This is a genomic window from Burkholderia sp. AU44665 (assembly GCF_030504405.1).
Taxonomy (GTDB): domain Bacteria; phylum Pseudomonadota; class Gammaproteobacteria; order Burkholderiales; family Burkholderiaceae; genus Burkholderia; species Burkholderia semiarida.
The window spans coordinates 1-56865 of the sequence record NZ_JAUJRI010000025.1; the positions used below are offsets into that span (position 1 = coordinate 1).

A 56865-nucleotide genomic window follows, 5' to 3' on the forward strand; every position below is an offset into this window, starting at 1 on the left:
TCGGAACACCCCGTGTCGTCGCAGATCCGTACCGTGCTGCTGGTGATGGACGGATCCTGCGCGCAGGCGGCCAACAGCAACAGCAGCCCCGGTGCGAGTAAACGGCGATACATGGGTACTATCCTCAAGTTTTATTGGCGCCGTATTGCTTTGCGCGCTCGCCCCGCGAGCATGCCCCCGGCCGGTGCGGGGCGCGGTGAAGATCGTCCGCGGGCCCCGTGCCAAGGCTCTCTCAGGTTCTCTTTTCGGCTTGACGCATCGTTGCAGCGTGGGATCGGGCGGAAAGCGCAAACGGAAATCCACCCCGGTTCCTTCTCTTCAATCCACGCAATATCGACCACGGCTCACTCGGTTCAAATGATACATATCGGTCTATCCAATAGTCAAGACGACTCGATAACACGTTTGCCGCGTGAAGCATGCCGAGCCGGAAGTACCGTCGGACAGGAGCCGGAGGCGATTTCATCGAGCAGCATGATGCTAGAATAATCGGTCTATGCTGCTGAAACATCGAGGAGGAAGCCGTTCGTGCGAGCCAACAAACGCCAGCTGGTGGTAGACAAAGCGACCGAACTGTTCTCGAGGCACGGATTCCACCCGGTGGGCGTCGACTGGATCATCGACGATTCCGGTGTCGCCCGCATGACGCTGTACCGGCATTTCGCGAGCAAGGACGAGCTCATCCGCGAAGTGCTGGTCCAGCGCTACGACCTGATCGTCGGCAGCATCGACTCGCAGTTGCAGCACGTCGTCGATCCGGTCGAACGCGTCAAGACCATCTTCGACTGGTACGCGGCGTGGTTCAGGACGCCCGAATTCGCCGGCTGCCTGTTCGAGCGGGCGCTGGCCGAATTCGGCACCGCTTACGCGCCGATCTCGGACGTCGCGATTCGCTATCGCCGCAAGATGATTGAATGGATCGGAGAACTGATCGCCGCGCTCGTGCCGCCCGAAACGGCAAACCGGCTCGCGACCGTCTTCATGATGCTGCTGGACGGCGCCACCGTCGAAGCCCGGGCGTTCAACGATTCCGCGGCGGCCGGCCGCGCGTGGCAGGCCGCGCACGCCCTTCTCGAACAGGCGATGCACACGGCCGGCTCGCCCGCCGAAGTCCGGCAGCGGGATCCGAACGGCCTCACGAGCGGCGGGCGGCCCGAACAATAACGGCCAAGCGGCTGCGCGTTCGCACTCCGGCCCCGCATCGACCCGTCGCCCGCTTTCGTTTCACCGGAACGTCATTCCCACCGACATACCCTCCACCGTGGTTCGCGAGACGCGCTGCCCCCTTCCGCGGCGAGCGGGAACGAATCGTGCTCGCACGCCGGCCACCCGGATCCAATTTATTTTCTTTGACGAATACCGTATTACCAGCGAATATTCGCGTCGATCAAGCAGTTAGTACCGCTCAAAAACAACACGAGACGATGCTCGCTCATGCAGTCGGGGACGTTACGCTGTTTCGCCAACGGATACGTGATCGAAGGGGAAGAAATGACGCCGTTTTCCCAGGATGTGAGCATCAAGCAAACCGCCGCCGTCTCCAAGGCAGCCACGCCGTCGCCCGTGTTCTGGAAAGCGGGGCCGCTCGTCGAAGCCCCGCCGCCCGAGCCGAAATCCGCGATGCCGGAACTGCGCGATTTCTTCGCGGCCGCCGCACTGCAAGGATTGCTGTCGCGCGATGCCGGGCGCAACGTGTCGACGATCGCCGACTACGAATCGAAGCGCGCGGTGAGCGCCTATCGGCTCGCCGACGAAATGCTGAAAGCGCGATGACCCCGCACGCCGGCCAGCGCCAGCCGGCCCGCGCGCCTGTCGTCCTTCGGCACGCGCGGCATCGCGCGAAACACGGGCCGCCATGTCCGTCGGGGCGCTGACGCACCCGGCCATTCAGTTGCCGCCCAATCGCGAAACCATTGCGCCGATCGGCTGCGCCAGCAAAACGGCGTTCAGCCCGACGACGACGGCAGTCGCGCCGAGCGCCGCGCGGCGCGCGATGCGTCCGCTCGCAAAGGCGCCCATGACGTCACGGCGGCTGCAGAAGTAAACCAGCGCGAGCATCGGCACCGGCAATACGACGGACAGCACGACCTGGCTGATCACGAGCGCCTGCATCGAATCGACGCCCATCCCGACGACGACGAACGCGGGCGCCATCGTGACCAGCCTGCGCAGCCAGACCGGAATCCGGAACCCCACGAAGCCCTGCATGATCATCTGCCCGGCCATCGTGCCGACGACGGAACTCGAGATGCCGGCGCTCATCAGCGATACGAGGAAGCAGGCCGCCGCCGCCTGGCCGAGCAACGGCGTGAGCATCCGGTACGCCGATTCGATCTGCGCGACATCGCGATGGCCGGCGTGAAACGCCGCGCTCGCCATCACGATCATGGCCATGTTGATCGCGCCGGCGGCGGACAGCGCGACGAGCACTTCCCGGTTCGAGAAACGCACCATCATCCGGCGCTGCGCGTGGTCGAGCCCCGACGCGCGTCGCTGCGTGAGCCCGGAGTGCAGATACAGCGCATGCGGCATGATCGTCGCGCCGACGATGCCGACCGATACCGTCAACGCCTCGCCGCGCGGCCATTCCGGCACGACGATATGGCGCCCGACTTCGGCCCAGTCGACCGGCGCGATGAACAGTTCCGCGAGATAGCAAAGACCGGTCACGCCGACGAATGCGCCCACCGCGATTTCCATCGGCCGGAACCCGTTCCGGTCGGCCAGCAGGATGCCGTAGGTCGCGAGCGCCATCACGAACATCCCGGCGAAGGTCGGCAGGCCGAACAGCAACGACAGCGCGATCGCGCCGCCGAGGAATTCGGCCAGCTCGGTGGCCATCGCGGCCAGCTCGCTCGCGACCCACATGCCGAAGACCACCGGCCGCGGGAAATGCACGCGGCACAGTTCGGCGAGATTGCTGCCGGTGACGATGCCGAGCTTCGCCGACAACGACTGGAACAACATCGCGATGCCGTTCGCCATCAGCACGACCCAGAGCAGCGCGTAACCGAATTGCGCGCCGGCCCGGATGTTCGTCGCGAAATTGCCAGGATCCATATAGGCGACCGACGCGACGATCGCCGGTCCAGCGAACGGCAGCGCCGCCAGCGGCCCGCGTCGCCGGCCGGCAAAAACCGCGCGCATGTCCGCCGCGGTGCGCTCCGTCGCCGCGTTCCTGTCGAGCGTGGCCATCTGCACTCCTTTACGAAACCGGCATCGCGCGCCGCCGACGCGGTTCGCCCCGCCCGCCGCCGACACGCCGCGCCGCATCCGCGCCGGCATGGCATGGCCCATGCGGCCGAAATGACAACCGTTTGAAAATCCCGCAACGACGATTGCAGGTCACAACGATGCGCTCGCGTCACCACTGCTTCCGCTCTTGCGCATGCCGCGCGCTTGCGGCGGCAACCGGCCACTTCGCCGCGAGAAGTCGGCCCTCCCGAACCGTTCGCCCGCGGCGCCAGACGCCACCCGCGCCGCGCCGCCATTGCCGGCTGGCTCGATGCATTCACGTTGTACAACCCACGCCTCGGCATTCGCGACAACACCACGTCCACCGTAGCCGGCAGCGGCCAGCATCGCGCATGCCCGGGATCGTCGGCCAGCCCGCGGGATCGGTTCGTGCTGTTTCGACACCGCGAATCCCGCACAATCCCTTTCCACGGAGATGCCATGTTCATCCACAACACACGGCTTCAGTACACGGTGCGCGTCGGCGCGCCGAACCCCGGCCTCGCCAATCTGCTGCTCGAGCAGTTCGGCGGCCCGCAGGGCGAACTCGCCGCCGCGATGCGTTATTTCACGCAAGCGATCACCGAGGAAGACCCGGGCCGCAAGGACATGCTGCTCGACATCGCGACCGAGGAGCTGAGCCACCTCGAAGTGATCGGCTCGATGGCCGCGATGCTGAACCGCGGCGCCAAGGGCGAACTCGCCGAAGCGGTCGACGAACAGGCAGAGCTGTACCGCAAGCTGCACGGCGCGGGCAACGACAGCCACGTGACGCAGGTGCTGTACGGCGCGGGCGCGCCGCTGACCAATTCGGGCGGCGTGCCATGGTCGGCCGCGTACATCGACACGATCGGCGAACCGACGGCCGACCTGCGCTCGAACATCGCGGCCGAAGCACGCGCGAAGATCATCTACGAGCGGCTGATCAACGTGACCGACGATCCGGACATTCGCGACGCGCTGGGCTTCCTGATGACACGCGAGGTGTCGCACCAGATGTCGTTCGAGAAGGCGCTGTATGCGATCACCGCGAATTTCCCGCCGGGCAAGCTGCCGCCGAAGGCGCCGTACGATCACGTGTACTTCCGGATGCAGCCGGATGCCGCGCCGCTGGTCGGCCCGTGGAACCACGGCGGCGAACTGGAAATCCGTCCCGCGGAACCGGCGGTCGACGGCGGCAGCGGAATTGCCGAGGGCATGCTCGACGCGCAGCAAGCGGAGGCCATCGAGGCGATGGCGCAGCGGCTCGCGTCCGATCCGGACAGCGACCCGGTGACGGGCGCCGAGCTCGGCGCGGGGCAGCCGGCTCCTCAGGGCCGCAAGCCGGGCAAGCCGGACAGTGCCTGAACGGATGTGTCCGGCCGTACGACGAGGACGCCGACGCGCCGGCGAAGCGGCAGGAACAACGGCGCGCCCGACGCCTCGCCGAACGGGCGGGCGGGCGCGTTCGGCGCGCATCACGCACCCGTTTCGCCCGACCGGCTCTGGTCGCCCTGGTCCGCCATCAGATACTGGATGACCAGCGTCGGATCGGCGATGTCGAGAATCAGGCGGCGCATCACACGCTTGCGCATATGGTCGTCGTCGAGCGTCCACGGCCCCGCCGCGTCGCCGAGGTAGCGGCCGATCGCGCCGCGATGGTCGCCGTCCGGAGGCAGGCCGAGCCGCGCGGCGAGCAGGCCCGCGATCACGTCGTCGATCTCGACGTTCAGCGGCCTGGAATCGATCGAAAGTTCGAGCTTCATCGTCGGTCTCGCAAACATGAAAAAACGGCGCGACGCGCCCCCGCTGTCGCGCGCGCCGGCAAAAGCCGCTCCGGCCAGCGGCTGTTCGACCATCGCTGGCGGGCCTGCGACGCAGGTCAGTAGCCGAGTTCGGGCGCGGAGGCCGGCTCGGCGCTGTCCTCTTTCGGTGCTTGCGCGACGGTCGCATCGGTCGTCAGCACGAGGCTCGCGATCGACGCGGCGTTCTGCAGCGCGGTACGCGTGACCTTGGTCGGATCGACCACGCCTGCCTCGACCAGATCGCCGTACTCGCCGGTCGCCGCGTTGTAGCCGAAGTTCCCCTTGCCCTCGAGCACCTTCGAGATCACGACCGACGGTTCGTCGCCCGCATTGGCCGCGATGACGCGCAGCGGCGCCTCCAGCGCGCGCAGCACGATCCGGATGCCGGCGTCCTGGTCCGCATTCGCGCCGCGGATGTCCGACAGCGCCGCACGCGCGCGCAGCAGCGCGACGCCGCCGCCCGGCACGATGCCCTCCTCGACCGCGGCGCGCGTCGCATGCAGCGCATCGTCGACGCGATCCTTCTTCTCCTTCATCTCGACCTCGGTGACCGCGCCGACCTTGATCACCGCCACGCCGCCCGCGAGCTTCGCGACGCGCTCCTGCAGCTTCTCGCGATCGTAGTCGCTCGTCGCTTCGTCGATCTGCACGCGAATCGACTTCACGCGCGCCTCGATGCGCGCCGCATCGCCCGCGCCGTCGATGATGATCGTATCGTCCTTGCGCACCTCGACACGCTTCGCACTGCCAAGATCCTCGAGCGTGGCCTTGTCGAGCTGCTTGCCGGTTTCCTCCGAGATCACCGTCGCACCGGTCAGGATCGCGAGATCCTCGAGCATCGCCTTGCGTCGGTCGCCGAAACCGGGCGCCTTGACGGCGGCGACCTTCAGGATGCCGCGCATCGAATTCACGACGAGCGTCGCGAGCGCTTCGGCCTCGACATCCTCGGCCACGATCAGCAGCGGCTTGCCGGCCTTGGACGCCGCTTCGAGGATCGGCAGGAGGTCGCGGACGCTGGAGATCTTCTTGTCGTGCAGCAGAATCAGCGCGTCGTCGAGATAGGCCGCCTGCTTCGCCGGGTCGTTGATGAAATACGGGCTCACGTAGCCGCGATCGAACTGCATGCCTTCGACCACGTCGAGTTCGTTCTCCAGCGACTTGCCGTCCTCGACGGTGATCACGCCGTCCTTGCCGACTTTCTCCATCGCATCGGCGATGATCTTGCCGATCGCGTCGTCGGAGTTCGCGGAAATCGCGCCGACCTGCGCGATTTCCTTGTGGGTCGAAATCGGCCGCGACAGCTTGCGCAACTCGTCGAGCACCGCGCCGACGGCCTTGTCGATGCCGCGTTTCAGATCCATCGGGTTCATGCCGGCCGCGACGTGCTTCATGCCTTCCTGCACGATCGCCTGCGCGAGCACGGTGGCGGTGGTCGTCCCGTCGCCGGCCACGTCGGCCGTCTTGGACGCGACCTGCTTGACGATCTGCGCGCCCATGTTCTCGAAGCGGTCCTTCAGCTCGATTTCCTTCGCGACCGACACGCCGTCCTTCGTAATCACGGGCGCGCCGAAGCCGCGTTCGATCACGACGTTGCGGCCCTTCGGGCCCAGCGTCACCTTCACCGCGTCGGCCAGCACGTTCACGCCCTTGACGATCTGCTGGCGGGCGCCGTCGCGGAATTTCACGTCTTTTGCACTCATTTTCTTGCTCCGGATACAGTCGTTGAACGGGATGCCGCGCGCATCGGGCAGACACCCGTGCGACGCGGTCGAATCGGCATTCAGGCCGCTTTCCTGGCGGCCTGCGATTCGGGTTCGAGTACGCCCATGACGTCCTCTTCGCGCATCACGAGCAGTTCCTCGCCGTTCACCTTCACGGTCTGGCCTGCGTACTTGCCGAAGAGAACCTGGTCGCCGACCTGGAGCTGCAGCGGGCGCTGCGAGCCGTCCTGGAGCAGCCTGCCGCTGCCGACCGCAATCACTTCACCCTGCTCGGGCCGTTCGGCGGCCGAATCGGGAATCACGATGCCCGAGGCCGTCGTCCGCTGCTGTTCGATTCGCTTGACGATAACCCGGTCGTAGAGGGGACGAATCTGCATTTTCATCTCCTGAGCGATGAGATCACCTGGAAAAGGGAATCCGCCGGCGCCCGCACGCGCAAAGGCTGCGCTGCGCCGGCGTGCCGTCGTTTGGCGAAAAGCGAAATAGTGGCGTGGGAAGCGCGCTTCAAGAGGGCGATGAATGCGCATATGTAACAAAATGTTTCATGGCGAAAGCGACGTTCGCGCAACGGTCGGGGTTCCCGCGACGCCCCCGTCACGAGCGTCGACACGGCGTCGACGGTCGGCGCTCCGGGCCACGCGAATCGTCGCGCGACGACGCTTGAAATCCGCGCGTCCCGTCCTATTTTGGTATCGCTCAAGCAGCCGCGGCTTACGCGCTGCGTGTTTCGATTTGTTTGTCAGCGAGACCGCTCGCGGATCGACGAACTGGAGCGCGTGGTCCGGTTCGTCCTCCGTGCGGGGTCCAACCGGGAGCGAATCATGAACGATCCTTTCTTCATCTTCGATCGGCTGCCGGGGGCCGGCCGCCGACCACGACGCGCCGCCCGCGTCGTCACGGGTCTGCCGGCCGGCCTGCGGATAGCGCGCAACGGCACCGGTCGCTTCGCGCCGACCGGCGCCCGGATACGTTTGACACGCAAGCCATTCGTGTTGCGCGGCGCGGGCCAACCCGCCGCGATCGGCCGGCCGAAGCCGCCGCGCCGTCGGGTCGCCGCGCCCGGACGCCTGCTGCACCCTGTTTCGTTTTTCCGCGTCACGCTCGCCGGGGGCGGCTCCGCGCGCGACGGGGGGCGACCATGTTGAGCCCGCACGAATTCGCGACGCTGATGCTGGTGTGCCAGGCGCCGGATCAGCTCGACATGAATCGCGCCGAACTCGATGCGTTGCTCGAACGGCAACTCGTCATGCTCGAGCACGGCGCCCCCGGCCGCCGACGCGCGTATCTGACGAAGAAAGGCCGATCGATTCTCCACGCGCTCGGGGCCGACATCCATTCGCGCCAGGGCCACGGGCCTACCGCGCAGCGCGGCGGTCAAGGCGAAACGCCTGTCGCACTATCGGACGAGGCCGGATGATGCGGTGCCTGGATGGCGGACGGGTAGCATGGCAGCGCCCGAACGCGGTTCCGGTCGACACGTGCCGCTCGACACGAGCGGCACGCGATCCGGCAACCGGCCGCCCCCACGCTACTTCGCTCGAAGCAAACCCGCGCTGCCGTTCAGTTCAGCCACGGATCGTGCACCGCTTGCTTCACTCCGCGGCAGAGATCGCGTCCAGACGAAAGCCGCTCTTTACGATCGGCGACGCAATGATCACGTAGCTGAAATACTTTTCGATACCGATATCGCGTTTCACCAGCCCTTCCATCAGGTCGCGGAAGTGGTCGATGTCGCGTGTGACGAACTTGAGCAGATAATCGTAGCCGCCCGTCGCGTGATGGCACTCCATGATCTCGTCGATGTCGCTGATGGCGTCGATAAAACGCACGAAGTCTTCGCGACGATGGTCGGTGAGGGTGATCTTGGCAAACACGATCTGAAACGCGCCGATCTTCTCGATCCGCACCGTTGCGCCGTAGCCCGTAATGAATCCCGCGTTCTCGAGCCGCTTGATGCGCGTCAGGCACGGGCTGGGCGAAAGCCCGACGGCGTCGGCCAGCTCGACGTTGGTCATGCGACCGTGATCCTGCAACTCGGCCAGAATGCGCAAGTCCAGCCGGTCAAGTGTGCAATCCGCTTTCATCTCCGCCCTGCGTTCGTTCAGTCGGGTGCCTCCGGACGAGTGCCTTCGCACTCGCGCCAAGACGGATAGTAGCCGACCGGCCGGCATGACGAAATTACGATCTTGCGTTCTGTCCCCGGCACCCGGCAGCGCGCCGTTTCACACCGCAGAAGCTGCCGTCGATCGCGTCGAAAACGCGTGGAATCTTGTTTTTCTCGCCGCGCAATTCGGCTGAATAGCGCAGTCGCCCCCGTTTAAATTTCACGTATCGACGTTGCCACCGACGCTTGCCCGAAGCGGCTCGCGGCAATCCTCTTCACTCAAGAATTCCTCATGGGGATTCGCCACTCATCGAGATTGACGACATGATCGACTTCGAGCCGAAGTTCATAACTTTCGATTGCTACGGCACCCTCGTCAACTTCCGAATGGCCGACACGGCTCGGGAAATCTATGGTGATCGTCTGCACGGCGACGCCATGGAAAACTTCGTCAAGCTGTTCGCCGCCTATCGTCGCGACGAAGTGCTCGGCGCGTGGAAACCGTTTCGCGACGTCGTCGTCAATTCGGTGCGCCGCACGTGCGAGCGCACCGGCGTCGCCTTCGTCGAACGGGAGGCCGAGCAGTTCTATCTGGCCGTGCCATCCTGGGGACCGCATCCGGACGTGCCCGAAGGGCTCGCGCGCCTCGCGAAGAAATACAGGCTGGTCGGTCTGAGCAACGCGGACAACTCGCAGATCATGAGCAACATCGAGAAGCTCGGGGCGCCGTTTCATGCGGTCATCACGGCGGAAGACGCCGGCGCTTACAAACCGCGAATGCAAGGATTCGAATACATGTTCAGGAAGCTCGACGTACAGCCTCACGAAATCCTGCATGTCTCGTCCAGCCCGCGCTACGACCTGATGACCGCGCACGACCTCGGTATCGTCCACAAGGCCCATGTGCTGCGCGGCCATGAGCCGGAAGCGCCGGAATACGGTTACACGCCCGTCAAAAGCATCATCGAACTGGCCGAGCATCTCGGCCTGTGAGCAAGTCGCACCGCCCCGGCGCCGTCTCCGACGGTTGCCGCGGGCTCGCCTCGCACGTTTTCAATGATGCCGTTCCCCAGGCCGATCGCTCGTCAAAAATGTCCCGCACCAGTGTCGTCCACTTCTCTCGCACGGAGCCGCCGTTGTCCACGTCCCCTGCTTCCGGCGGCACGCACCGCGCTGCTTCGGCTGCCGCCGACACACTGCCGGGCAGCGGCCTGTCGGTGGGCTTCACCCGTCTGGACGAATCGGACGCGGTCGCGATCACACGCCGCATTTATGGCATCGACGGATCGGCCACACGGTTCTCGACCGAGAAGGACGACACCTTTCGCATCGATGCCCGCGACGGCGCGCGGTACGTACTGAAGGTCTCCAATCCGGGCGAGACAGTCGAAGAGCTGGATTTGCAGGTCGCCGCGATGCGGCACGTCGGCGCGGTCGCGCCGCGGTTGCCGGTGCCGCGCGTGATACCCGGTACGGCGGGGCAGCTTGTCGTCCCGCTCGCGTTACCGGCCCATCCGCATCGAACGGCGAGGCTCTACAGCTACCTCGAGGGCATGCCGCTCGACAAGCTGCATGCCGACACGGTCGATCATTACGAGATCGGTGAAGTGCTGGCGCAGTTGCAACGGGCGCTCGCCAGTTTCCGTCATCCAAACGAGCATCGGGTACTGGCGTGGGACGTCAAGCACTTGTCGAGCCTGAAAGGGCTGCAAACCCATATCGCCGACCCGTTGCACCGCTCGCTGATCGAGCAGGCATTCGCCCGCTTCGCGATGATCGAGCCTGCCCTTCGGGGTTGTCGCACGCAGGTCGTACATAACGACTTTAACCGCTCGAACATCGTCGCAAACCCGGGCGGCCCGCAATTCGTCAACGGGATCATCGACTTCGGCGACACCGTGCACACCGCGGTCGCCATCGACGTCGCCACCGCGGTCATGAACCAGTTTCCGCTCGACTTCGACGCCGACGCCCCGCACGACCTGTTCATTCAGGCGCGCGAGCTTCTGCGTGGCTATCTCGTGCATGCTCAGCTGAGTGCCGAAGAACTGGCCTTGATTCCACACCTGGCCATGGCGCGCGTCGCGGCGCGCGCGCTGCTCACTTCATGGCGTGCGATGCTGTTTCCGGAAAACGAAGCGTACATCCTGCGTTTCACTCGTCCCGGATGGGAGCATCTGCGCTGGTTCATGCAGCGCGACCACGAAACCGTTTCGCGTGCGTTGCTCTAGTTTTTCCTTCGCCCGCTCACCTCACCCGCCCTCATCGACCTATGAACACGACATCGACACCGACCACGCCGGCCGAAGCCGCCGATACGAGCAAAGCCCCCGACGCGCTGCGCGGCGACATGCCGAACGGCTTCAATCCGTCGGCGATCTCCCACCTCGACGCCGCCACGCACGCGCACATCGCTCGCCGGCTGCGGCTGCTCAGCCCGTCGTATCGACTGTTCTACGCCGAGCCGGTGAAGATCGTGCGCGGCGAGAAGGTCTATCTGTACGACGATCGAGGCAACGACTATCTCGATGCCTACAACAACGTCGTCTGCGTCGGGCATGCCAATCCGCGCATCGTCGACGCCATTGCCCGTCAGCTCTCGACGCTCTGCACGCATACCCGCTACATGCAGGAGCCGATCCTCGACTACGCCGAGGCCCTGCGCGCGACGTTCAATACGTCGATTCGCGACGGCCAGATGATGTTCACCTGCACGGGCTCCGAAGCCAACGACCTGGCCATGCGCATCGCGATGCACTACACCGGCAAGACGGGCGTCATCGTGACCAGCGAGGCGTATCACGGCAACTCGCATCTCACCTCGGGCTTTTCGCCGTCGCTGGGTCGCAAGGCGCTGCTCGGCCCCTATGTGCGAACGGTGCCTGCTCCGGATTCCTACCGTGTGCCGCTGCCCGAGATCGGCCGGCGCATGGCCGAGCAAGTCGCGTTGCAGATCGAGGACATCCGCCGCCACGGCGGCGGTCTGGCAGCGTTCATCGCCGACTCGTTCTTCTCGTCGGATGGCGTATTCGCGTACCCGACCGACGTGCTGGCGCCGGTGGCCGAAGTCGTACGCCGCGCGGGCGGCCTGTTCATCGCGGACGAGGTGCAGTCGGGTTTCGGGCGCAGCGGTACGCATATGTGGGGGCACGAGCGTCACGCGGTCGAGCCCGACATCGTCACGCTGGGCAAACCGATGGGCAACGGCTATCCGGTGGCCGGGCTGGTGGTGCGCCCCGAGATCGTCGCGGGATTCGGCCAGGACATGCGCTACTTCAACACGTTCGGCGGCAATTCGGTGGCCATCGCCGCCGCGCAGGCCACGCTCGACGTGCTGCGCGACGAACGGTTGCTGGACAACGTGCAGCGGGTCGGTGCAATCCTGCTGGAGGGGTTGAACGCGCTGGCACGGAAATACGAATGTATCGGCGACGTGCGCGGCACGGGCCTGTATTTCGGCGTCGAAATCGTACGCGACCGCACGAAAAAGGACACCGACATCGCGACCGCACTGGAGATCGTCAATGGCTTGCGCCAGCGTCGCGTGCTGATTTCGGCAACCGGACCGGACGCGAGCGTGCTGAAGATCCGGCCGCCGCTGGTATTTGGCGCCAACGACGCCGACCGTCTGCTGACGGAGCTGGACGCGGTGCTCTCCGCGCTGTAGTCGGTCGTATTCGGCACTCGATGCAGGGGGCCGCTCCGGGCGGCGCATGAAATCGCTCAGGCGCCCGTCTGGCCGCCCCCGCCGGCCAAACATCACGATTCATTTAACTTTGAATCGTGGCCGTGCTGCCACCCAATGCCCGCAAGGCTTTCCGCGGTGGCCCCCAAGACGTACGGTCGGGTGCGTATCGCCAACGAGGTCCTCAAGCGGCATGCTCTGTCCGTTTCACCCCGAGGCGACCTTCGCCCTGGTTGCCCCACTTCTGGCAGTCGGGGATGAGATCCAGATGTGGGAGGGCGAGGTTCGGTTCGTCTTTCACCCTGTGCAGATCATGCCGAAGAAAGCCGACGAATACGTGCCCTGCCGGTGTCGAGATTGACCGAGCCCGTAGGTCGGGCCGTCGGGGCGTAGTGCGAGATGCCCCGATGGTTGCCTGGGGATGGAGGTGCCGACTTCTCGGTGGGCGCGTACGGCCGTTACAGCCCGAACAAGCGCACTGCATTCGTGCGGCCAATCTTGGTGCGATCGTTTTCGCTAACCAGCGCGTTATCGAACCATTCGGAAGCGGTTTCCATGCTTTCGTACGGATAGTCGGCTGAGAACAGCACGCGATCGACGCCGATTTCGCTGATCGTGTTCAGCAGGCCCTTTGTATGGAAATGTCCGCTCGTCGTGATGTAGAAGTTGTCGCTGAAGTATTCGCTCACCGGTCGTAACGCATTCCCCAGCCCGGTACCATTGCGCTGCATGGCCAGTCGATGCTCGAGACGCGGCAGCATCAGCGGCAGACCTTCGCCGAGATGGCCCAGGATCACGGTCAGGCGTGGATAGCGGTCGAACAGCCCGCTGAGCATGAGCCGGATCGCATGCGTGGCGGTTTCGTGCGCGAAACCCCAAGCGGACCCCACCAGCGACGCGTAACCGGCGTAAATGCGCTGCTGACTCGGCAGAGGTTCGCGCGGATGCAGGTAGACCGGCACGTCGAGCGCAGCAACGCGCTCCCAGAACTCCCAGACAGGCGGTTCGTCGAGATACTGCGCAGTGTCGGCGTTACCGATGTTGGTATAGCCGTTAATCAGCGCGCCCTTCATGCCGAGATCCTTTACCGCGCGCTCCAGTTCATCGGCCGCCGCGCGCGGCGACTGGAGCGCGACGGTCGCGAACGCTTGCAGTCGCTGCGGGTGGCGAGACGTGAAATGCTCGGCGATCTCGTCGTTGGTCCGTTTCGCGAAATCGACCGCCTTCAGCGGGTCGAGGATCGCTTGCGCGCCGGGAGACGTTAGCGACAGGATGGCGATGTCGATTCCGCTGCGGTCCATTTCGTCGATGCGCCGGTCCGCGTCCAACAACCGCGCATCGACGTCTTCCATGTAGGCCTTGCCGTTACGCGCGGCTTCGCCTGATGCATCCCACAGGCCGTTGTTGAACTCGGTGGTCAGATGTTCTTCAAGAACGATTTTGTCCTTCATTGTGAAACTCCAGTGTTGAGCGTGATGTGCTTGTATTCGATAAAATCGTCGATGGCTGCGGCGCCATTGAGGCGTCCGAGGCCGGACTGGCGGTAGCCGCCCTCCTCGAATTCGTCGTAAACCTTGGCCCAGTCGTTGATCCATACCGTCCCGGCCTGCAACGCGCGGGCGACGCGAACCGAACGCTGCACGTCGCGTGTCCACACCGCGGCAGCCAGGCCATATTCGCTGTCGTTCGCGAGGGCGATCGCTTCCGCCTCCGTGTCGAACACCTGCATCGTCATGACCGGACCGAAGGTTTCCTTTTGCACGATGTCGAGCTTCGGATCGTCGACTTCGAGCAAGGTCGGGCGGTAGAACGCGCCCGCGGCGAGGGCGCCTTCGGTGACGGGGCCGCCTCGCAGCACGACCTTTGCGCCGGCCGCGATTGCCTGTTCGACGGCGTGATTCACACGCTCGACGTTTGCCTTGTCGATCAGTGGTCCCATGTCGCTGAGCGGATCGGCGGCGGGGCCGACGCGCACGGCATTCAGCCGTTCAGCCAGACGCGCGCGCAACGTGTTGGCCACGCTGCGCTGCACGAGCAGCCGCGAGCCGGTCATGCAAAACTGCCCGGCGAACACGGTCAGCGATTTCTCCAGCACTGGCAGTGCGGCGTCGAGATCAACGTCATCGAACACGACATGCGGTGTCTTGCCGCCGAGTTCGAGTCCGAAGCGCTTGAGGCGCTGCGCGCCGACGGCCGAGATCGCGCGACCGGTGGCCGTCGATCCGGTAAAGCTGATGACCGGCACGTCGGGCGACGCGACAAGGAACTTCGCGCCATCGGCGCCCGATTCATTGAACAGATTGACTACGCCAGGAGGCAGTGACGCTGCCTCGGAGATCACCCTCGCGACGAGGGAGTTGGTTTGCGCGGTCTGGCCGGGCATCTTGATGACCGTCGTCGCGCCGGCGGCGAGGGCGGGTGCGAGCGAGCGCACCGTCAACACGACCGGCGAATTCCACGGCACGATGATGCCGGCTACGCCCATCGGCTCGCGCAGCACGATCGACACGACGTCCGGTTTCGGGGTGCCGCTGTGTCCGCGTTCCGCCAGCGTCAGCGCCGCGTAGTAACGCAGCTTCGACGGCACCATCGTGACCTCGAAGCGCGCCTCCGGCTTGATTTTTCCGTTTTCGAGCGCGAGCTGTTCGATCAGTTCGTCGGTGTGGCGTTCGAACGCCGTTGCGAGTTCTTCGAGCGCCCTGGCGCGCAGTGCGGCGTCGCGCTTCCAGGGCGTGCCGTCAAACGCGCGGACCGCCGCATCGACGGCCGCACGCGCTTCGGTTTCGCCGCCGTCCGCGTATTGGCCGATGACGGCGCCGGTCGCGGGGTCGACGGAATCGCTATGACGGGATGTATCCAGCCATGCGCCGTCGATCCAGTGCAGGGCTTGCGTGATGTTGGTCATGAGAATCCTTTCAGGGGAAGCGATGGGCGATGTGCTCCGCCGTCGCGATGGTGGTGATGTCGGTCGGAGTGGAAACAGCGGCGGCAAAGGCGGGCCCGTCGACGACACGCAAGTCGGAAATCCCGTGGGCGCGGCATTTGAGGTGGGCGACCGCGTGAGTCCGCCGTCCGACCCATCGTCGCTGTCGACGTTGCGCGATGGGTGTCCCCAGCGCGTCGAGCGCGTTGAGTACGTTCGCCGCGAGCCCGCCGATGCCACCGCCGCTCACCTGCACGCGCCGGCCGTTGTCTTTTGTCTGGCTCATGATTCGTGTTACACGATGTAATCCGGTTGCCGATGGGGTTGCGCGGCCTCGAACGCCGGCTCGTGCCGCGCGTGCTCGACTACCGCGAGGCAGCGCGGATACGCGCTCAGGTCGCAATTCATCCGCAACGCGTTCGCGACCTGCGGCACCAGGCACACGTCGGCCAGCGTCGGCGTATCGCCGAAGCACCACGGGCCCTCGTCCGCGCGGGCCAGCAGCCGCTCGACGCCGGCCATCCCTTCCGCGATCCAGTGCCGATACCACGCTGTCTTCTGCTGCGGCGTGACGTGCAGTTCGCTGTCGAGATAGCGCAGCACGCGCAGGTTGTTGACTGGATGGATGTCGCAGGCAATCAGCGCCGCCAGTTCCAGCACGCGCGCGCGGCGTCGCGGTTCGAGCGGAATCAGCCGAGGCGTCGGCCGGATCTGGTCGAGGTAATCGAGGATCGCGAGCGACTGGCCGAGACGGAAATCGCCGTCGGTCAGCGCCGGCACCGCGGCCGACGGGTTCACCCGCGCGACGTAATCGGCGTCGCGATGCTCGCCGGAGCGGATGTTCACGGGCAACGTGTCGTACGGCAACCCTTTGAGCGCAAGCGCGATGCGCACCCGGTAGGAGGTCGAACTATTGAAGAAGCTATGCAGTTGCACGATGTGACCTTTCGAGGAAATCGACGAACGCGCGTCAGACCACGCGCACGGTCAGTTCGCCGAGACGCTCGACGCCGACCTTCATCACGTCGCCCGCGACCACCGCGCCAACGCCTTCGGGCGTGCCCGTAAAGATCACGTCGCCCGGTTCGAGGCGGAAGAACTTCGACAGGTCGGCCACCGTCTCCGCGACCGACCAGATCAGGTGCGACACGTCGCTCTTCTGCCTGGTCGCGCCGTTGACGGTCAGCCACAGGCCGCCCTGCTCGACATGACCGACGTCGCTCGCGGGATGCACTGGCCCGATCGGCGCCGAACGATCGAACGCCTTGCCGATTTCCCAAGGCCGGCCCATCTCGCGCATCTTCATCTGCAGGTCGCGGCGCGTCATGTCGAGGCCGACCGCGTAACCCCACACGTGGTCGAGTGCGTGCTCGAGCGGAATGTCCGAGCCGCTCTTGCCGATCACCGCGACGAGTTCGGCTTCGTAGTGATAGTTCCGGGTCTGCGACGGATAGGCGAGCTCGAGCGTGTCGCCGTACGCCACCGGCACGATCGAATCGGCCGGCTTGCAGAAGAAGAACGGCGGCTCGCGATCGGGATCGAAGCCCATTTCGCGTGCATGGGCCGCGTAGTTGCGGCCGACGCAATAGACGCGGCGTACCGCGAATCGGGCGTCGCTGCCGGCGACGGGCAGCGCCACCGGCGCTTCGGGCGGGAATACGAAAGTCATGAACGGCTCCAGTGTGGGCATGAATGAAGGGGCGCGCGCCGCGACCTCGGCGGCGCACGGAAAACGGATCGTCGAAAGCAGCCGGCGTCAGTCGCGCGCTTCGCGCAGCAGATTCAGCGCGGACAGCACCGGCCGGTCGGAATAGCTGAACAGCACGCTGTCGCGCGACGCCGACAGCCGCACCGGCGCCCACGACGGCGCGACGAAGATGTCGTGCGGCGCGAACGCGAATGCCTGCTCGCCGATCAAGGCGGTGCCGCTGCCCTCCACGACGCAATAGATCGTCGCGTCGGTGCTGCGGTACGGGCGGCCGTCGAAGCCGGCGGGCAGGAACTGCATGAAGGTAGCGATGGTCGGCATCGGCCAGCCGCCCGTCGCGGGGTTCACGTAGCGCAGCTTCACGCCGTCCCACGCATCGAGTTCGCCGTTCCGGTACAGCGCGTCGAGCGCCTCGCGGCTGCGCGCATACGGATAGCTGAACATCGGCGACGTCGGGTCGCTCACGCGATGCCGCACCGGCACCATGTTGTGGCCGAAGCGCGCGAAGCTGTCGCCTTCCGGCCGATTCACCGGTTGCACGGCTTCCGGAGAGTTCTCCGCGAAACCGGCGTCGAGGTTCGCGAGCAACGGGATGTCGAGCCCGTCGAGCCACACGACCGGCTCGCCGCCGTCTTCCGTCGACGGATTGCCGTGGTCGTGCCACGCCCACGACGGCGTGATGATGAAGTCGCCCGGATGCATCGTCGTGCGCTCGCCGTTCACGGCCGTCCACGCGCCGCGCCCCTCGACGATGAAACGCAGCGCCGACTGCGTATGACGGTGGCTCGGCGCGATCTCGCCCGGCAGGATCAATTGCAATCCTGCGTACAGGTTCGGCGTCATGCTCGACTTGCCCGGCAGTCCCGGGTTCTCCAGCACCAGCACGCGGCGCACCGCTTCCTCCGCGCTGATCACGCTGCCGGCCTGCATCACGAGGTCGCGTATCTGCGCATACTTCCAGATCGCGGCCTGCGCCGCCGGATGCGGCGAGGTCGGCACGAGGTTGTGCAGCGATTCCCACAGCGGCGCCAGGCGCTGCTCGGAGATCCGAGCGTAGTAAGCGGCGCGCGTCGCGTCCGGATGGGTCGTCATGATGTCTCCTTCGGGGCGGCCGATCGGCGTCGGCGCAATGTCGGGTGGGGACCGTGCTGCAGTCCGTTAGCAGATTTATATTCGACGCAGACATACCCGGTAAAATGGTCAAATCATCTGATCCATATATTCCTGGATATACCTTCTCGCAACGAGGCATGCAATGGACTGGACCCACCGGCTGCGGCTGCGGCATCTGCAGATACTGTTGAGCCTTGCCGGCACCGGCAATCTGAGCCAGTCGGCGGTCGCGCTCGCGACCACGCAACCGGCGCTGTCGAAATGGCTGAAGGAACTGGAAGAGGATGTCGGGCTGCCGCTGTTCGAACGGCATGCGCGCGGCCTGCGGCCGACGGCGTACGGCGAAGCGCTGATCGAGCATGCGCGCCGCGTCGAAGCGCAGCTCGACGTCGCGCGCGACGACATGGCTGCATTGCGCGAGGGCGGCAGCGGCCTCGTGACGATCGGCACGTCGGGCGTCGCGGCAGCCGACACGGTGCCGCTTGCGGTGTCGCAGTTGCTGAAACGGATGCCGCGCGCGCAGGTGCGGATGACCGAAAGCACGATGAACCAGCTGATGCCGCAGCTCGCACGCAGTGAACTGGATATCGTCGTGGGCCGCTCGGGGTCGAGTTCCGTCGATCCACTGCTGCATGCCGAGGCGCTCTATGTCGATCCCGTCGTGTTCGTCGCTAGGCCCGGCCATGCGCTCGCCGATGCGGCGTCGGTTGGCTGGGACGACGTGCTCGCCTATTCGTGGATCGTGTGGCCGTCGGGCACGCCCGTGCACAATGCGCTGGAGACCGCGCTGACGGCCGCCGGTCGCGTGCGGCCGCCGCACTGCGTCGAATCGAATTCGTCGATCCTCAACATCACGCTGCTGAACAATACCGACCTGCTAGGCGTTGCATCGCACCGTGCTGCGCAGCGCTTCGCGCAACTGAACGCGATCCGCATCCTGCCGATGCAGCTCGAAGGCCAGGGTGCGGTGTCGATGTACTGGCACCCGGATAGCGCAAACCGTCTGGCCGTCTCGACCGCGCTTGATTGCTTGCGATTGTGCAGCCCTGAAGGCCCGATCGTCGCGGGGAGGGCCAAGGTTGAAAAACCGGCAGCCTGACCGTATCGGGAGACCGGCACGATACGCCACAGGGGATTGTCCCAACAATTTCCCATGCGGCTCATCGAGCAGCGCATACCGTACGCGGCCAGCTTGCGCTGGAACTCATGACCGGCGCGCAACCGACGGGGGAGCCGCCTTCGCGCGCGGCCGCCGCGGTCAATTCGAGCGCGTCTGCGCGAACCCTCGCGTCAGGTCGAACGCGTCGAGGATCGTCGCCGACGTGCGGGCCATGCGCGCGGCCATCGCGTCGGGATGCTCGCGCGTCGGGCCCTGCCGCAGCCAGTGCACGGCCGTCCACACCAGGCCGCCGCCCAGCACGGTCAGGCAATCCCCTTCCGCCTCCGTTCGCGTCCCTTCGAGGTAGCGGCCGATCGCGCCGCGATGGTCGCCGTCCGGAGGCAGGCCGAGCCGCGCGGCGAGCAGGCCCGCGATCACGTCGTCGATCTCGACGTTCAGCGGCCTGGAGTCGATCGAAAGTTCGAGCTTCATCGTCGGTCTCGCAAACATGGAAAAACGGCGCGACGCGCCCCCGCTGTCGCGCGCGCCGGCAAAAGCCGCTCCGGCCAGCGGCTGTTCGACCATCGCAGGCGGGCCTGCGACGCAGGTCAGTAGCCGAGTTCGGGCGCGGAGGCCGGCTCGGCGCTGTCCTCTTTCGGCGCTTGCGCGACGGTCGCATCGGTCGTCAGTACCAGGCTCGCGATCGACGCGGCGCCGCCCGGCACGGATCGCGCCGAACTCGATGCGTTGCTCGAACGGCAACTCGTCATGCTCGAGCACGGCGCCCCCGGCCGCCGACGCGCGTATCTGACGAAGAAAGGCCGATCGATTCTCCGCGCGCTCGGGGCCAACATCGCTTCCCGGCGGAGTCACGGTTCTGCGGCCGAGCGCGGTGGTCAATACGAAGCGCCAGTCGCACGAGCGGATGAAGCCGGATGATCCGGTGTCCGGGTCGGCGGCGCGGTTGCCAACGTGCGTGCGCGGTCATGCCCGACGCACGCGGCATCCACGCAATGCGTGCCGCCGACGCTAAAGGATGCATGTCGTCCGAGATCGTCGATCCCGGCCAGGCCAATCGACGATAGTCAGAATCGACGGCAAGGCCCAGTCACACAAGGTATCGCGGCGAAACCGCCAGATTTTGCAGGAAGAGAACGATTGCCTCTCAAGCGACAAGAACCAAAGTGCGTTGAGGCATTCTCGAAAGCGTCCGATGAATGATTCATTCTTCGCATCACGATAAGGCGATTTCCGATGTTATTTCGATGGCCTGAGATTTTCGCTCGATGTTGTAGCCTGATGTGCAAGGTTCTTGCGTTTTACGTGATCAGAAAACCGTATTGACGCCGATGCGCGCGATGGCCTGGGTTGCGCCAGACGATGCGCCGTCTGGATCCATCACGCCACCGATCTGCGCATGTGCACCAACGTTCGCACGTTGCCACACGCCGCTTGCGTACACCATCGTTCGTTTCGACAGGGAATAGCCGATCGTCGCGGTGATCTGATGCGCGTGATTGTTGTCGAGCGCCGCGTTGCCTTTCATATACATGTAGTCCGCGCCGACGGTCGTCGCAGCAGTCAGCTTCCACGCGCCGCCGAATTCGCTCATCCAAACCGCACCACCGGACACGGCGTTGCGCACAGTCGTGAACAGTGCGCTCAGATCCACCGCGCCGAGCCGGTAGCGGACGCCCGCGCCCCAGTCCAAGACGCTGGTGGCCGGCGAGCCGGGCTGGGCACCGTATTTCTCGTTCGTATAGGCAGCGGCCGCGCCGAACGTCCCCGCCGAATAATCGGCGCCGGCGCTAACGGTATTGTTGGCGCCGATGCTTCCCGGCACGCCGCCGAACCCATAGAGCGCGCCGAATTTCAGACCGCCGAGCGTGGGGCTCACGTATTTCGCCGCACTGGCGACACGCTGACTGCCGCCGAGCCGGTCCCAGTCGAACGCGCCGGTCGGGTTGTTCGGCAGCGCGAGCTTCTGGAATGGGCCATTGCGCAGGTTGTACAGCCCGCCGACGCGGAAAGCCGCATCGACACCGCTGAAGAACAGCGTATCGGTCATGAATTCGTATTGGTTGCCGAACGTCAGCGTCCCAAAGTGTTCCTGCTGCAGCCCGACGAACGCGGTTCGCGAAAACAGTCCGTTGCCGACGATCGAGCCGTTACCGGTCGAGATCTGACTAACGAGCCCGAAGACCGCATGCATGCCGCCGCCGAGATCCTCATTGCCGCGCAATCCGATTACGCTCGGCGTAAAAATGCCGTCATCGAACTTCGCGTTGTCGTGTCCGCCTTCGTTGCTGACGTAACTCACGCCGCTATCGAGCACCCCGAACAGCGTGATGCTGCTCTGCGCCGATGCGGCGCCTGCATGCGCGAGCGCCAGCACCGCGGCCACATACGCGGTCCTGTCTAACATATGGAACTCCAGTTGATCCGCTCCCTCCGACACGATGAACGCTGTGCATCGCCTTCCTCTTGCATGGATCACGGAGCCGCGCACGGTCGGCGTGATCAGTGGGCCAACGCCATCGTCGTCCCCATGCATACGCCGATGCGCGTCAGGCGCCGTCGTCACGCATGCAGCATCCCGAGCATCGCTGCCATCGCTCCCACGCTAAAAACCATCGCGATCGCGATTGCCGCCGTCACGCCCATTCCGAGGCCGAAGAGCGCTGTTCGCCCAGCCGAAACGGACTTGACTTGCAGCTCGCTCATGTTCCGTACGTCCACTTCGTTGCGCTCGTCGGCGATTCGCGTACCGTCGATCGTAGCCACTTTCATGCTTCCCGAAAGACCGTCGCAAGTCGTGAATCGGATATCGTCCCCCACCTTCACGTCGTGCCATGGATCCACGGACAGGTCCGAACACGTCGAGCGCACCACCGTTTCGGCATCTGCCTGCTTCGCGGCGCGATGAACGATCGGTTGATAGGTCGTGCAGCCCGACAGGCACATAGAAACGCCGAGCAGCATTACCACCATTTTTCGCACTACATACATTCTCAACCTCAATCGTTTCCTCAATTGTTTTCACGCGCCTTCCGCATATGCAACGCACACATTCAGCAGACCTGATCTGACGATACCCGCGGGCGATTTCGCCGCGCTCTACTTCTTGAACATCATGTTCAAGCCCGCATAAACCTGCAGTCTCGGAAAATTCCCGCGCCGCAACGGCGCATACTGCGGCTCGACAAACAAGTTGTAGATGACGTCATGTTCGTCCCACACTTTCCCGAAGCCGACACCCATCGGCACCACGTAAGCGCCGTGCTGAAAATCGAACGTCGAGATCGCGGTCGAGCGGAAGTACCAGTTCTCTTTAAGATTCAGAATGAACAACGGCTGCGCGGTCAGCGTCTGGACTGCCGGCCGCTCGCCGTTACCGGCGAACGAGTGTTGCCACTGGACGAGTGCGCCCAGCAGCCCGCGCTCGCTCGTATCGATCGCGATCGCGGCAAGCCCGGCTTGCCATTTTCCGGTTCCCAAAGCCCGATCGGTAGCGGTCGGCGCCGTCACGAGCGGGCCCGCGCCGAATTTCGTGTTGCCATCGCCAAACAGGAAGATGTCGAAGAGATTGATGTCGCCGATCCCGGTCATCTCGCCGCGTCCGGCCGCCCGACGCGTGCTTATCGGCACCGTGAGCCGAAACAGTTCCGGCGTCCTCACAACCGCATTCGGCGCGATCGGCTCCATGAAACGGAGCATCGCATCGTTTTGCCCCGCTGCGTTTCCGTACCCGCCCGGCACGAAGTAATTCTGAATGTTGAATGCACGTCTATGCGTAAGCGGGTTGTTGCTCGCATTCGAGTTGTCGGTGGACGCCTGCGCGCACGATGCCGCGGCCATGCCGATCACGAACGCGAACCGCACCGTTCGCTGAGCCATTGAATTCATCACCCCCCCCCCTGGAAACTGAACTGCGACGGTGACGACCTTCGCCCGCCACCGTCATTGCGTCGCGTATCCATCAGATATGCGCGTCGGATCGAAACGTGAACTGAACCCTGCCGTCCTTGATCGGCATCACATCCGGCCGATCTTCGCCGACTTCTTCGTCGATCCGGTCGTTCAGCAGCGCATTCATGCGCGTCAGCAGATCAGCATTCTCCTTGCGCTTGACTGCCAGGTTGCGCGTCTCGCCCGGGTCCGCATGCAAGTCATACAGTTCGACGTCGTTGTTTGCGAATAACGCATCGATCGTCGTGGGACGATTGAAGTGCATCAGCGAGAAGTACCGACTGAACCGGTATCGCCCGTCGAACACGCTGCGAATGCCGCCGCGCAAGCGGAAATCGGGCTGCCGGGCCAGCACGAGACGATGCAGTTCCTCGACGGGGACACCCTTCTCCATCAGCGTGCGCAACTCTTGCAGCATCCAGTCGCTGTCGTAGTAGAGCAGCATCGCGTAGTTGTATAGCGCGGCGGGCCGAATGTCGTTGATTGCCGCACGATCCGGATTGCGCAGCAATCGCGCAAAACCTCGCCCCTTTGCGGCGGGTCCGGCGACACGCGCCGCAGCAGCGTGATCGAGGCCCGTCAGCTCAAGCAGCGTCGGCACGAGGTCGACGTGCGACGTCAGTGCCGCGCACGTCCTGCCACCGGGGTACGCGGGATGGCGGATGATCAGTGGAACGTGATTCTGTTCCTTGTACGTCGTCGCACCCTTGCAGACCAATTGATGCGCGCCCGCATGATCGCCGTGGTCCGATGTCAGCACGACGATCGTGGTTTGGTCGAGGTGCAGCGACTCGAGTTCGTCCAGCAGTCTGACGATGTGCGTGTCGGCATCGCGGATGCAGTTGAAGTAGTAGTTCCGGTAAGTCCGGACACGCTCGTCGGTCAGCGGATATACCCCCACGAGATTCTCGCGTGCACGAAAGAACACGCCTTGCGCGGCCGGACGACCGCGCTCGTCGTACGGCTGGTGACGCGATGCCGGAAGCGGCACATCGTCCCATCGCGCGTCGTACAGCCTGTCTTTCGGCGGCCTTGCGGCGCCAAGCAACGGACGGTTCGCACGTTGCTGCTCGATACCTTCCGGATCCGTGTCGACGAACATCACATCGTGCGGATTCACGATATTGACCGCCATGAACCACGGCTTGCGCTCGTCGCGCAGGCGCACGCCGTGCTGCCGCAGCCAGCTGACGGCCGATGCCGTCGTCACACCGTCGTAGTCGTACCCACCACGCACACCGCCGATCAGATCGCCCACGCCGAAGTAGTCGTCAAATCCGTATTCCTTCATCGCCGTGCTGTAGCGTTGAACCGGCGCGTTGTAAGCGCTCGACGTCTCATGCAACGTCCCGCTCAGATGCCACTTCCCGAGATACACCGGGTAGTAATCCACATCGCGCATCATGTGCCCGATCGTACGGATACCCGTCGACATGTCTGGTTGCCACGGCAGGCCGGCGTTATCGAACACACGCGTATGCTGCGTATGCTGCCCCGTGTAGACAGTCGACCGCGACGGCGAGCACACGCAGGACGCGATCTGATGATTCGTGAACGTCGTCCCTTCCCGTTTCAGGCGTTCGCGACCCGGTACCGGATACGGCCAGCGATCGAAGTGATGCTCCTGATCGGTCAGGATGAACAGAATGTTGAATCCGGCCGGTGGCGCGTCGGGTACCGGCTTGCTCGCCCCCACGGCAGCGGCGACTGCATCACCGGATTCGGCTATCAGCGGCATGCCGAGACCGGCCGAAGCCATCGCGGCTCCGGCCGACTTCAAGAAGCCCCGACGCGCGGAGCTGATTTCCCTTTCCGGTCCGTTGAGGCGCTTCGATTGCCCATTCCGGCCGCCATTCCGGTTTCGCTCTGTCATACGTCCTCCTATTCGTTCGTTTCATGACGATGCGCATATGGTTTATACTACACAACCGTTGTATATAATGTACTATCCATTGTGAACACGATGCCCAATCGTTTTCATGAAATGATTTGCACACTCATAACTTGCAGCTCATCAGCCGGAGATCCTGTGTTCTCGTCATCCCGCCCGCACGCCACGCTTCCGGAGCGCCTCCATGCCGAACACGCGCTGCCGACCGCGCTACGCAAGCTTCGAATCCGCGATCTTGAAATGCTGGCGTGTCTCGGCCGCAATCTCAGCATCGGACGAACAGCCGAGGCGGCCGCCGTCAGCCAGCCAGCGCTGTCGAAGTGGCTTAAGGACATCGAATGTGCACTCGGTGCATCGCTGTTCGAGCGCACCACGCGCCGCATGACCACGACGCCATGCGGCGAGCTCGTGCTAACCGCCGTCGACCGCATCCTGACCGAACTGCGCCGGGTGCCGCCGCGCCTCGAAGCGATGCAGTCGGGTATCGGGCGCACGCTGTCCCTTGGCATCATCCCAGGCGCATCCCAGGTTATCGTCCCGCCCATTCTGAGATGGTCCACCCGCCGATACGGCGAACTGCAAATACACGTGAACGAGAACACCTTCGACGTTCTGCTTCCGCAACTGCAGCGTCACGAACTCGATCTGTTGGTGTGTCGGCTCGATGCCAATGCGCTCAATACCGAATTTCGAATTCGCCGGCTCTACGACGACGAGTTCACGATCGTCTGCGGGCCCGATCATCCGCTGCTGGCTCGATCGGACATCACATGGCGCGATGCCGCCGAGTTTCCATGGATCGCTCCGTCGACGGGTGCACCGTTGCGGATAGCGATCGAGATGGAATTCGCTCATGCCGGTCTGCGAATGCCGCCAGTCGTCCTGGAATCTCATTCACTGCAAACCAATATCGCAGTCGCCCGTCAGATTCCGTGCCTGTTCGTCACGTCGCGCGCGAGCCTCGCCGCGCGCATCGATGCGCCACCGCTCGGCGTGATCCCGCTGAGGCTGTCTCATGCGGCTTCCGCAATCGGCGCTATGTGCATCGATAGCGACGACCCGATGATCGACGCCATCATTCTGGCCATTCTCGAATCGGTCCGTAACGGTCGCGCCGATTCCGGCAGCCACGGTTGACGCGGCCATGCTCCCAGATTCCGCGTTCGGGCACTGGGACTTCGCGCCGAGATATCGCGGTTTTGTTTCTTTGCCACGCCATTCCGGGAAGACAGGTGGAAATCGTCGATCGCCGAATGGTCTGGGAGCGCATACGTCGCCTCCGACATAGTCGATGCGAACGCTTGCCAGAGTTGATACGGCCGTCTGTCACCGCGCCCCGAGAAACGACGCGGGTCGGACGAACGACGGCCAGTTACGGCATTGATTGACGTCAAACGAAGCAACCAGACATCGATTCCCTATCAAAAGAATCACGAAAATAGCGACCAGTCGCGATCGCTCCCGACCGTGCCATGCCTGCACGCCGTCAATGTTCCGGCTCCGCCTCCACACAATACGCGCACCGTCTTGCCGCACGCCTCCTCTGAAGCATCCGCTTGCAAAGCCATTGTCACAACGGCATTTTAGTTGTAGTATATATACTATTGCGTAGGCAACAACATAGGTGCCGCCATGCCGATCTTCCATCGTACCCGTGACGCTTTCAGTCATCGCCACGGAATCCTGATGATATGCTGCATCAGCCTCTTCCTCGTCAGTCTTGACAACAGCATCGTAAACGTCGCTCTGCCCGCAATGAGCAGGGAGATCGGCGCGCGCATCACCGATCTCCAATGGATCGTCGACGCCTATACGCTCGTGCTCGCGTCGCTCTTGATTCTAGGCGGGAGTCTTGGGGACCGCTTCGGGAGAAAACCGGTTTTCATGAGCGGCGTCACGATCTTCGGGCTCGGATCGCTGCTCTGCTCGTTCGCACCGAGTCCGTCGCTGCTCGTCGCGGCTCGGATCTTCCAGGCCGTCGGAGGGGCAATGCTCAACCCGGTCGCGATGTCGATCATCGCGAACACGTTCACCGATGAGCGCGAACGCGCCATGGCCATCGGCGTCTGGGGCGCCGTCAATGGGCTTGGCACGGCGGCCGGTCCGCTGCTGGGAGGCCTGCTCGTGTCGATGCTCGGATGGCGGTCGGTGTTTTGGATCAACGTCCCGATCGCGCTCGTGGGCGTCGTTCTCACCTTTCTGTTCGTGCCGAACTCGAAAGCGCTCAAACCGCGCCGCTTCGACATTCCCGGGCAGGTGTCGATGCTCGTCTTCCTCGCGAGTGCGATCGGCGTGATTATCGAAGGGCCGCGGATCGGCTGGCTCTCCCCGCACGTCCTGCTGATCGCCGTGCTCGCGATCGCCGCACTAGCGGTATTGCTTGCATGGGAGGCGCGGGCGACCGAGCCGCTAATCGATCTCAAGTACTTTCGAAATCCATGCTTTTCGGCCGCGATCACCTGTTGTGTCGTTGCATTCACGTCGATCGGCGGTTTCATGTTCCTGAATACGTTGTACCTGCAAAACACGCGCGGACTGCCCCCGCTTGCGGCCGGCACGGCAACGCTGCCCGTTGCGCTGATGACGATCGTGTTCTCCACCGTGTCGGGCAAGCTGGTCGGCAGCACCGGTCCGCGTATGCCTCTAGCGGCAAGCGGCCTCTCGTTCGCGCTGGCTGCCATCATGCTGTATTTACTGCCGGATCAAGCGTCGCTCACCTATGTAATGCTGATTTACGCGATCTTCGGAATCGGGTCCGGTCTCGTGAATGCCCCGATCACGAACACCGCCGTATCGGGATTGCCGCCGAGCCAGGCGGGCGTCGCCGCCGGCATTGCATCGACCGGCCGCCAAGCCGGTACGTCGCTCGGCGTCGCGATCGCCGGCTCGATCATCGCGTGCCGTGCGCATGACGGTGGCGCCGCGGTCGCCAGCAGCACTGACGCATCGCGCCCGATGTGGCTTCTAATCCTCATTTTTGGGTTGCTGATCGGTGCATTGAGCGTGCTGGTCGACAGGCAAAGCCCATCCGAAACATCTTTCGAGAACGTTCAAACCAAAGGAGACTGACATGGCAACATCGACATCCGCCGCCGCCAAGCGCGCATGGATCCAGTTACGCGACCTGGTTCTGGAAGACGACGATCCGCGCAAGCGCGTATCGAATGCGCTGGGCATCACGTATTTCAAGGTCAAAGTTCTGATCAGCCTCCTCAAGCATTCGGAGTCAGCGTCGGATCTAGTACAGCGATTCGCGTCCGACAAGACGTACATATCGCTGATTCTCCGTGATCTCGAGGTCGACGGCAGCATCATGCGCGTCACGTCTCCCACCGACCGACGAAGCAAATTGATCATGCTGACCGATCAGGGCCGCGAACTCGCGAAGTCCGCACGGAGCATTCTTGATCAGCCGCCGCGCGCGTTTAATCGGCTGTCGTCGGACGAAGTCGACACGTTGCTGATGCTGATCGAGAAGATCATGGAAAAGTGACGCTTTCACAACGGTCTCGTCGCGCGAAGCAGCGCCGGCGCGACCGCATCAATCGGTAGACAAACGATGCAAGGACGCTATATCAATTCCGTAAAAGCGGCATATCTGGGAAACCAAATCGCCGTTCAGTTCTTTTCGATGGCCGTACCGGTCATTCTGAAAGCGCGCCATGCGTCCGTCGTTACGTTGCCGATGTTTGCATCGCTTTCGCTGATGTGGTGCCTTCGGTGCGCGATCGTTCCGCCGTTACTGCGCTTCATCGCCAAAACTGCCCCGTTGCGACGCTCGGTAGCGCTTCTGCTATGCATGCGTGTCGCGATTGTGGCTATCTTTATCGGCACGGCGCTCGTCACGATCTCGATTTCGAGCTTCGCGGATCTCGAGCGGATTCTGTTCGTGGCCGGCGTGGCCGTGTGCCTGCTGTCCGGCATCGAGCGTGGGCTGATCGATGCGTCGGCGATGCTCGAAGCGCGCGCGCACGCGCAACTCGAATGCGCGCGCGCGTCGCTATACGAAGCATTCGGCGTCCTGCTCGCGTCCACACTGACGGGTGGCGTTCTGTTGGCGCTTTGTGCGCGTTACGGCATCCCATCGGTGCTGCTGACGACCGCGGCGCTGCTCGCGGCGCTGGCCATGCCGATCTGCGTCGACATGTCGATCGGCTCGCACCGTCCGGGCGACGGCGAGTCGTCGGCTCCCATTCCGGCGCTTTCGGACACGCGACGCCTCGGTACGCTTGAAACCGGTTACTACGTGGTCGTCATCGCGCTCGGCTGGCTGGGTATTGATCTCGCCTTTCGCGTGACGCAACCGCTTCTGCTGTCTCAGGGCGTCACGCTTGCTCGCGTCGGCCTGTCCACGGTCGGCATCGGCATCGCGGTGCTCTGTATTCTCGCGGCCGGCCAGATCGTGCCTGCGCTTCGGATTTTCACGTGCAGGCATCTGGAATCGATCAGCGGACTGCTGTCGGCCCTGTCCGTCGTTCTACTCACCGGTGCAAGCGTGACCGGCAATCCGCTCGTCACGGTTGCCGGCTTTATGGCATTGAAGTGCGGATACTTTTTCTTCAGCGCGTTCGCGACCGATACGGTGATCGAAACGGGAAGCACGACGGGATCGATCGGCGCGATGGTGTGTGCGTCCGGCCTCTCGTATCTAGCTTCGCATTTCGCGGTGGTGCCAATTCTGTACTGGACGACCTCGCATTTCTCCGGTTATACGGTCGCGTGCGGTACGTCGGTGCTGTTCGTTACGTCATGCATGATCGGGACTCGTTTTCTGGCACGACGATTCCGAACGCGTCCGGCCGCGCCGATATAGCCGCAAAAGGGCACTCGCACGCAAACGACACAACATCGGCGGCCGCCACGCCACGCAGGCCGCGCCATGGTGACGATATCCGGCGTCACCCACCCCCAACTGTTCATACAAAAAGCTATCCGGTCATCTCCCCGCAATACCTCTGCCTGATCGATGTCAGGACTGCGCGGCTTGCCGCCGCGACGCCCCCCGTTCAATCAACTTATCGAGGTTAGTACGAAGATGATTCGCCTATTCTCCCGTGTTTCCTTGCGACGCCACTCGCGGCAGCATCGACACCGCGCCGGACAGCATTGCCCGTATGCGCGCCCCAACAAGCGGCTGTCGGACGTCTGGCGTAAGCTTACCTGCTGCGGCTTGCTGCTCGCCGGACGCGCGATGGCCGATTCCCTTTCCGAGCCGGATGCCGGCGTTTCGAGCGCCGGCCCGAGCCAGGCCGCGGTGCTCCCGCCGATTCAGGTGACGGGTCAGGCAAGCCCCGCACCCTATGTCGGTCTAGTCGGCAAGCGGACCAACATCGGAACCAAGACCGATGTACCGATTCGCGAGATCCCGCAGACCATCAATGTCATTACCGCCGAACAAATAGAGGAAACCGGATCGTCGAGCGTCGGCGACGCGCTTCGCTATATGCCGGGATTCTCGGCGTACTCGGTCGACACCCGGACGGACTGGTTGACGGGCATACGCGGCTTCGCACCGAACGTGTTCGTCGACGGCATGCAGGTTCCGAGCACCGAACTGCGCGCATCGTGGCGCGTAGATCCGTACATGATCGATAGCATCTCCGTGCTACGCGGGCCAGCATCGGCGCTATACGGGCCCGGTCAGCCAGGTGCACTGGTCGACATTAAAAGCAAGCTGGCCGACGGAGAACGCTACCGCGAGACCGGCTTCCAGATCGGCAACTACGCACGCAAGCAGTTCATGTTCGATCTCGGCTCGCCAATCGACCAAGCTCGATCGTTGTCCTATCGCTTCGTCGGCGTGCTGCGCGACGGCAACATGACGACCGGACCGAACGGCCAACAGCGCGTATCGCTTGCGCCGTCGTTTCGCTGGCAGCCGGACGCAAACACGTCGATCGTATTCGACGCCACGTATCTGCAGGATCATGGCGACTGGACATCGAACTACCTGCCGGCGGCCGGCACGGTCCTTCCCAATCCTAACGGCAAGATTCCATACGACTTGTATACGGGCGACCCGTCACTCGCGCACTACGCAAAGAAGCAATGGTCGGTCGGCTATACGCTCGATCACTCGTTTTCTCCGGACGTGTCGTTCAGTCAGAAAGTCCGCTATCTGTCAGTCTCGCTCGACACGGCTGCACTGTGGGGCCAGGGTCTCGACCCGCTCGATCCGACGCGTTCGCACCTGAAGCGACTCGCGGAACTGAGTCAGCCGCACTACAACCGGGTGGACGTCGACAACACGCTGCAGACGCGGTTCGGTGCAGGCCCCACCGAGCATACCGTCCTGTTCGGGCTCGAATACGATCGCCAGCGCTCGACCGACAGCGACTGGAGCGCGCCCGGCCCCGATCTGAATTTGTTCGATCCGGTTTACGGGATCGTTTCCCCGAACATTTTTTCAGGCCCCGCCGTGCGACGCCTGTCGGATCGGACGACGCTCGACGATCTCGGCGTATATGCGCAGGATCAAATCAAGTGGGGACGTCTGGCGCTGACTGTCGGCGGGCGCTACGACTGGAATCGCGTCGACGAGGACGCGCTGACGCGCGGCACGCACGAGTCCCATACGGAATCGGGATTCTCGGAACGGGTCGGACTGACCTTCGACGGCCCGTTCGGCCTCTCACCGTTCGTCGACTATTCGACCTCGTTCAACCCGTCGCAGTCGATCGTCACGTTGTCGAACGGAAGCAACGCGGCGCCGAACCATGGCCGCCAGGTGGAAGCGGGCCTGCGTTGGGAGGTGCCGCACAAGAACATGATGCTGACCGCCGACGTCTATCAGATCGAGCAGACGAACGTACTCGTTCCCGATCCGAGCGATCCGCTCCACCAGCAGCAAACGGGAAAAGTGAAATCACGCGGCGTCGAGTTCAGCGCCGTCGGACGCCTGTCGCGCAATCTTTCGATCATCGCGTCATACGCATATCAGGACGTCAAGAATACAGGTGCCGGCGACCGGTACGCCGGAAAGTGGCCGACCACCTACCCACTGCCGCGCCAGCTCGCGTCGGCGTGGCTCGACTGGTCGTGGCACGGCGGCGCACTGGACGGCTGGGGATGGGGTGCCGGCATTCGCTACCAGAGCGATATGCCGGGCAATGCCGCCAACACGCTCGTCGCACCGTCCTACACGCTGTTCGACGCCGCGATTCATTTCGACAGCGGGAGGTGGGCATTCGCGTTGAACGTCAACAATCTCCTGGACCGGCACTTCATCGGCAGTTGCCAGAGCGATGACCGTTGCTTCTATGGCGATTCGCGCACCGTGTTCGCAACCGCCAAATACGACTGGTAGTCACGCCGGCGCGGCCAGCGCCGGTTCCTGCCGACGCACCGAGCAAGAAGCGACCAAGCGTGCGCGGATTGCGGTGCGCCGGCATCTTCAATCGTTCCGATCCCTGAGGTCCGACATGTTCATGTTTCTCCCATTCCTGCTGTCTCTTATTACGCTTGCCGAAACCGTCCGTGGCAAGTACCGGCGACGCGCGATCTTGTTGCTGCTCGTCACGCTCGCGATGACCGTGGCCTCGTTCTCGCATCACGTCACCGATTCGCTCAACCTGTCCTTTTAACGGGAGTCTCTCCGATGAATGCACGCATCACACGCAAGCGCATGGAATCGCTCATCTTGCCGGATCGTTCGCTGAACGCATTAGCCTTACTGGGCATCGACGCCGCGCTTCTGCTCGCGTTCTACTATCAGCTCGTACTGCACGAACTGCCCTGTCCTCTCTGTCTTCTGCAGCGTGCCGGGCTCATCCTGATCGGGCTCGGATTCTCGCTGAACATTCATTTCGGTGCGCGCGCCGCCCATTACGGCCTTGTCGTCGTCAGCGCGATCGCGACCGGCGCGGTCGCGCTTCGTCAGGTCCTGCTGCATATCGCACCGGGCACGGGAAGTTACGGCTCCACACTGTGGGGGCTCCATTTCTATACGTGGGCTGCGATCGCAGCGTCGCTCACGGTGCTGTACGTAGCGGCACTGCTTGCGCTGCGACGGGTGGACGCCACACCGGCCCGCAGCGGCGGGACGATATTCAATCATGTCGCTGTGGCAGTCTTCGCGATACTGATCATCGCGAATTTAGCATCGACGTTGCTCGAATGCGGCGTCGGCCAGTGCGACGACAATCCCGTCCGCTACGAGCTGCTTGACTGAGTGCGACGGTGGACCGCTCGAGTCGGATGCGCGGCGCGAATCGCGCCGTGCATCCGTCGTGCGGGTTACCGCGATGCACCGGGCGACGCGCTACGCGGCCCCCTTCGGCGGCTCGAACACGTCGACCATCGGCGGATCTCCGCGGAACTTTTCCGCGTCAGCGATCGCCGTGTGTCCGCAGTTCCCCTGCGCCAGGCGCGACGTGCCCACGCCGACCGTGAGGTTGTTCACGTCCCCATATCGACACAGGCTCCCGGCACGCCCTGGCGACGCTGGATCGAACCAGCCGCCCTCATGGATCAGGATGCAGCCTTTCCTTATTGCGTCAGTCACCTTGACGCCGACGAGAATCTGACCGCGCCCATTGAACACGCGAATCACGTCCCCGTCGGAAATTCCCCGCGCCGCCGCATCCGCCGGATTCATCAGGCAAGGTTCACGATCACGGATCGTATAGGTCCTGCGCAACACCGTGCCGCAAAGTTGGGAATGCAGCCGACTGTGAGGATGCGGGCTTACGACGTGAAGCGGATACTTCGCGCCGGGCCCGTCGAGCCGCTCGATGGGTTCCATCCACGTCGGATGCGGAGGGCAGTCGTTGTATTTCATCTTCTCGATCGCCGAACTGTAGATCTCGATCTTGCCTGACGCAGTGCCGAGCGCGTTGAGCAGCGGGTCGTCGCGAAACGCCTTGTGGCGAATGTATCGCTTGGCGTCTTCGCCCACCGGAAACGCGAGCGGTTGGGTACTGCGCCAGAATGCGTCGAACACGGGCATTTCCATCGACATGCCGCGTGCCTGGACGCGCGCGGCTTCATAGAACACCCGGATCCATTCCATCTCGTCCCGGCCCTCGGTAAACGTCTTGCGTGTGCCGAGTCGATCGCAGATCGCTGCAAAGATGTCGTAGTCGCTGCGCGATTCGTACAGCGGTTCGACCACCTTGTGCATCGCCAGAATGTGCGTGCTCGAATAATCGCCGATCTGCTCGATGTCGTTACGCTCGTATGACGTCGTCGCGGGCAGCACGATGTCGGCATGGCGGGCCGTCGGCGTCCATTGGAAATCGTGCACGATGAATGTATCGAGCTTCCTCCATGCCTCGATCATCGCATTACGGTCCTGATGATGGACGAACGGATCGCCACCCGCCCAGTACACCAGATGAATGTCCGGATAGCGTGCGCGTGTCCCGTTGAAATCGAACGGCTTGCCGGGATTGTTCAGCATCTCCACCACTCGCGAGACCGGGATCTTTCGTGCGGTATCGCCGCTGAATTCGAGCTTGCCAGTCCCGGCGTCGATACCGGACAGCACCGGGCTGGTCGCGGCTGGACTGCCACCGTTCGCATAGTGGTAAGTAAATCCATATCCGCCTCCCGGCAAGCCGATCTGTCCGAGCATGCTCGACAGCGTCACCAGCATCCAGTGTGCCTGCTCGCCGTGATGCTGGCGCTGAATCGACCAGCCCGCCGCCAGCATCGTGCGCTTCGACGCGAATTCGCGGGCAAGCGAGCGGATTGTCTCGGCCTGAATGCCGCAGATTCGCGAGGCCCAGTCAGCGTCTTTCGGTACACCGTCGGACGCGCCGGTCAGATATGGTTCGAATCGATCGAAGCCCGTCGTGTATCGCTCGATGAACGCCTTGTCGTAAAGGTTTTCTGCGTATAGCGTATGTGCTATTCCGAGCATCATCGCGACGTCGGTCTGCGGACGCGGTGCCAGCCACTCGGCGTTGAAGTAATCGCATGTCTGGCTTCGAAACGGATCGATGCAAATGACCTTCGTCCCTTTCTTCTTCAGCGCCTCCATCGCCGGATACGCGGCGTGGTCGGGCACCAGCCAGCCAATCTGGTTCGTCGACACAGGGTTGGCAGCCCAGAAAACCATCAGTTCCGTATGCTCGACCACGACGGGCCACACGGTCGGCTGCTCGTAAACATCGATCGACCCGACCACATACGGCAAGATGACCTGCGCCGCACCGGTCGAGTAATCGCCGCTGTATCCGACGAAGCCACCGTTGACGTTCATCATGCGCGCGAGCAGCGTACGCGGGGGATGCAGCTTTCCCGGGCTTTGCCAACCGTACGAGCCGGCATAGATTCCGCTCGCGCTGTACTTGTCCCGCACGCGCTTCAACTCCTTCGCGACAAGTTCAAGCGCGCGGTCCCAGCTTACGCGAACGAAATCGCCTTTCCCGCGTCCCTCGACGTCGGCGCCGGGGCCGTGTTCAAGCCAGGCCCGTCTCACCATCGGATAACGAATGCGCGTCGGCGAATAAATCGAATCGATGACGCCGGACAGCTGGTGCGATGGATGCGGGTCGCCTTCCCAAGGCTTGACGCCGGTAATGATCCCGTTCCTGACGGTCGCCCGGAATGCGCCCCAGTGGGACCCGGTGAGAATCTCGCGGGCGTCGATCGATGTCGCTGCCGCCCGCTGCTCCAGCAATCCGTAACGAGCGGCCGCACCCAGCGCACCGGCCAACAGTGTGCGCTTAATGAACGCGCGTCGCGACACGCCGGTCTCCAAGACCGAATCATTTTTCGTGGACATGGTGACTTCCTGTATTTACTGAGTGATCGGCATGAGGCTCGCGCAGCTCGTCAGCTCGCGCGCTCTCGATATTTGTGTCGTTCCGTCGGCTGTGCGGTACGCCGAACAGCTTGCCGAGCATCGCCGCGGCGCCTCCGTAAAAACCGTCGGGGTCCGCTTCGCTGCAGGCGGCGACGAAAAGCGGTATCCAGCGGCTCAGGCGTGCCTCCATCCGCGCGCTGCTTTCGATATCGCTGCTTCGCAGCAGGCTGGCCAGCAGCGCGAGTTCGACCGACACGTGGTCCGGTGCCTCACGGTAGCCGCTGCCGACGCGCATACCGATGGCCGCAAGCAGTTCGGCCATCTCGCACGCAGCCTCGTCGAACAGGTGCGTTCCCGTATAGGCGCTCTCGTACAACGGGACCGCCACATGCCCGGTCACTCCATCGAAGAGGCGCGTATAAAGCACCGACAGATCGAGTGCCACGGTTTCCGCGGGCGCCTCCTTGGCGAGTGCGGCGCACATCGCCGCGGCTACGTCGCGGCAGTCGAGTTCGGCGGCAAGCGCATTCAACACCGCAACGGTTTCCGGATTGCGATACCGTGCAACGGCGGCCGCATCGAACGGTCGCGACAGCAGATTCGCGAGCCAGTCCGCAACGATCGCGCGGAATTCGCGGTCCTCGTCTGTCATCGCGCCCCCTGTCCGGTTTCGGCACCGGCGTCCTTCGCGTGGTACTGCAGCCACGCCAACAGCAACCGGTACTGGTCGTCGTCCAGCGACGTGAAGTGCCGCATCGCGCCGAGCGTACCGATCCATTGATTGGCCAGGAAATCGCCGCTGTCCGGACGTGCATGGCAGACCGTACACGTATGGGCCATCAGGTCGTCGCTGTAGCGCCAGATCTGTCCGAGATTCGTGCCGAGCCCGTCGCTTCGCGTCCATACCGTCAGTTCGCCCTGCTTCCAGCTTTGTCCGGTATCCGGATCGCGCTCGGATCCGCGAGAGACGATATGCGCCACCGCGCGGTCCGACAGTACCGCCTCCATGATCCGTTGACCGCGCCGCGCGTAAAGCACGCTTTCCGTCCCTTGCGACTGCCATCCATGTACGCGAACCTGCAGCCAGTCGCCGTCCCGCGCGATGACGCCCAGTTGGGTCGCCGGCAGCAGTTTCCCGTCCTCCTGTGGCTCCGCTCCGTTCACCGGTTTGTCGAGATAGATACGTTTGGTCGACACCACATAAGCAGTACTCGTCTTCGCCAGTTCGGTCGGTGCCGCGGCAAGCGCACCGACCCTCGATGCGGACGCGGAGTCGGCATTCTTCTGCAGCAGTACCACCTGCTCGCTATGATTGGGCTGCGGCAAAGACGGATTCGGCGCACTGACGGCAGGCAACGCCTTGATATAGGTCGCGATCGCGAGTCGATCCGCATCCGACAATCTCGACGTGTTCTCGATGACCTCCTTCATGTCACCGCCCGCGCGAATGCCGATCGGCGTGACGCCGTCTTTCAGATAGGCGACGATGTCGTCGACCGTCCAATAGTCGATTCCGGTCTCGTCGGGCGTGATGTTCGGCACGTAGCCCGTTCCTTCCGCATTCGGTCCGCCAGAGAAACGTTTATCGCCCGGAATCGCACCGATAAAGTTCCGCGGCGAATGACATTCGGCACAATGCGCCGGCCCTTCGACCAGATAGCGGCCACGCAGCCACGCAGCACTCTTCCCGCTTTCAACCGGCAATGGTTTGCCGGACAGAAATAGGAGCCGCCAGATGCCGATGCCGCGGCGAATCGTGAACGGAAACCTGAGATCATGGGCCGGTTGCCGCCCTTTGACCGGCGGCAATGTCTTCAGATAGGCGAACAGATCGCGCAGGTCGTCGGCACTCATGTGCTGGTAAGACGTGTAAGGAAACGCCGGATAGGCATTCCCTTTGTCGGGAAGCACGCCTTCACGCATCGCAGTAACGAACTGCGACAGCGTCCACGAACCGATACCGTCGTGTACGTCGGGCGAGATGTTCGGCATGCGGAACGTCCCGAACGCCGTATTCAGCGATCGGCCGCCTCCGAGCAATGTCTGTCGATGCCCGCCGGGCGATGCGTGGCACGTCGCGCAGTCGCCTGCAAGGAACAACGTCCTGCCATTACGCAGATCGACCGTATCCGATCCGACGGTATCCCGAACCGGCTTTACCGCGTGCCAGAATCGCGGCGATGTGACGATCCAGAACAAGGCGATCGCGCATGCCACCAGCACGACTCCAAGTAATCCAACGCGCTTTTTCATTCGTTCACCCCTCATTGCGTTCGTAATGTCGAGTGCCGACCAAGACTCTCCCTACAAGCATCACGGAACGATCGGCATTCCGGCGAGGATCGCTTTCGTCCACGCAAACGCAAGCGCCGACAGCAGCTTCCGTCCAGCCTAATCGCCGGATGTCCCCCGCTTCTTGATCCGTCGCAAGCCGCGACACGACTGTCATTTATCCCGTATCGATCGATATAAAACGATCGCATTCATGCAGTTCGCCGAACAGTCGCGTCACGCTTCTGCTCCGATCGTTGCGCGCTCAACATGCGATGGAGTCGGGAAATTGCCGTACAGCTCATCCGCGCGCATCGAATGCGCCGATCACTTCTTTCGAGCCGCTTTAATTTCACGCCGATATTGATTTCCGTCACGGATTTCCCGGTTAATTTCGGCTCGCCGATTCGCACGTCTTATAGTTTATTTACATCAACTATTTATATATATCGACCATGTCCGATTTCGATCGATTCATGCCGACATGCTTATCGATTGCGATGTCGGCACCATCGAAACAGGCCCGCTGCGCGCACAGACGACACTCGTCGCGGCAGTTCGCAATATCATTCGCGCTCGTTCCGCGATCGAGAACGTCGCGTCGTCGGTCAACGATTGAGGCGCACCATGATTGAATTCGTGCACGGCCATCAGGCGGAAATTTCGCTGTTCGCGTGCATTGCCGTGGGCTACCTGATCGGCCTGATCCGTATCGGTCCCATCTCACCAGGCAACGTGTGCGGCACGTTGATCGCCGCGTTGGCGATCGGACAGACCGGTGTCCGCGTCGCCCCGGACCTTCGCAACATCGCGTTTTCACTCTTCCTCTTCGCGCTAGGCTTCCTCGGCGGACCGCAGTTCTTCGCGAATATCGGACGCGGCTGGCGCTACGGCGTACTGTCGCTGATCGAAGTGGTCTCGACCGTGATCGTCGCCTGCTGTGCGGTGATCGTGCTCCGTCTCGACCCCGGTACCGCAGCGGGACTGTTTGCCGGCGGAGCGACCGAATCCGCGGTCATCGGAACGGCATCCGACGCAGTTTCCAAGCTCGGCCTCGCCGCTGCAGACGTCAGCCGGCTTCAGGCGAATATCGCGACCGCATACAGCATCTGCTATCTGTTCGGCTTGTTGACGATCCTCGTGTTCACGAGCCAGCTTGCGCCGTTTCTGCTCCGCATCGATCTGAAATCCGAAGCCGGCCGCGTCTGGCACAAGTTCGTCGGTGCAAACGCGATAAGCGAGCACGGACTGGCGGGGCTTCCGCCCATCGTCAGCCGCGCCGTCACGGTCGGCGCAGGCTCCCTCTGCACAATCGAGTGCGTCGAACAACGATATCGCGGCGGATTGACCATCGAGCGCGTCCTGCGCCGCGGCGAATGTATCGACGCAGATCCCGACGTGACGCTTCAGCGCGGCGACGTCGCGCTGATCACCGGGCGACGTGATGCCGTTGTCGCCGCGCTGCCGCACATTGGAGACGAGATCGCCGGCAAAGACGCGTTCGGCACGCTGAAGGCGAAGCGCGCCGACGTGGTGGTGCGACGTGATCTGGACGGATTCGCGTTACTGGATCTGTATGCGCCGGTGCCATCGAAAGTCGCGCGCGGACTGCATGTCGCAAGCCTGTCGCGCAATGGCGCGAGCATTTCCCTCCGGCCCGAAACGGTATTGCGTTGCGGCGACCTGCTGACGGTCACCGGGTCGCCGTACGCGATCGAGCATCACGCGAAACATCTGGGCGACGTCTTCCTTGCGTCGCACCGTACCGACATCGGCTCGCTGGCACTGGGTGTATTGACCGGCATGGCGCTGGGCCACGTCACCGTTCACGCCGGCGCCATGTCGATCTCTGTCGGCGCCGGCGGCGGCTGCCTGCTGTCCGGGCTGCTGTTCGGCTGGCTCCGCACACGTCGTCGGCTGGCCGGCCAGTTGCCCTCGGCCGCCGCCGAGTTTCTGAAGGACTTCGGGCTCGCTGCGTTCGTCGCCGCGATCGGCATGTCCGCAGGGCCGGACGCCCTGCATCTCGTTCGGTCGTACGGCGTTGCGCTGCCCGTCGCGGGTGTCCTGATGGCGCTCGTTCCAGGCGTGCTTTCGCTGTGGATCGGCACGACGGTGCTGAAACTCGAAGCGCCCATGCTGCTCGGCGGCATCGCCGGACAACAATGCAGCACGCCGGCGATCAGTGCCCTCATCGACATCGCGGGCAATTCGGCGCCGCTGATCGGCTACACGATCACCTACGCGATATCGAACGTCGTTCTGCCGCTGGCGGGGCCCGTGATGGTCGCGCTGGCGGCAAGGATCGGTTGAGAGTCCGCCCATCACTACCTTGATATCGAGGAAAAAATGAACTGGATACATCACCTCTTTCAGGAATCGCCGGAGATCGCCTTTTTCGCATCTCTCGCAATCGGCTACTACATCGGCCAAATCAAGTTCGGCAAGTTTCAGCTGGGGGGTGTCGGCGGATCGCTGATCGCCGCAGTGGTGATCAGCCAGATCGGCGTCAATGTGGACAACGGCGTCAAGGCAGTCCTGTTCGCGGTCTTCATTTATGCGGTCGGCTACGAGTCCGGACCGGACTTTTTCCACTCGCTGAACAGAAAGACCCTGAAAGAGATCGCGATGGCGCTGTTTCTCGCGATCTCGGCGCTGATCACCGTACTGATCTGCGCGAAGCTCTTTCATCTCAACAAGGGGCTGGCCGCGGGTCTTGCCGGCGGTGCGCTGACGCAGTCGGCCGTGATCGGCACCGCGGGTGACACCATCGCCCGCCTCGGCTTGCCGCCGGATCAGGTCAAGGCGCTTCAGGCCGATGTCGCGATCGCGTACGCCGTCACTTACGTGTTTGGGGCGGTCGGCGCAATCATCGTCTGCGTCAACATCCTGCCGAAATTCATGGGACGCGATCTCAAGGACGCGTCGCGCGACGTCGAACGCGAACAGTCCGGCGGACAACCGGCATTCGGCCCCGGCGAGCTTCCTGCACTCCCGGACCTCGTGAATCGCGCGTTTCGCGTCGAACGGGCTGCCGGGCGGACAGTCAACGATATCGAGCTTGCTCAGCATGATCTCGTGACGATCGAGTCCATTCGTCGCGACGGGCAAACGATCGCGCCGTCCCCCGACGTGGTGCTGCAGACCGACGACATCGTGGTGCTGATCGGCCACCGCGAATGGATGGTCGCCGCAGCAAAGTCCATCGGCCCCGAACTGCCCGCATGCGAAGGCCTCGGCCTCGTGATGCAGACACGTCAGGCGGTGTTCTCGCGCCGCGACATGGAGCGGACGACGCTCGGCGAAGTGCGCGCACGCGTCGATCGCGACGTTCGCCACGGCGTCTACGTCGAAAGCGCCACGCGAGCGGATCATCCACTTCCGCTGCTCGATGATACGGAACTGCAGCACGGCGACGTCATCACGTTCTACGGCTCGCCGAGCGACACAAAGCGGGCTGCTGCCGCAGCGGGCAAGGAACTGCCGTACACGATCAAGACCGACTTCATCTACATGAGCGTCGGAATCGCTATCGGCCTTCTGATCGGCTTCGTGGTCGTACGCGTCTCGGGCATTCCGCTGACGCTCGGTTCCGGCGGCGGCTGCCTGCTCGCCGGACTCGTATTCGGCTGGATGCGTGCAAAGCGTCCGTTGTACGGCGTGATGCCGCGACCGGCGTCGCAACTGCTGAAGGACTTCGGTCTCGCCGGTTTCGTCACCGTAGTGGGTCTCGACTCCGGCCTGCAGGCAGTCGTCACCATCAAGCAGAGCGGCGTCACGATCTTCCTGCTCGGGATCGTGGTCACGCTCGTCCCGATGCTGCTGACGATGCTGTTCGGCCGCTACGTGCTTCGCTACAACAACGCAGCAGTGCTCGCCGGCGCGCTAGCCGGATCCCGCAGTGCAAATCCGGCATTCGGCGGCGTACTGGACCGGGCGGAGAGCTCGGTCCCTACGGTGCCGTTCGCGATCACCTACGCGCTCGCCAACGTCCTACTGACGTTGCTCGGCCCGCTCGTCGTCGGCCTCGTCCGATGACATCCGTCCGAGTTTCACATCGCCCATCACGCAGCCCCCGTGGGCCGCTTTTTCCTGACGGAGAACTCATATGAAAACGCTGAACCAGCACGAACAGCTCGCGGCACTCAGTCCGTTCGAACTGAAAGACGAATTGATCAAGGCGGCCCGCGGCAGCGCCCCATCCGTTCGATCGATCGATACGGCAATGCTGAATGCCGGCCGCGGCAACCCGAACTTCCTTGCCACCACGCCGCGTCATGGCTTCTGGCAACTCGGGCTGTTCGCGATGTGCGAGTCGGAACGCACGTTCGCCTACCTTCCCGAAGGGCTGGGCGGCTTTCCCGAGCGGGAGGGACTCGTCGAGCGGTTCGATCAGTTTCTTCACGAACGCGAAGGAACGAAGGGCATCGATTTTCTGCGCGGTGCGCTGTCGTATGTTCGCGATCAGCTCGGATTGTCGGCAACGGACTTCCTCTACGAGATGTGCGAAGGCATCCTCGGCGCGAACTATCCCGTTCCCGACCGGATGCTAAAGCAGTCGGAGACCATAGTCAGTCAGTATCTGAGACGGGAGATGATCGGCAAGCATCCGTTCGTCGGCGAATTCGACGTGTTCGCCACGGAAGGCGGCACGGCAGCGATGACGTACATCTTCAATACGATGCGCGAGAATCATCTGATCAAGCCTGGCGACACAATTGCTCTCGGCATGCCGATCTTTACGCCGTATATCGAAATTCCGAAACTCAACGACTATGAGCTGGATGTCGTGCATGTGAACTCGACCGTCGAAAGCAATTGGCAATATTCGAAGAGAGAGCTCGACAAGCTGCGGGATCCGAGGATCAAGGCGTTCTTTCTCGTCAATCCCAGCAATCCACCGTCGGTCCGCCTCAGCGACGAAAGCCTTGCTCATCTCGCCGACCTCATGCGGGAACGCCCGGACCTCATCCTGCTCACGGACGACGTCTACGGCACGTTCGCCGACAATTTCCTGTCGCTGTTCGCCCTTGCGCCGCGCAATACGATCCTGGTCTACTCGTATTCGAAGTACTTTGGCGCCACCGGCTGGCGGCTGGGTGCGATTGCCATGCACCGCGACAACGTGCTCGACAAGCTGATCGCCGAGTTGCCCGACGAGAAGAGACACGAACTGCGCAAACGCTATGAATCGATTTCCACGGATCCCGACTCGCTCAAATTCATTGATCGCCTCGTCGCCGACAGCAGGACCGTCGCGCTGAACCACACTGCGGGCCTCAGTACGCCGCAGCAGGTCCAGATGGTTCTGTTCTCGCTCTTTGCGTTGATGGACACACCCGATGCGTACAAGAAGGCCGTGAAGCGGCTGATTCGCGGCCGCAAGCGCGCGCTGTACGAGGAAATCGGCATCTCGTACGATGATACCGATCCCAACAAGGTCGACTACTACACGATTCTGGATCTAGAGTTCCTCGGGGAGCGCGCATTCGGACGCGAGTTCGTCGACTGGCTGCTAAAGCAGGTCGATCCCTCGGAACTACTGTTTCGCCTGGCGCGAGAAGCTCACGTCGTGCTGCTGCCGGGACGCGGCTTCGGGACGCCACATCCGTCCGGGCGCGTCTCCCTCGCGAACTTGAACGAGTCGGATTATCGGAAGATCGGCCGGGCGGTTCGCAAGCTGGTCGACGACTATGTCCAGCAGTTCAACATGGAGACCGGCCGTCAGCTGGACAGGACCATCGCGAAGTAAACGACGGCGAGAAACACGCATGCGCGCCGCCGCGGGCGGCCGCATGCCGTCATGTGACGGACAACACGCTTGTCCGGAGGCCCAAGTTCGCGCACGGCAGACAAACGGGCGCGCTCGTCGTCGCCACGTCGTCCGTCGCGCACGCCATGCAGCCTACGTTAGCCGCGTCATCCATCGACCGTTCTTGCACTGACGGGAGTCCACGCCATGCCTATCCGAAAAAATTCGATCCAAACGCAGATCATCACCGCCGTGACAGTGGCTGTGTTCGTTTACGTCGCAGGTTCATTGCTGGCCGGCGAATCGAAAACGGGTTCCGTACATCGTCTGCAGTACATGCAACGTTTTCTCCACCTGTTCGCGCGATCGCACGATGCCGTGCAGGCAGGAATGCACGCGTTGCTCCCGCCCGTTCCCGTTTACGTGCGCGATACCGGCCCATCGGCACCCTGGCCACATGCATGATGAGCTATACCCGTGCTCGGTCCTGAAAACGGACCCGACCACTCGGCAGGTCATATCGGTGAAACACGATCGGAAGATCGATATGTGTTGCGCCCGGTCATGAACTTAGTCGGTAGTGCTTCTTAAACTGAATCGTCTCACCCGTCCGATGAAACGTGCGGCTCGCGCCGCGCCGCCCATGGCGCGCTCACGGCGACCCGGCCGCAAATCCGTGTCCATTACCATGCCCGGAGGCTAATCAATGAAAAAAAATCTGATCATCACCGCGCTGTGCAGCGGAGTCGTCACAGTCGCCCACGCGCAGAGCAGCGTAACGCTCTATGGCTTGATCGACGCAGGCGTCACGTATACGAACAACCAGCATGGCCGCAGTGCTTGGCAGCAGTCGAGCGGAGCGGACAACGGAGGCCGATGGGGACTCCGCGGTGCCGAGGATCTCGGCGACGGAATGAAATCGTTGTTTGTCTTGGAGAGCGGCTTCAATATCAATAACGGAAGTACCGGGCAAAACGGCCGCATATTCGGCCGTCAGGCGTTCGTCGGCCTGTCGCATAACGATTACGGGTCGCTCACCGTCGGTAGGCAGTACGATAGCGTCGTCGATTACCTCGGTCCGCTTTCGCTGACCGGCGGCCAGTATGGCGGGACACAGTTTGCCCACCCGTTCGATAACGACAACTTGAACGACTCGTTCCGTATCAGCAATGCGGTCAAGTATCAGAGCGTCGACTACAACGGCCTGAAATTTGGCGCGCTCTATGCGTTTTCGAACTCGACGAGCTTCTCGAACAACCGCGCGTATAGTTTCGGCGCGTCCTACAGTTACCAGGGCCTCAAAGCGGCCGCCGCCTATCTTCAGATCAACAATGATGTGAACGCGCTATCGCTTGATGCGGCCGATGCGGGTGCGGTTGCGGGTGACTGGACGTTCGCGGCCGGCCGTCAGCGCGTATGGGGCGCAGGCCTGAACTACACTTACGGCCCCGCAACCGCCGGATTCGTGTTTACGCAAACCAGCCTGAACGACAGCCGCGCAATCAGTGCAGGCCAGTCCGGCGTCGCCGGTGGTATTACGGGTCTGTCGGGCACCACGCGCTTCAACAACTACGAAGTCAACGCGCGCTATGCGGTGACGCCGGCCATTTCGCTGGCCGGCTCCTATACCTATACCAACGGTCACCTCGCCGGACAGGACCCGAGCTGGAACCAGTTCAACCTGCAAGCGGCCTATGCATTGTCGCCGCGGACCGAGCTGTACGTGCAGGGAGAATTTCAGAAGGTCAACACCAACGGCCTCGATCTCGGCGCGGACATCATCGGCGTCGGCTCGGCGTCGTCCAACAACAAGCAAGTCGCCGTCACGGCGGGCATGCGCCACGTGTTCTGACGTCGAGTCACGGAGCGCGACGGTCGCGCTCCGGTCGCTATCTGTCGGCCCGCGCCCTCGAACCGCAACCAGTCTTCCGATACCGCAACGATTCGACGCGCACGTAGAAGGCCCCTAATCGACGTTCGCTCGATGCGGCCGACACTCCAGCGCCTGATCGAACAGTGGGGCCGAACGGTTCTAAGCCCGTCGCGATGGCGATCTGTCAGCGGCCGCGTCGCGATGTTTTGAGCGGCCCTTTTTCCATCGAATCGACCGTCCGTCTACATACTATCCAAGCACCATGACATTCGAGACAGCGCACGATATCGGCACAGAGCTCGCTCATACGGTGGCGCTTGCCGCTGCGTTATCCATTGCCGCCCTTAGTCATCCGCATGGAGCCCGATTACTCGACGACTTCGAGCAGGCACTCATCGATACGCCGATCTGGAATCTCGGCACGTCGTCGACGTCGCCGGTGATCGGTGCGCGGTATCGTCATGAATTGCGCAGCATTTTTCGGCGCGCCCGCGCCGGTGCCGGCTTCAAGCGCGATTGATCGCCCGCCGTCGCGACTAATGTCGGAGCTCTGTTTCGGCCCGTCGTCACGCACCGTTCGACCGCATTTGAACGAGCCGGCCAACAGGCGGCCGCTTTACACCCCTTCCTTCTCGGACATGCGCAATCCGGAATCGGCGAGCCGGTGATATAGCGACGACCATGCCGCTCTCTCAAGCTCCATCAGGTAGTCGACGATCAGCATCGCATGGCGCTCCGAAGCGAGCATCGGTATGCCCAGTCTGTTCGCCACATCGTCGGCCGGAATCTCTTCGCCGAAGTGTCGTGATATCACGGCAATGCGAAAGCGATCGGCCGGCAATACGACCGCCAGCCGCTCCGCGACATGCATCGATAGCCATGTGTCGCGAGGAGCGGCATTCGGCCGCGAGCGCCTCTCGTCTCGTCGCGTGGACGAACGCGGTGCGCCGGCTCGTCGACGACGTCGGATCAAAGCAGCGTCGGGCCCGCCGCTGCGCTTTGGCGCACAGCATCGCAGCGTCATGTTCCCGCTTGCGAAAGTCCGGAGTTCGGAGTTCGCCGTTCGGAGTCCGACATCGGTCGTGATGCCCTATCGACCGTCGCCGCTTTCACGCGAATGACGCAACGTGCGTCACAGGCATCGTGTGCACGAGTCGAGCCGGCGATCAATGCGACGCGTCATCGCCGCTACTTTCGCATCTCCCTGCTCGAGATCGCTTACGCGTCGCGTATCAGGTTGATTGTCCTCAAACAGCCTATCGATCCAATCGGGCGACGCCGCCTTCGGCAAGCGAAAGACGACTTATCGCGTGACACGGGCGCCTTGTCGCGGCATGTCGATCGCAGCTTTCAGTATCGGTAAGCGCGGCACCTGAAGCGATACGGCTGCCGCATTTCTTCGAACCGGATGACGTTGGACAACTCCGCCGTTCGTTCCGGTTTTCGACACCAGCCCATACGACATATAGTTGTTCTCACCCAGTCTCAACACCAGATATTGACCAATGACGATGCCAACCGAGCCCTCATACGTATGCAAGCGCGACGGTCGCGCGGCGCCTTTCGATCTCACCGGGTTAACACGGGCGATCGCTGCAGCGGCCCGCGCGACGCGCGAATTCGACGACGATGAAGCGGCGGCACTCGCAGCACAGGTCGCATCAAGTCTGGCGCAAGCAGCGATCGCCGCTCCGGACACTTCAAGGACGCGCGCACTTTCCGAACAGGCGCCGCTCGCCAACGATCGCATCGAAGCCGTCCGCCCGCGTTTCATACCGCGCGACGATGCGGCTGCGGCCGAACGGCGCGTCACGATCGACGTCGCCGCCACGATCAACGAGTATCTGGATCGCTCGGACTGGCGAGTCAATGCGAACGCGAATCAGGACTGGAGTCTCGGCGGCTTGATTCTGAATACGAGCGGAAAAGTCGTGGCCAACTACTGGCTGGACTGCATATACGCGCCCGAGATCAGCGACGCGCACCGCTCGGGTTCGCTGCACATTCACGATCTCGACATGCTGGGCGGATACTGCGCAGGCTGGTCGCTGCGGCAGCTTTTGCATGAAGGCTTCAACGGAGTGCCAGGCAAAATCGAGTCCGCTCCACCCAGGCACCTGTCGTCGGCGATCGGCCAGATCGTGAATTTCCTCGGTGCGCTACAGAACGAATGGGCCGGCGCACAGGCATTTTCATCGTTCGACACCTACATGGCGCCGTTCGTCCGCGCCGACCGGCTCGACTTCGCGCAGACCAAGCAATGCATCCAGGAACTGGTCTACAACCTCAACGTACCGAGCCGCTGGGGCACGCAAACGCCGTTCACGAATCTGACGTTCGACTGGACCTGCCCCGATGACCTCCGCCATCAGGTTCCGCACGTCGGCGGCCGCGAGATGCCGTTCACCTACGGCGACCTCGCGAACGAGATGGAGATGGTCAATCGAGCGTATCTGGAGGTGATGACGGCCGGCGACGCGAACGGCCGTGTGTTCACGTTCCCGATTCCCACTTACAACATTACCGCGGACTTCGACTGGGATCATCCGAACGCGACGCTGCTGTTCGAATTGACCGCACGATACGGAGTGCCTTACTTCCAGAACTTCGTCAACAGCGAACTGCGTCCGCGCGACGTGCGTTCCATGTGCTGCCGGCTTCAGCTGGACATGCGCGAACTCTACAGACGCGGCAACGGCCTGTTCGGTTCCGCCGAGCAGACCGGCAGCGTCGGAGTCGTCACGCTGAATTGCGCGCGCGTCGGCCACGAGTGCCGTCACGACGAAACGCGGCTGTTTTCATGCATCGACGCGCTGCTGGAACTCGGACGGCAAAGCCTGGAGATCAAGCGGAACCTGGTTCAACGCCTGATCGACTCGGGGCTGTACCCCTATACGCGTCGCTATCTCGGCACGCTGCGCAATCACTTCAGCACGCTGGGCCTGAACGGCGTCAACGAGATGATCCGCAACTTTACCGGCGATCGCGACGACATCACGACGGCGGCCGGCCACCGCCTGGCCGAGCGTCTGCTCGACCATGTTCGCAACAGGATCGCGCGCTTCCAGGAAGAAACAGGACATTTGTACAACCTCGAAGCGACACCGGCCGAAGGCGCGACGTATCGATTCGCGAAGGAGGACCTGCTCCGCTATCCGGACATCCTTCATGCAGGCACGCGCGAGAAACCGTACTACACGAACTCCACGCAGTTGCCGGTCGGCTTCACGGACGATCCATTCGACGCCCTTTCCCGCCAGGAATCGCTGCAGTCGCGATACACCGGCGGCACGGTCCTGCATCTGTACATGAACGAAGCCGTCTCGTCGGTCGACGCCTGCCGGACGCTCGTACGGCGCGCGTTGACCCGCTTTCGCGTGCCGTACATCACCGTGTCGCCGACGTTTTCGATCTGCCCGAGGCATGGCTACCTGAGCGGCAAGCACGAATTCTGCCCGAAGTGCGACGCGGAACTGCTGGCCGAAAAACTCGCGTCGTCGGGCGCCCATCGATCCGGCGGCGATTGCCGGCTCCGCTGACGGCGTCACACGACGATTCGCCCACACAACCATTCTGGAGGATTGCCAACATGCTCGCTCGTCCCGACACGACCCAACAACCCACCGAGCGTGCGCATGCCGCGGCGCTGCCCAATCACGAACGCACCCGCTGCGAAATCTGGACGCGTGTGATGGGCTATCACCGTCCGGTGTCGGCCTTCAACATCGGCAAACAGGGAGAATTTGCCGAACGCGTGTTCTTCTTGGAGCGGCGCTGACAATGGATGCCGGCCGATCGCACGGGCCGAAGCTCGGTGGCATCGTTCCGTTTTCATCATGCGACTACCCTGGTCGACTGGCATGCGTCGTGTTCGTGTCAGGATGTCCGTGGCATTGCCACTATTGCCACAATCCGCATCTACGTGTGCGAAACCGCCAAACCGGTTCGATCGAATGGAACGACATTCTCAGGTGGCTCGACACGCGCAATGGACTGCTCGATGCGATCGTGTTCTCCGGTGGCGAGCCGCTGGTGGAACGGCATCTGCCGACGATGATGGCGCACGCGAAATCGCGCGGCTTGTCGATCGCCCTTCATACGGGCGGCGCGTATCCCGATCGTCTTTCGCAATGCCTGCCGCTGATCGAGTGGATCGGATTCGACGTCAAAGCCCCCTTCTCGACCTACGATCGCATCACTCGGATCCCCCGCAGCGGCGAGGCGGCGCAACGCTCGCTTGAACTGATGCTTGCAAGCAACGTGACGTTCGAGTGCAGGACCACGATCCACCCCGCGCTTCTCGACGATGCCGACTTGATCGGCATCGCGCAAGCGTTGGCTGATCGCGGCATAACCGAACTCGTACTCCAGCCGTTTCGGCCCGACGGATGCGTGTCGGACCGCCTGCTCGGTATGCGAACGCCCGACGATTATCCCGGAGACGCACTGTTGGGCCGGTTGCGAGACATCCTGCGCAACGTGCACGTGCGTTGGCCGACGTGATGTTCGTCATTCGAGTATCCAACGGTAGCCGCTGCTGAGCCGCCGCCGGAAGAACCCGAACCCATGCGGCGCTACTTCCATTGGTACAGCATCCCGGCGCCGACCACCTTCTGGTTGCCGCTGAAGCCACCGTTGAGCGACGCCTTGAGGTTCTCGGTAATGCGCGCCTGCATGCTGACCGCCATGGCCTTCTGACCGAGGAACGACGCAGTACCGATGCCCATCCCGAAATTGGCGTCGCGATCGAGCTGTGGAATCGATGCCATCGCGCCGACGGCCGCGATGCCTTCCTTCGCCATCTGGTCAGTCTGCTGGAGCTGCGATCCCAGCGAATTGATCTGCGTCTGCTCGTCCGACAGCGCCGACGACAACGTCGTCTGCACCTGCTTCAGCTGATTCACGTTCACCGCGTCGGTCCCTTCCGTGCCCGGCGCGACGTTGACGATCTGGCGCTGCTGCGTATCGTTGCCGACCGACACGACATTCTCGCGCCCACCGTCGGTCGAGTTCCGGCCGATCGCGACCGAATTCGATCCGGCCGTAACGGTCGGACTATCGCCGCCGGTGCCGTTCAGGTCAGCCGCGACGCCGCTATCGTGGGTGATCGTCGTGGACAGCGAACTCAGCGTGTTGTTGATGTTCGTCACGCCGGTCGACAGCGATGCGACCGTGCTGTTGGTCGTGCTCAGGCCTGTCGACAGTGAACCGATGCCCGTCGAAGTCGACGTGGACAGCGATGTGACGGTGCTGTCCGTCGTACTCAGCCCGGTCGACAGCGAATTGATAGCCGTGGACGTCGACGTAGACAGTGACGCGACGGTGCTGTTCGTCGTGCTGAGGCCGGTCGACAACGAACCGATGCCAGTCGACAGCGAAGAGATGTTCGACACAGTCGATGTCGACAGGCTGTTCAGCGCGTCGTTCGTCGCGTGGAGCTGGCTGCCGTTGACCGCGTCCGTGCTCGTCGGCGACAGCTGGCCTGCAGCGACATTCGTGATCTGCCGTTCGTGGCCCGGCTGTCCCACGCTCACGACCCCCTCCGGTGCGTTGCCCGCGAAGAAGTAGCCGATGCCGCCGATCGTTTCGCCCGACATGCCGGTCGCATTGCCCGTGACCGAGTTCGCGCCGAGGGCAATCGAATTCGCGACGCTCGCCGTGGCCGACGCGCCGAACGCGAGCGCGTCTTCGGCGGTCGCCGATGCCGCTGCCCCGAATGCCTGCGCACCGGTCGCACGCGCAACGGCCTTGTTGCCGAGCGCGATCGTGTCGTCCTCGGTCGCTTCGTTCGAACTGCCGATCGCGAGCGCGCCGTCGCCGCTGGCCGTATTGCGCGAGCCGATCGCCACCGCGTAGCGGCCGGCCGCCGAAGCGCTGCGACCGACCGACACCGAGCCCACCGACGCCGCGTGCGAGCTGTCGCCGACGGCGACGCTGCCGGCTCCCTCCGCGGTGGCGTTCACGCCAGCCGCGAGCGCATCGACGCCTGTTGCACCGTCGTCCGCGTAGTTGCCTTGCTGCGTGCCGTTGTCGTTCACGCTGAAGTAGTGCGTCTTGGCGCTCCGAATCGCCGTCGACGTCGACGTGGATAGCGACGTGATCGAGCTGGTGACGGTCGATACACCAGTGGACAGCGATGCGACGCTGCTTGTGGTCGACGTGGACAGCGAGTTGATCGAGCTGGTCGCAGACGACAGGCCGGTCGACGTAGACGTCGACAATGACGCCACCGAACGGTCGGTCGAACTGAGTCCCGTGGACAGCGAGCCAATCGAGCTAGTGGTCGTGGACATGCCGGTCGAAGTCGACGTCGACAGCGAAGCGACCACGCTGTTGGTCGAGCTCAGGCCGGTCGACAACGAGCCGATGCCCGTCGACGTCGACGTGGACAGCGAGCCGATGTCGGCGATCGTCGTACTCGCCACGGCATAAAGCTGGCTTCCGTTGATCGCGTCGGTGCTCGCTGCGCTGACGAGGCCGGCACCAACGTTCTGGATGCGACGCTCGCCGTTGACTGCCCCCACGCTGACCACGCCGCCCGCAGAATCGGCGCCGGCATACGGGCCGAAGCTCTGCCCCGCGATCGTGGTGTCGCCGACCGTCCCGGCCCCGCCGGTCGTCGCGGTTGCCGCTCCCGTTGTCGTCGACCTGTTGCCAAGCGCGATCGAATTCGCAACGTTCGCGGTCGACTCGGCACCGATTGCGACAGCATTCTGCCCTGACGCAATCGCGCTCTGCGCCAGCGCGACCGCGCCGGCCCCCGATGCAAGCGCGTTCGCGCCGACTGCGGTCGCATTGGCGCCCGTCGCGGCGGCAGACCGGCCGACCGCGACTGCACCGACATCACCGCTCGCCATCGCCCCGTTGCCGAAAGCGAGCGCGTCCGCGCCTGTCGCGATCGCCGAATTGCCGATCGCAGCCGAGCCGTTTGTACCGGTCGCGCGTGCCGAATAGCCAAGCGCGACAGAGCTGTCGCTCGCGGTCGCGGTGGTGCCGATGGCTACCGAGCCGGCGCCTGATGCAGCGTTGTCGTTGCCGATCGCAACCGCCCCATCGCCGGTCGCCGACTGGCCGATGCCGATCGCCACGGCACCGCCGTTCAGCGTACCGCCGTTTGCGGTCGTGCCGGACGAGCCGATTGCGACGTTCTGCCCGACTCCGCCCGAGATAGCGCCATCGCCCTCCGCGATCCCGTATGCGCCCTTGACGGTCGCCCCGCGACCGACCGCGATGCCGGACGTAGCCCCGTCGACGACATTGGCCTGACCACCGACAGCAATAGCGTTGATTCCCGCAGCTTTCGCTCCAGCCGTGTCGTCGGCACCGATCGCTACGGCGCCGCTGGCGATCGCTTGAGCACCTGCATCGGGCGCAGACGAATTTCCACCGATTGCGACGGCATTGTTCCGTGAAGCATGCGTGTTTGCGCCGATTGCAATTCCGCTGACGGCATTTGCGGTCGCGAGCGTTCCGATGGCGATCGTATCGGTCTCGCTCGCTACCGGACTGACGCCGATAGCGGTACTGCCCTGACCGCTGGCAGTACTGTAGAGGCCTGTCGCGAAACTGCCGACACCACTCGCGGTGGTGCCCCATCCCAGTGCGGTCGCACTCATCCCGGTTGCATGCGCTCCACATCCCACCGCAAAAGAGTTCAGACCAAATGCGGTCGTGAAGTTGTTGCTCTGAGTATTATTCGGTGCGTACGTGACATTACCGAATACCTGCTCCGAACCGCTGAACGGCACAATGCCGGCATTCGCGCCCGCATTTGTCGCATCGCCCCACGAAGTCATCGAATTCTGCGCGCCGAATCCGAACAACCCGCCGAGATAATTGACACCCGATCCATATACGCCGGCCCATAAACCCGGACCGGAAGTAAGCATCGAACAGTCGCCGTCACCGACGAAGCCAACGCCCGTATCGCCATATTGGACTCCACCGCCACCGCTCGACCCCTTAATCCATCCCGAGCCATTCGAGTTGGACATCCCCGCATCGGTCCCTCCGACTCCGGCGAACGCCGGCGCCGCGTACGGGAGTGCAACCGCACATCCAAGCGTGATGCAGATCGCACGCGTCCGGTAACTAAACGGCAGTGTCGAGGGGGACGACGCCGCCGGCGTTTCCCGCTTGGTTCTGCTTGTCGAGCGGGAAATTTCCGAAACGACAACCCACCTCGCGAACACGGAGTTCCAAATAATCTTATATATGCGATTCACCTATACCACCCATTCGTCAACAGCACGTCAATTACAAAATTCCGATTAATAATCAAAATTCGCAAATTAATAATTTCCTAGTTATCAATCGATCCAGCCGAAAAACGGCAAACCATTTTCAATTAATCTGTCCTTCCAATAAACTGGAGTCCGAACAAATCCATTCAACTGTTGACGAGGACCAAGTTTTAATGCGAGCTTTCCATCTCGCGCTTTGGATGTGAACGCGTGCCGATCGACGGGTGAAATTCGTGAACGAGCGGCGCCGCTGTGCCGTCGCATTTCGGCGGTCCGGCGGGGTTCGTCTGATCTTCCCGGATCACCCGAAAAACATCACGATTCATTTAACTTTCCGTGAGGACTTCGACACCGGCCGCCGCCTACGATGGGCGCATGTTTTCAGGACCTGCTTCCAGGAGCCCATCATGCCCACCCGCAGACATCTGCTGTTCGCCGGCGCCACCGGCCTCGCCGCGCTCGCGGCGCTGTCGTCCGCCGGCCGCCGCGCGCTGGTAGGCCGCGCGTTCGCCGCGCCGCCGGTCGGCTCGCCGAAGGCCGCCCCGTTCGAGATCACGCACAGCGACGCCGAATGGCATCGCCGCCTCTCACCGGCCCAATACACGGTCCTGCGCGAGGCCGGCACCGAGCGGCCGTTCACCAGCCCGCTGAACGACGAGCACCGGCACGGCACGTTCGCGTGCGCCGGCTGCGGCCTCGCGCTGTTCTCGTCGGCCACCAAGTTCGACAGCCATACGGGCTGGCCGAGCTTCTGGAAACCGCTCGACCACGCGGTCGGCACCGACACCGACGCGTCGTTCGGGATGGTCCGCACCGAAGTGCACTGCCGCCGCTGCGGCGGCCATCTCGGCCACGTGTTCGACGACGGCCCGGCGCCCACCGGGCTGCGCTACTGCATGAACGGCGTCGCGCTCGTCTTCCACCCGGCCGCCGCCTGATCCGGCCCCATTCCGTCCGACTGGAGAACGCATCATGCTGCTCATCGTCCTTGCCTATCTCGGCGGCGTGCTCACGATCCTGAGCCCGTGCATCCTGCCCGTGCTGCCGTTCGTGTTCGCGCGCGCCGACCAGCCGTTCGTGCGCACCGGCCTGCCGCTGCTCGCCGGCATGGCGCTCACGTTCGCCGTCGTCGCGACGCTCGCCGCCGTCGGCGGCGGCTGGGTCGCGCAAGCCAACCAGGCCGGCCGCTGGATCGCGATCGTGCTGCTCGCGGTGTTCGGCCTGACGCTGCTGATGCCGCGTTTCGCGGAACACCTGACGCGCCCGCTCGTCGCAGCCGGCAACCGGCTCACCGGGTTCGCACAACGCGACGGCCGCCCGGCCGGCCCGGCGTCGTCGCTGCTGCTCGGCGTAGCGACGGGCCTGCTGTGGGCGCCGTGCGCCGGCCCGATCCTCGGCCTCGTGCTGACCGGTGCGGCGCTGCGCGGCGCGAGCGTCGGCACGACGCTGCTGCTCGTCGCGTATGCGGCCGGCGCGGCGACCTCGCTCGGCGTCGCGCTCGTGATCGGCGGCAAGGTGTTCGCCGCGATGAAGCGCTCGCTCGGCGCCGGCGAATGGATCCGGCGCGGGATCGGCGCGACGCTCCTGGCCGGCGTCGGCGCGATCGCGCTCGGCCTCGACACGGGCGCCCTCGCGCAGTTGTCGACCGTCACCACGGGCGGGCTCGAAACGAAGCTCGTCGACCGTCTCGGCGGGCGCGCGAACGGCGCGCCGGCGGCAACGGCCGCGACCGACGCCACCGACAACGACAACGCGACGAGCGGCGCGATGATGGCCGCGGCAGCCAATGGCGCGCAGACCGGCGGCGGTGCGCTGGCCGGCGGCGCGATGATGCGGACGGCCGGCGCCACCGCGGCCGCACTGCCGGTCGAAGGCACGCTGCCGTCGCTCGACGGCGCGGTGCAGTGGCTGAACTCGCCGCCGCTGACGGCGGCCGGGCTGCGCGGCAAGGTCGTGCTGGTCGATTTCTGGACGTATTCATGCATCAACTGCCTGCGCACGCTGCCGTACACGACCGCCTGGGCGCGCAAGTACGCGCCGTACGGGCTCGTCGTGATCGGCGTGCACGCGCCGGAGTTCGCGTTCGAGCGCGACATCGGCAACGTCAAGAAGGCCGTGCACGACCTCGGCATCGACTACCCGGTCGCGATCGACAACGGCTATTCGATCTGGCGCGCCTTCGACAACCAATACTGGCCCGCGCACTACTTCATCGATGCGCAAGGGCGGATCCGCCATCACCACTTCGGCGAAGGCGAATACGCGCAATCCGAACGCGCGATCCAGTCGCTGTTGGCCGAAGCCGGCCATCCGGACGCGCTGAACGTGCCGCTCGGGCTCGCCGGCGCGCCCGCGAAGGGCGCGCTCGCGGCGGCCGACAGCGCGGACGTCCGTTCGCCCGAAACCTATGTCGGCTATGCACGCGCGGAGAGCTTCGCGTCGCCGGGCGGCGCCGTGCGCGATGCGGCCCACCGTTACGACGCACCGGCCCGCCCGGATCTCAATGACTGGGGCCTCGCGGGCACGTGGAACGTCGGCGCCGAGCGCGCGTCGCTCGCCGCGCCGGACGGCCGGATCGTCTACCGCTTCCATGCGCGCGATCTGCACCTCGTGCTCGGCCCGGGCGCGAACGGCCGGCCCGTGCGCTTTCGGGTGACGCTCGACGGCGCGGCGCCCGGTGCCGCGCACGGCGCCGACGTCGACGCGCAGGGCTACGGCACCGTCACCGGCCAGCGTCTGTACCAGCTC

The 56865-nt window shown here is 63.6% G+C and carries 52 protein-coding genes and 1 pseudogene (1 of these 53 only partly in view); 29 read left to right on the plus strand and 24 right to left on the minus strand.

Annotation, left to right across the window (positions count from 1 at the left end):
• Window positions 1-113 (minus strand): annotated as a pseudogene (locus QZM15_RS29405) (sel1 repeat family protein); the annotation flags it as partial.
• 415 nt (window positions 114-528) lie between these two features.
• Between QZM15_RS29405 and QZM15_RS29410 the strand changes: the two are divergent.
• Both QZM15_RS29410 and QZM15_RS29415 read left to right on the plus strand, forming a co-directional pair.
• The gene (locus QZM15_RS29410; protein WP_226226155.1) at window positions 529-1164 is read left to right on the plus strand and encodes a TetR/AcrR family transcriptional regulator; all 636 of its coding nucleotides are present in this window, start codon (window positions 529-531) and stop codon (window positions 1162-1164) included.
• Between the two features lie 327 nt (window positions 1165-1491).
• Window positions 1492-1773 (plus strand): hypothetical protein, encoded by a 282-nt coding sequence (locus tag QZM15_RS29415; protein WP_124659412.1) that lies wholly within the window; start codon window positions 1492-1494, stop codon window positions 1771-1773.
• Window positions 1774-1887: 114 nt separating this feature from the next.
• Here QZM15_RS29415 and QZM15_RS29420 read toward each other — a convergent pair whose 3' ends face one another.
• Window positions 1888-3195: an Nramp family divalent metal transporter gene (locus QZM15_RS29420; protein ID WP_226226156.1), complete on the minus strand. Its 1308-nt coding sequence runs from the start codon at window positions 3193-3195 to the stop codon at window positions 1888-1890.
• Window positions 3196-3675: 480 nt separating this feature from the next.
• On the opposite strand from QZM15_RS29420, the gene QZM15_RS29425 reads away from it, so the two are divergent.
• Window positions 3676-4581: a manganese catalase family protein gene (locus QZM15_RS29425; RefSeq protein WP_059578827.1), complete on the plus strand. Its 906-nt coding sequence runs from the start codon at window positions 3676-3678 to the stop codon at window positions 4579-4581.
• A 110-nt stretch (window positions 4582-4691) separates the two neighbouring features.
• Here QZM15_RS29425 and QZM15_RS29430 read toward each other — a convergent pair whose 3' ends face one another.
• From QZM15_RS29430 to groES, 3 genes are all read right to left on the minus strand, one after another.
• Window positions 4692-4979, minus strand: coding sequence for a hypothetical protein (locus QZM15_RS29430; protein ID WP_059644964.1), 288 nt, complete (start codon window positions 4977-4979; stop codon window positions 4692-4694).
• 116 nt (window positions 4980-5095) lie between these two features.
• The gene (gene groL, locus QZM15_RS29435) at window positions 5096-6718 is read right to left on the minus strand and encodes a chaperonin GroEL (protein WP_060967312.1); all 1623 of its coding nucleotides are present in this window, start codon (window positions 6716-6718) and stop codon (window positions 5096-5098) included.
• Between the two features lie 80 nt (window positions 6719-6798).
• A complete protein-coding gene (gene groES / locus QZM15_RS29440) occupies window positions 6799-7116 on the minus strand; it encodes a co-chaperone GroES (protein ID WP_034209415.1) in 318 nt (105 codons plus the stop codon).
• 444 nt (window positions 7117-7560) lie between these two features.
• Here groES and QZM15_RS29445 point away from each other — a divergent pair, with 444 nt between their 5' ends.
• Together QZM15_RS29445 and QZM15_RS29450 are read left to right on the plus strand one after the other, a co-directional pair.
• On the plus strand, window positions 7561-7884 hold the full coding sequence (locus tag QZM15_RS29445) for a hypothetical protein (RefSeq protein ID WP_302107783.1): 324 nt from the start codon (window positions 7561-7563) through the stop codon (window positions 7882-7884).
• Window positions 7878-8156 carry a hypothetical protein gene (locus QZM15_RS29450; protein WP_302107784.1) on the plus strand — a complete coding sequence of 93 codons (279 nt, stop codon included), beginning with the start codon at window positions 7878-7880 and terminating at the stop codon, window positions 8154-8156. The genes QZM15_RS29445 and QZM15_RS29450 overlap by 7 nt, the downstream gene beginning before the upstream one ends.
• Window positions 8157-8331: 175 nt before the next feature.
• On the opposite strand, the gene QZM15_RS29455 is transcribed toward QZM15_RS29450, so the two are convergent.
• Window positions 8332-8823, minus strand: coding sequence for an Lrp/AsnC family transcriptional regulator (locus QZM15_RS29455; protein ID WP_059578837.1), 492 nt, complete (start codon window positions 8821-8823; stop codon window positions 8332-8334).
• Between the two features lie 344 nt (window positions 8824-9167).
• Here QZM15_RS29455 and QZM15_RS29460 point away from each other — a divergent pair, with 344 nt between their 5' ends.
• The 3 genes from QZM15_RS29460 to QZM15_RS29470 all read left to right on the plus strand — a co-directional run bounded on the left by QZM15_RS29460 (window position 9168) and on the right by QZM15_RS29470 (window position 12510).
• The gene (locus QZM15_RS29460) at window positions 9168-9836 is read left to right on the plus strand and encodes a haloacid dehalogenase type II (protein WP_060314546.1); all 669 of its coding nucleotides are present in this window, start codon (window positions 9168-9170) and stop codon (window positions 9834-9836) included.
• Complete coding sequence (locus tag QZM15_RS29465; RefSeq protein ID WP_302107785.1) at window positions 9833-11074, plus strand: phosphotransferase; 1242 nt, start codon at window positions 9833-9835, stop codon at window positions 11072-11074. Before QZM15_RS29460 ends, QZM15_RS29465 begins: the two co-directional genes overlap by 4 nt.
• 119 nt (window positions 11075-11193) lie before the next feature.
• Window positions 11194-12510, plus strand: coding sequence for an aspartate aminotransferase family protein (locus tag QZM15_RS29470; RefSeq protein WP_302107808.1), 1317 nt, complete (start codon window positions 11194-11196; stop codon window positions 12508-12510).
• A gap of 476 nt (window positions 12511-12986) precedes the next feature.
• Here the strand turns inward: QZM15_RS29470 and QZM15_RS29475 are convergent, their stop codons facing one another.
• From QZM15_RS29475 to gtdA, 6 genes are all read right to left on the minus strand, one after another.
• Window positions 12987-13979: an amidohydrolase family protein gene (locus tag QZM15_RS29475; protein WP_226291395.1), complete on the minus strand. Its 993-nt coding sequence runs from the start codon at window positions 13977-13979 to the stop codon at window positions 12987-12989.
• Window positions 13976-15433 carry an aldehyde dehydrogenase family protein gene (locus QZM15_RS29480; protein ID WP_302107786.1) on the minus strand — a complete coding sequence of 486 codons (1458 nt, stop codon included), beginning with the start codon at window positions 15431-15433 and terminating at the stop codon, window positions 13976-13978. Before QZM15_RS29480 ends, QZM15_RS29475 begins: the two co-directional genes overlap by 4 nt.
• A gap of 10 nt (window positions 15434-15443) precedes the next feature.
• A complete protein-coding gene (locus QZM15_RS29485; protein ID WP_226291397.1) occupies window positions 15444-15737 on the minus strand; it encodes a GMC oxidoreductase in 294 nt (97 codons plus the stop codon).
• 8 nt (window positions 15738-15745) lie between these two features.
• Complete coding sequence (gene maiA, locus QZM15_RS29490) at window positions 15746-16387, minus strand: maleylacetoacetate isomerase (protein ID WP_226291398.1); 642 nt, start codon at window positions 16385-16387, stop codon at window positions 15746-15748.
• 34 nt (window positions 16388-16421) lie between these two features.
• A complete protein-coding gene (locus tag QZM15_RS29495; protein ID WP_302107787.1) occupies window positions 16422-17120 on the minus strand; it encodes a fumarylacetoacetate hydrolase family protein in 699 nt (232 codons plus the stop codon).
• Window positions 17121-17207: 87 nt separating this feature from the next.
• Window positions 17208-18251 (minus strand): gentisate 1,2-dioxygenase, encoded by a 1044-nt coding sequence (gtdA, locus tag QZM15_RS29500; RefSeq protein ID WP_302107788.1) that lies wholly within the window; start codon window positions 18249-18251, stop codon window positions 17208-17210.
• A 163-nt stretch (window positions 18252-18414) separates the two neighbouring features.
• On the opposite strand from gtdA, the gene QZM15_RS29505 reads away from it, so the two are divergent.
• On the plus strand, window positions 18415-19371 hold the full coding sequence (locus QZM15_RS29505; protein ID WP_302107789.1) for a LysR substrate-binding domain-containing protein: 957 nt from the start codon (window positions 18415-18417) through the stop codon (window positions 19369-19371).
• Between the two features lie 159 nt (window positions 19372-19530).
• Here QZM15_RS29505 and QZM15_RS29510 read toward each other — a convergent pair whose 3' ends face one another.
• Together QZM15_RS29510 and QZM15_RS29515 are read right to left on the minus strand one after the other, a co-directional pair.
• A complete protein-coding gene (locus QZM15_RS29510) occupies window positions 19531-19863 on the minus strand; it encodes a hypothetical protein (RefSeq protein ID WP_302107790.1) in 333 nt (110 codons plus the stop codon).
• Window positions 19864-19979: 116 nt separating this feature from the next.
• Entirely contained in the window at window positions 19980-20141 is a 162-nt protein-coding gene (locus QZM15_RS29515) for a hypothetical protein (protein ID WP_226291403.1), read from the minus strand.
• On the opposite strand from QZM15_RS29515, the gene QZM15_RS29520 reads away from it, so the two are divergent.
• On the plus strand, window positions 20074-20310 hold the full coding sequence (locus QZM15_RS29520) for a hypothetical protein (RefSeq protein ID WP_226291444.1): 237 nt from the start codon (window positions 20074-20076) through the stop codon (window positions 20308-20310). The two genes, QZM15_RS29515 and QZM15_RS29520, sit on opposite strands and share 68 nt — an antisense overlap.
• Window positions 20311-20698: 388 nt before the next feature.
• On the opposite strand, the gene QZM15_RS29525 is transcribed toward QZM15_RS29520, so the two are convergent.
• The 4 genes from QZM15_RS29525 to QZM15_RS29540 all read right to left on the minus strand — a co-directional run bounded on the left by QZM15_RS29525 (window position 20699) and on the right by QZM15_RS29540 (window position 25213).
• Window positions 20699-21796, minus strand: a complete 1098-nt coding sequence (locus tag QZM15_RS29525) for a porin (RefSeq protein ID WP_226291445.1) — start codon at window positions 21794-21796, stop codon at window positions 20699-20701.
• A 155-nt stretch (window positions 21797-21951) separates the two neighbouring features.
• Complete coding sequence (locus tag QZM15_RS29530; protein ID WP_226291404.1) at window positions 21952-22353, minus strand: hypothetical protein; 402 nt, start codon at window positions 22351-22353, stop codon at window positions 21952-21954.
• A 135-nt stretch (window positions 22354-22488) separates the two neighbouring features.
• Complete coding sequence (locus QZM15_RS29535) at window positions 22489-23268, minus strand: hypothetical protein (RefSeq protein ID WP_302107791.1); 780 nt, start codon at window positions 23266-23268, stop codon at window positions 22489-22491.
• Between the two features lie 82 nt (window positions 23269-23350).
• Window positions 23351-25213 (minus strand): sulfatase-like hydrolase/transferase, encoded by a 1863-nt coding sequence (locus QZM15_RS29540; RefSeq protein ID WP_226291406.1) that lies wholly within the window; start codon window positions 25211-25213, stop codon window positions 23351-23353.
• A 156-nt stretch (window positions 25214-25369) separates the two neighbouring features.
• On the opposite strand from QZM15_RS29540, the gene QZM15_RS29545 reads away from it, so the two are divergent.
• The 7 genes from QZM15_RS29545 to QZM15_RS29575 all read left to right on the plus strand — a co-directional run bounded on the left by QZM15_RS29545 (window position 25370) and on the right by QZM15_RS29575 (window position 33401).
• The gene (locus QZM15_RS29545; protein ID WP_226291407.1) at window positions 25370-26368 is read left to right on the plus strand and encodes a LysR substrate-binding domain-containing protein; all 999 of its coding nucleotides are present in this window, start codon (window positions 25370-25372) and stop codon (window positions 26366-26368) included.
• A gap of 495 nt (window positions 26369-26863) precedes the next feature.
• Window positions 26864-28300 carry an MFS transporter gene (locus tag QZM15_RS29550; RefSeq protein WP_226291408.1) on the plus strand — a complete coding sequence of 479 codons (1437 nt, stop codon included), beginning with the start codon at window positions 26864-26866 and terminating at the stop codon, window positions 28298-28300.
• A 1-nt stretch (window position 28301) separates the two neighbouring features.
• Window positions 28302-28724, plus strand: a complete 423-nt coding sequence (locus QZM15_RS29555; protein WP_226291409.1) for a MarR family winged helix-turn-helix transcriptional regulator — start codon at window positions 28302-28304, stop codon at window positions 28722-28724.
• A 66-nt stretch (window positions 28725-28790) separates the two neighbouring features.
• Window positions 28791-30044, plus strand: coding sequence for a hypothetical protein (locus QZM15_RS29560; protein ID WP_302107792.1), 1254 nt, complete (start codon window positions 28791-28793; stop codon window positions 30042-30044).
• A 378-nt stretch (window positions 30045-30422) separates the two neighbouring features.
• On the plus strand, window positions 30423-32537 hold the full coding sequence (locus QZM15_RS29565; protein WP_226291411.1) for a TonB-dependent siderophore receptor: 2115 nt from the start codon (window positions 30423-30425) through the stop codon (window positions 32535-32537).
• A gap of 121 nt (window positions 32538-32658) precedes the next feature.
• Window positions 32659-32814 (plus strand): DUF5993 family protein, encoded by a 156-nt coding sequence (locus QZM15_RS29570; RefSeq protein ID WP_226291412.1) that lies wholly within the window; start codon window positions 32659-32661, stop codon window positions 32812-32814.
• A 14-nt stretch (window positions 32815-32828) separates the two neighbouring features.
• Complete coding sequence (locus QZM15_RS29575; protein ID WP_226291413.1) at window positions 32829-33401, plus strand: disulfide bond formation protein B; 573 nt, start codon at window positions 32829-32831, stop codon at window positions 33399-33401.
• 90 nt (window positions 33402-33491) lie between these two features.
• On the opposite strand, the gene torA is transcribed toward QZM15_RS29575, so the two are convergent.
• Genes torA through QZM15_RS29590 form a run of 3 tightly spaced genes read right to left on the minus strand, consistent with a single transcriptional unit; the run spans window position 33492 to window position 38234 of the window.
• On the minus strand, window positions 33492-35960 hold the full coding sequence (torA, locus tag QZM15_RS29580; protein ID WP_226291414.1) for a trimethylamine-N-oxide reductase TorA: 2469 nt from the start codon (window positions 35958-35960) through the stop codon (window positions 33492-33494).
• Window positions 35944-36633 (minus strand): molecular chaperone, encoded by a 690-nt coding sequence (locus tag QZM15_RS29585; RefSeq protein ID WP_302107793.1) that lies wholly within the window; start codon window positions 36631-36633, stop codon window positions 35944-35946. Before QZM15_RS29585 ends, torA begins: the two co-directional genes overlap by 17 nt.
• Window positions 36630-38234 (minus strand): c-type cytochrome, encoded by a 1605-nt coding sequence (locus QZM15_RS29590; RefSeq protein ID WP_226291416.1) that lies wholly within the window; start codon window positions 38232-38234, stop codon window positions 36630-36632. The genes QZM15_RS29585 and QZM15_RS29590 overlap by 4 nt, the downstream gene beginning before the upstream one ends.
• Window positions 38235-38736: 502 nt before the next feature.
• Here QZM15_RS29590 and QZM15_RS29595 point away from each other — a divergent pair.
• The 7 genes from QZM15_RS29595 (at window position 38737) to QZM15_RS29625 (ending at window position 46394) form a co-directional block, all read left to right on the plus strand.
• Window positions 38737-38871, plus strand: a complete 135-nt coding sequence (locus QZM15_RS29595) for a hypothetical protein (protein WP_264162973.1) — start codon at window positions 38737-38739, stop codon at window positions 38869-38871.
• Between the two features lie 8 nt (window positions 38872-38879).
• Window positions 38880-40562 carry an aspartate-alanine antiporter gene (aspT, locus tag QZM15_RS29600; RefSeq protein WP_226291417.1) on the plus strand — a complete coding sequence of 561 codons (1683 nt, stop codon included), beginning with the start codon at window positions 38880-38882 and terminating at the stop codon, window positions 40560-40562.
• A 36-nt stretch (window positions 40563-40598) separates the two neighbouring features.
• Window positions 40599-42287 carry an aspartate-alanine antiporter gene (aspT, locus tag QZM15_RS29605; RefSeq protein ID WP_226291418.1) on the plus strand — a complete coding sequence of 563 codons (1689 nt, stop codon included), beginning with the start codon at window positions 40599-40601 and terminating at the stop codon, window positions 42285-42287.
• A 70-nt stretch (window positions 42288-42357) separates the two neighbouring features.
• A complete protein-coding gene (locus QZM15_RS29610) occupies window positions 42358-44001 on the plus strand; it encodes a bifunctional aspartate transaminase/aspartate 4-decarboxylase (RefSeq protein WP_302107794.1) in 1644 nt (547 codons plus the stop codon).
• 207 nt (window positions 44002-44208) lie between these two features.
• Window positions 44209-44466, plus strand: coding sequence for a hypothetical protein (locus tag QZM15_RS29615; protein ID WP_226291420.1), 258 nt, complete (start codon window positions 44209-44211; stop codon window positions 44464-44466).
• Window positions 44467-44707: 241 nt separating this feature from the next.
• Window positions 44708-45853 carry a porin gene (locus QZM15_RS29620; protein WP_226291421.1) on the plus strand — a complete coding sequence of 382 codons (1146 nt, stop codon included), beginning with the start codon at window positions 44708-44710 and terminating at the stop codon, window positions 45851-45853.
• A gap of 283 nt (window positions 45854-46136) precedes the next feature.
• Entirely contained in the window at window positions 46137-46394 is a 258-nt protein-coding gene (locus QZM15_RS29625; RefSeq protein WP_226291422.1) for a hypothetical protein, read from the plus strand.
• Between the two features lie 96 nt (window positions 46395-46490).
• On the opposite strand, the gene QZM15_RS29630 is transcribed toward QZM15_RS29625, so the two are convergent.
• A complete protein-coding gene (locus QZM15_RS29630; protein WP_226291423.1) occupies window positions 46491-46745 on the minus strand; it encodes a hypothetical protein in 255 nt (84 codons plus the stop codon).
• 634 nt (window positions 46746-47379) lie between these two features.
• On the opposite strand from QZM15_RS29630, the gene QZM15_RS29635 reads away from it, so the two are divergent.
• Genes QZM15_RS29635 through QZM15_RS29645 form a run of 3 tightly spaced genes read left to right on the plus strand, consistent with a single transcriptional unit; the run spans window position 47380 to window position 50377 of the window.
• Window positions 47380-49413: a ribonucleoside triphosphate reductase gene (locus QZM15_RS29635; RefSeq protein WP_226291424.1), complete on the plus strand. Its 2034-nt coding sequence runs from the start codon at window positions 47380-47382 to the stop codon at window positions 49411-49413.
• Between the two features lie 50 nt (window positions 49414-49463).
• Window positions 49464-49652 carry an anaerobic ribonucleoside-triphosphate reductase gene (nrdD, locus tag QZM15_RS29640; protein WP_226291425.1) on the plus strand — a complete coding sequence of 63 codons (189 nt, stop codon included), beginning with the start codon at window positions 49464-49466 and terminating at the stop codon, window positions 49650-49652.
• Window positions 49653-49654: 2 nt separating this feature from the next.
• A complete protein-coding gene (locus QZM15_RS29645) occupies window positions 49655-50377 on the plus strand; it encodes an anaerobic ribonucleoside-triphosphate reductase activating protein (RefSeq protein ID WP_226291426.1) in 723 nt (240 codons plus the stop codon).
• A 71-nt stretch (window positions 50378-50448) separates the two neighbouring features.
• Here QZM15_RS29645 and QZM15_RS29650 read toward each other — a convergent pair whose 3' ends face one another.
• Both QZM15_RS29650 and QZM15_RS29655 read right to left on the minus strand, forming a co-directional pair.
• A complete protein-coding gene (locus QZM15_RS29650; protein WP_302107795.1) occupies window positions 50449-54099 on the minus strand; it encodes a YadA-like family protein in 3651 nt (1216 codons plus the stop codon).
• Between the two features lie 188 nt (window positions 54100-54287).
• A complete protein-coding gene (locus QZM15_RS29655; RefSeq protein ID WP_302107796.1) occupies window positions 54288-54443 on the minus strand; it encodes a hypothetical protein in 156 nt (51 codons plus the stop codon).
• A gap of 81 nt (window positions 54444-54524) precedes the next feature.
• Here QZM15_RS29655 and msrB point away from each other — a divergent pair, with 81 nt between their 5' ends.
• Entirely contained in the window at window positions 54525-55055 is a 531-nt protein-coding gene (gene msrB / locus QZM15_RS29660) for a peptide-methionine (R)-S-oxide reductase MsrB (protein ID WP_302107797.1), read from the plus strand.
• Window positions 55056-55089: 34 nt separating this feature from the next.
• On the plus strand, window positions 55090-56865 hold the 5' portion of the coding sequence (locus QZM15_RS29665) for a cytochrome c biogenesis protein DipZ (RefSeq protein WP_302107798.1). The gene runs 90 nt beyond the window's last position; only the first 1776 of its 1866 coding nucleotides appear in the window; the start codon lies at window positions 55090-55092; its stop codon lies off the right edge, out of view.

What these genes read in the sequence shown, in the direction of transcription:
- QZM15_RS29425 (WP_059578827.1), top strand. Translation starts at nt 3,676, where the DNA reads ATGTTCATCCACAACACACGGCTTCAGTACACGGTGCGCGTCGGCGCG.
- QZM15_RS29540 (WP_226291406.1), bottom strand. Translation starts at nt 25,213, where the DNA reads ATGACAGAGCGAAACCGGAATGGCGGCCGGAATGGGCAATCGAAGCGC.
- QZM15_RS29575 (WP_226291413.1), top strand. Translation starts at nt 32,829, where the DNA reads ATGAATGCACGCATCACACGCAAGCGCATGGAATCGCTCATCTTGCCG.
- QZM15_RS29565 (WP_226291411.1), top strand. Translation starts at nt 30,423, where the DNA reads ATGGCCGATTCCCTTTCCGAGCCGGATGCCGGCGTTTCGAGCGCCGGC.
- QZM15_RS29630 (WP_226291423.1), bottom strand. Translation starts at nt 46,745, where the DNA reads ATGCATGTCGCGGAGCGGCTGGCGGTCGTATTGCCGGCCGATCGCTTT.
- QZM15_RS29415 (WP_124659412.1), top strand. Translation starts at nt 1,492, where the DNA reads ATGACGCCGTTTTCCCAGGATGTGAGCATCAAGCAAACCGCCGCCGTC.
- QZM15_RS29470 (WP_302107808.1), top strand. Translation starts at nt 11,194, where the DNA reads ATGCCGAACGGCTTCAATCCGTCGGCGATCTCCCACCTCGACGCCGCC.
- QZM15_RS29595 (WP_264162973.1), top strand. Translation starts at nt 38,737, where the DNA reads ATGCTTATCGATTGCGATGTCGGCACCATCGAAACAGGCCCGCTGCGC.
- QZM15_RS29430 (WP_059644964.1), bottom strand. Translation starts at nt 4,979, where the DNA reads ATGAAGCTCGAACTTTCGATCGATTCCAGGCCGCTGAACGTCGAGATC.
- aspT (WP_226291418.1), top strand. Translation starts at nt 40,599, where the DNA reads ATGAACTGGATACATCACCTCTTTCAGGAATCGCCGGAGATCGCCTTT.
- QZM15_RS29445 (WP_302107783.1), top strand. Translation starts at nt 7,561, where the DNA reads ATGAACGATCCTTTCTTCATCTTCGATCGGCTGCCGGGGGCCGGCCGC.
- QZM15_RS29450 (WP_302107784.1), top strand. Translation starts at nt 7,878, where the DNA reads ATGTTGAGCCCGCACGAATTCGCGACGCTGATGCTGGTGTGCCAGGCG.
- QZM15_RS29530 (WP_226291404.1), bottom strand. Translation starts at nt 22,353, where the DNA reads ATGCTGCTCGGCGTTTCTATGTGCCTGTCGGGCTGCACGACCTATCAA.
- aspT (WP_226291417.1), top strand. Translation starts at nt 38,880, where the DNA reads ATGATTGAATTCGTGCACGGCCATCAGGCGGAAATTTCGCTGTTCGCG.
- QZM15_RS29555 (WP_226291409.1), top strand. Translation starts at nt 28,302, where the DNA reads ATGGCAACATCGACATCCGCCGCCGCCAAGCGCGCATGGATCCAGTTA.
- gtdA (WP_302107788.1), bottom strand. Translation starts at nt 18,251, where the DNA reads ATGACGACCCATCCGGACGCGACGCGCGCCGCTTACTACGCTCGGATC.
- QZM15_RS29495 (WP_302107787.1), bottom strand. Translation starts at nt 17,120, where the DNA reads ATGACTTTCGTATTCCCGCCCGAAGCGCCGGTGGCGCTGCCCGTCGCC.
- QZM15_RS29615 (WP_226291420.1), top strand. Translation starts at nt 44,209, where the DNA reads ATGCCTATCCGAAAAAATTCGATCCAAACGCAGATCATCACCGCCGTG.
- msrB (WP_302107797.1), top strand. Translation starts at nt 54,525, where the DNA reads ATGCCCACCCGCAGACATCTGCTGTTCGCCGGCGCCACCGGCCTCGCC.
- QZM15_RS29610 (WP_302107794.1), top strand. Translation starts at nt 42,358, where the DNA reads ATGAAAACGCTGAACCAGCACGAACAGCTCGCGGCACTCAGTCCGTTC.
- QZM15_RS29505 (WP_302107789.1), top strand. Translation starts at nt 18,415, where the DNA reads ATGGACTGGACCCACCGGCTGCGGCTGCGGCATCTGCAGATACTGTTG.
- QZM15_RS29625 (WP_226291422.1), top strand. Translation starts at nt 46,137, where the DNA reads ATGACATTCGAGACAGCGCACGATATCGGCACAGAGCTCGCTCATACG.
- groL (WP_060967312.1), bottom strand. Translation starts at nt 6,718, where the DNA reads ATGAGTGCAAAAGACGTGAAATTCCGCGACGGCGCCCGCCAGCAGATC.
- QZM15_RS29455 (WP_059578837.1), bottom strand. Translation starts at nt 8,823, where the DNA reads ATGAAAGCGGATTGCACACTTGACCGGCTGGACTTGCGCATTCTGGCC.
- QZM15_RS29515 (WP_226291403.1), bottom strand. Translation starts at nt 20,141, where the DNA reads ATGACGAGTTGCCGTTCGAGCAACGCATCGAGTTCGGCGCGATCCGTG.
- groES (WP_034209415.1), bottom strand. Translation starts at nt 7,116, where the DNA reads ATGCAGATTCGTCCCCTCTACGACCGGGTTATCGTCAAGCGAATCGAA.
- QZM15_RS29590 (WP_226291416.1), bottom strand. Translation starts at nt 38,234, where the DNA reads ATGAAAAAGCGCGTTGGATTACTTGGAGTCGTGCTGGTGGCATGCGCG.
- QZM15_RS29560 (WP_302107792.1), top strand. Translation starts at nt 28,791, where the DNA reads ATGCAAGGACGCTATATCAATTCCGTAAAAGCGGCATATCTGGGAAAC.
- QZM15_RS29510 (WP_302107790.1), bottom strand. Translation starts at nt 19,863, where the DNA reads ATGAAGCTCGAACTTTCGATCGACTCCAGGCCGCTGAACGTCGAGATC.
- QZM15_RS29420 (WP_226226156.1), bottom strand. Translation starts at nt 3,195, where the DNA reads ATGGCCACGCTCGACAGGAACGCGGCGACGGAGCGCACCGCGGCGGAC.
- QZM15_RS29525 (WP_226291445.1), bottom strand. Translation starts at nt 21,796, where the DNA reads ATGTTAGACAGGACCGCGTATGTGGCCGCGGTGCTGGCGCTCGCGCAT.
- QZM15_RS29480 (WP_302107786.1), bottom strand. Translation starts at nt 15,433, where the DNA reads ATGACCAACATCACGCAAGCCCTGCACTGGATCGACGGCGCATGGCTG.
- QZM15_RS29585 (WP_302107793.1), bottom strand. Translation starts at nt 36,633, where the DNA reads ATGACAGACGAGGACCGCGAATTCCGCGCGATCGTTGCGGACTGGCTC.
- QZM15_RS29655 (WP_302107796.1), bottom strand. Translation starts at nt 54,443, where the DNA reads ATGAATCGTGATGTTTTTCGGGTGATCCGGGAAGATCAGACGAACCCC.
- QZM15_RS29645 (WP_226291426.1), top strand. Translation starts at nt 49,655, where the DNA reads ATGGATGCCGGCCGATCGCACGGGCCGAAGCTCGGTGGCATCGTTCCG.
- QZM15_RS29620 (WP_226291421.1), top strand. Translation starts at nt 44,708, where the DNA reads ATGAAAAAAAATCTGATCATCACCGCGCTGTGCAGCGGAGTCGTCACA.
- QZM15_RS29550 (WP_226291408.1), top strand. Translation starts at nt 26,864, where the DNA reads ATGCCGATCTTCCATCGTACCCGTGACGCTTTCAGTCATCGCCACGGA.
- QZM15_RS29635 (WP_226291424.1), top strand. Translation starts at nt 47,380, where the DNA reads ATGACGATGCCAACCGAGCCCTCATACGTATGCAAGCGCGACGGTCGC.
- QZM15_RS29485 (WP_226291397.1), bottom strand. Translation starts at nt 15,737, where the DNA reads ATGAGCCAGACAAAAGACAACGGCCGGCGCGTGCAGGTGAGCGGCGGT.
- QZM15_RS29460 (WP_060314546.1), top strand. Translation starts at nt 9,168, where the DNA reads ATGATCGACTTCGAGCCGAAGTTCATAACTTTCGATTGCTACGGCACC.
- nrdD (WP_226291425.1), top strand. Translation starts at nt 49,464, where the DNA reads ATGCTCGCTCGTCCCGACACGACCCAACAACCCACCGAGCGTGCGCAT.
- QZM15_RS29570 (WP_226291412.1), top strand. Translation starts at nt 32,659, where the DNA reads ATGTTTCTCCCATTCCTGCTGTCTCTTATTACGCTTGCCGAAACCGTC.
- torA (WP_226291414.1), bottom strand. Translation starts at nt 35,960, where the DNA reads ATGTCCACGAAAAATGATTCGGTCTTGGAGACCGGCGTGTCGCGACGC.
- QZM15_RS29475 (WP_226291395.1), bottom strand. Translation starts at nt 13,979, where the DNA reads ATGAAGGACAAAATCGTTCTTGAAGAACATCTGACCACCGAGTTCAAC.
- QZM15_RS29535 (WP_302107791.1), bottom strand. Translation starts at nt 23,268, where the DNA reads ATGGCTCAGCGAACGGTGCGGTTCGCGTTCGTGATCGGCATGGCCGCG.